Below are 57,671 nucleotides of genomic sequence, written 5' to 3'. Positions count from 1 at the left end.
AAAGATCAACCCGGCATCCGACGGGGTAACCACCAAAAACGTTATCTATGTATCCCCCATTCCGGTCGTAGGTCATAAGAAACCTTATTCACGAGATGGCCTCACCGTGACGGAAAACGGCGTCTATTTCAATGGCGTGGTCAGCGGTGGCGTGGTGTCTTATCACAACGGCGATCGAGTAAGTTTCAACCCGACGTTGATCCAGGAGCGCCAGGCCGACGGCAGTCTGTTAAACCTTTATTTGGTCGACGGTCAATCCTATACCCTGGAGCAACTGGCCTATTGGTTTGAGGTGCAGGGCGTGACCTGGGGGCCACAGGGTACCGAAGGTGATGACCTGATGCTGGTGGGGCGTTCTGTAGTCAGCGCTCCCGTCGGATTGTCGGATAAATGGCTCAAAGCTCTCACGGACAGTCGCCGGCTATTCGACGCTGGCGGCGGAAATGACGAGGTGATTGGCGACGATTCGGCTGATCGAATGCTCGGCGGCAGTGGTGACGACATCCTGACCGGTAATGGCGGCGACGATGAACTCGATGGCGGAACCGGAAAGGACTTTTTGTACGGCGGTGCTGGTCAGGACAAGCTGAGCGGCGGCGACGGCGACGACCGGCTGGAAGGGGGCGCCGGTGGCGACATTCTTGAGGGCGGTAAGGGTGACGACACCCTGATCGACGTGTCCGGCGGCGACACGCTGTCCGGTGATGACGGCGATGACATTCTGCAAGGCGTTGCGGATATCGGTGCCGAAGTGGTGTTGTTAACCAATGACGCCGTTGGTGGTGTGCGAATTGCTGGCCCCAGTTCGGTCATACGCGGCGGTGCCGGTGAAGACACCCTTACAGGCAGCGGCATGCTTGAAGGCGGCGACGGCGACGACACGTTGACCGGCTCGGGCTCGCTGTGGGGCGGCGCGGGTAACGATATCCTCACTACCCGTGGTGGCTTGCTGTACGGCGGTACTGGCGCTGATCGGTTTGTGTTCGCGGCCGGCTACAAGACGTCGGTAATCGCCGATCTGGAAAGCCTGGATACGGTGGAGTTTCTCAACGCCGGCAGCTTGCAGTTGCGGACGACGGCGACCTATTCAAGCAATGACGTCAATACTTTCTCCGCCCGCATCAGCCTGATCAACAGTGACGGTGTGCGTGTGGTGCTGGCGTTGCCGTTCACCTTCAGCGTTGACCGGCTGGCTGCCGGCAATATCGACCTGCTACCTGGCAACTTCCAGTTCCAGGGCGTCCCGCGCCCGTCATTGCTGCTCAACGGCCAAAACCTGACCCAGGGCGCAGACATCATCGTGCAGGAGCGCCTTGGTGCCACCTCGTTCAGCACCCTGGGCGGTGACGATATCGTGTTCGCCCGCAAGGCCAACGGCCTGACCATCGACACCGGTGACGGTGCTGACACCCTCTATGTGTTAGCCGGTGGTAATCGAATCGACAGCGGCGCGGGTGATGACCACATCCAGATGCTTGCCAGCAGTTCGACCGGCGTCGATACGCTGATCGGTGGGCTGGGGAATGATGCGATCACTGCAGGTAGCGCCGGGGCCATTATCTACGGCGATGACCTGGCGGGCACTCAATCGGGCAACGACACACTGCTCGGCGGCGCCGGGGATGACACTCTCTACGGTGGTGGTGGTAACGATAGCCTGCAAGGCAACGCTGGCAAGGACACCCTGGATGGCGGTGCCGGGGACGACGTGCTGGATGGCGGCGACGGTGATGACCGACTGAACGGCGGCGTAGGCATCGATACGCTGATAGGCGGTGTCGGTGATGATGAGCTACGTGGCGATGCCGGTGACGATGTGCTGGCAGGCGGTGCGGGCGCCGACAAGCTTTATGGGGGCGTAGGCAACGACAGCCTGACTGGCGGCGCGGGTAATAACTTGCTGTACGGTGAGGAGGGGGACGACTTGCTCTACGGGGGCGAGTTTAACGACGAACTGTATGGCGGCGCTGGCAACGACACGCTGATTGGTGGCGATGGCGTTAATGCCTATGAGGGCGGCGCAGGAGACGATGTGATCATCGCACGCTCCGGCACCGACACGATTCGTGTGGGCGCAGGATCTGGTAACGACACGGTGTGGGCACTGTCGGCGGTCGACACCATCCAGTTTATGGACCTGAACCTGGAGGCGGTTACGTTCGAGCTGTTCCACGAAATTCGCGGGAAGATTTCCTGGGGAAATAACTCACTGAACCTCAAGGACTTCTCTGATGACACCACGGTGGTGTTCGCCAATGGCGTGCGTAAAAAACTGCGGGATTTTGAGAAGAATGATGGTTATGCGCCTGTGGATTTCGGCTGGGTGGCGGTGTACGACACCAAGTTGATTGGCGATAAGAACAAGCTCAGTGCTTATGCAGGCACTGCGGGTGATGATCATCTGTATAGCGGGCCGATTCTTTCCACCGATGCAGCCTATTGGTATGTGGTGGGGCGTGAAGGAAATGACGATCTGGCGGCCGGTGGTTCAGGGGCTGTGCTTGATGGCGGGGCGGGCAACGATAAGTACCTGGCCAGCAACGGTGCAATGGTTATACGTGGCTCCTATCAGAATGAAGGCGAAGACACGTTGGTCGTGTCAGGTCATACCGCAGAGAACCTGCTCTTTTATCGCGTCGGCAATCCATTGCAAGGTAGTTTGATTGGCTCCCAAAGTACTGTTTCTCGTGAGGGGACAACGGAGCTACAGCGTTATCTTGGGGTGACTGGCGATCCGTTGCGGTTCGGATTCAAACCACAGAGTGATCAGAGTCTACGGTCCTTCGACACACTGCGCGTGCAGTCGCGAGACGGAAAAATAACGATGGATATCGTGGGCTACTTCGCCGAAGGGGTTCAGCACAACAACGTCAAGAATATCTCGTTCACCTCAATCCTCGATGACCAGGGCAAGGCCATTGTCATGGACCTCAATACGTTACTACTGAGCCATGGTCGCATGACACGAGTCGATCCTGGTCAACAAGGTCTTTACAATATTACTTCGGGACAGAGTTTTTACTTGGCCGGGTTCAACCTGAGCAATAGCCGCAAATCGTCTATGGTTATGGGGGCTGAGGCGAGCGAATACCTAGAAGGTCGCTTCAGTTTTCGCCTGGGGAATATCAAAGTGCCCCCGCCCGGCAGCCCATCGTCGATGTACAACTATACCTCTGGTGGCAACGATCTTTCGGCTAGCCAAACCAGCTTTGGTATTGCGCCCTCAAACGCATTATTGGACTCCACCTCCTACAGGGATGTGGTTGCGCAGTCAGACGTTTTGCTAGGCAACGGTGGTGACGATACGCTTTGGGGAGGCGGGGCATACCTGGAGCGCACGTGGCTGGCGAGTGGGAAGCGCCAGCGCGATACGTCGACCACTCTAAGTTCGGAGAGGTGGTCGCGTTCGGTTTATTAAAGTGATGGATTGCTTTTGCCAGATCCAAATGGCGCGCCATCACTGAACAACTCCTATCAGTTACGCGACTACCTGAACGGTGGCGACGGCGACGACACCTACCTATATCGCAAGGGCGATGGTGGCATGACGGTCATGGCCCTGATCGGCACGGCGGGTGCGGGAGCTAGGGGTCAGGATCGCTTGAGAATGGAGGGTTATAAGAGCGAAGAGGTCACGGTTGAAGTCCTTTATGATGGGGCACTGCGTATCTCGGGAGGAGGCGTCAGCTCTCTGGCCGCAGATGTCATTATCGAAGTGGGCGAAAATGGCGAGCAGCAGGTTGATTCTGTTGTATTCGATGACACCACTGTATCAATCGGTACGTTGATCTCGGCAGCGGGCGTTATAAACCCAAGTACACGCCCTGCGCCTGCAGATGTGGATATGCTGGCTGACAGCGTGCGCAATCTCCAGGGAGTAATGACGGAGGCAAATATCAACCTCGGCACGGCGGCTTCGGAAACTATTCAGTTGAGTGGCAACGTCTACGCACGTGGCCGCGAGGGTGCGGATACCTATGTGTTTGATCGGGCCAACCTTAGTTTTGGGGTTGTGCAGATGGATCGAGGAGATCGAGTCGTAGAGCGAGGTGCGAACGCCGATACCGTAGGCCTGCTGCGCGACGACGCCAACAATCGTCATGCTTGGCAGTTGGGACGTCTTGACCCTACGCGCGCCAAGGACGGTAAGTACTCTCTGGACGCCTGGATACCCGTATCCGCTGACAACGAACTGGCCAGTGACATTCTGCTCACCTTTGAAAAGACCCAGGCCGACGGTTCGGTCCTTACTAGCTACTTGGTGCTGGCGGATGTGATGGGCGCTAATGGCACTTTTTTTGATCCTTTCTTTGATGCGACCGTCAGGCTTGACGGATGGTTTGGGTCCCAAAACCAACCGGTGGTCGGGACCATGGGCTCTGATCAACTCATAGCACCTTTTTCCGGTGGCACCGTGTATGGGCGAGGCGGCAATGACTTAATTTCCGGCGGCTATAACTCCGATGATCGGTTGTATGGCGGTAGTGGTAACGATGTGCTGTATGGCGGTACCCGCAATGATGAATTGTATGGCGGCGATGGCACGGACACACTCTATGGAGGAGAAGGCGATGACATGCTTGTCGGAGGCGCCGGGAACGACTATCTGGCTGGTGGGATCGGCGACGATACCTATATTTGGGACGATGCCAACCTGGCCAATGAAATCCATGAAAATGCTGGTGAGGGCAGCGATACGATCCAGACTTCAGTGAATCTGGACCTAGGCAAATTTGCCAGCATCGAAAATGGACAACTGACTGGCGACAAAAACCTTACGCTCACCGGTAGCGAAGGTGGTAACCGCTTGTTAGGCAATGGTCGGGGCAGTCGTCTTATAGGCCTTGGTGGCAATGACGTATATGTGATCAACGGTCCGGACGCCGTCATTGAGACTGTCAATGGGGGCTACGATACGATTCAGACCAGCTTGAGCGTGCTACAACTGGCGGCGAACGTCGAAGCTCTGGTCTCTATGGGGATCGGCCTGCAATTGACCGGTAACGGACTGGCTAACGAACTGCACGGCGATGCCGGTAGTAATGCTCTGTATGGCCTAGCAGGCGACGATCTGTTAAATGCCGGAATGGGTGATGACACGCTCAACGGTGGTCGCGGAAACGACCTGCTGTATGGCGGTGGCGGCAGCGATACTTATGTGTTCAATCGCGGCGATGGTCAAGACCTAATTATCAACGGACTTACCGGCGTGACGCTGCAGACCGGGACGTTATTGTTCGGTAATGATGTCAACGCTCGCCAACTCTGGTTCAGTCGCTCGGGCGATAATCTGCTTGTCGAGGTCGTGGGTACAGAGGATCGGGTCACTCTGAGAGACTGGTACGCCAATGCAGCTAATCGGCTTGAACGGATTTTGACGGGCGATGGCGTGGCGCTATACGAGATTGATGGCCTGGTACAAACCATGGCTGCGTATCGGGCGGCGCACCCGGAATTCAATCCACAGGTCGGGTTTGAAGGTCCTGATGACGCAACTTTGCGCTCGGTGCTTGCGGCTGCCAGTGTTCCCCGAAGTGTCGTGGTACAAGGGCCCCCTCAAGGAAGTCCTGTCGCCGATACCATGCGGGGCACATCGGGTGATGACGTCTACTACGTTGATCATCGCGATGACAAGATCATCGAGGCGCCGAATGCCGGCACCGATACAGTCGTCGTATCTTCCCAGGCGTTGGTCCCTTTGCCGTATTACACCCTGCCAGAGAATGTAGAGAATGGGCGCATCCTAGGGACAACGGGTATGACCCTCTGGGGCAATGCGTTGGCGAATGTCCTTTATGCCGGGGATGGGGACGACCAACTAATTGGTAGTACTACCGCGAGTGACGTGCCTAACAACGATACTGTGAGTTATCAATATGCAAAGTCGGCGATCACCCTCAATCTGACCTTTGACCACTACGCACCAGAGGTGACAGGTGGGTCTGGCAAGGACGAGCTGCTTTACATCGATAATGCGATTGGGAGTGGCTACAACGATACGATTACGGGAAATGCAAAGGGAAATACTATTGACGGTGCCAGTGGCGCTGACTGGATGGCTGGTGGCAACGGCGACGATACCTACGTGGTCGAAAATGCTGGTGACATTGTCATAGAAAACCGGAATGCCGGCACGGATACAGTCAACTCCTGGCTCATCAATTACATCCTGGCTGACAACGTCGAAAACGCTCGTATCTTGCAATTGGGCAAGACCTGGTTGACTGGTAATGACTTAGCCAATGTCATTTACGCGAGCCAGGACAGCAACGTGATGGATGGCGCGGGAGGCAGCGACACTGTCAGTTATGAAAACATGACCTCGGCGGTGGTGGTTAGCCTGGACCTTGCCAGCGACCAGCAGACCGCTGGTTCTGGTAGCGATACCTTGATCTCCATTGAAAACTTGGTCGGCACTCGTTTTGACGACGTACTGACCGGCAATGCGGGGAACAACCGGCTCGATGGCGGGCTCGGGGCCGATACTTTGCGTGGTGGGCTGGGTGATGACACCTATGTTGTGGATAGCAGCAATGATGTGGTGATCGAACTGACCGATGGCGGTGTGGATACCGTGCTCTTATCTGTCGATCAATACACCTTGGGGCAAAATATTGAGAACGTGCAGATCCTTACAACAGGCAGGAGCAGCCTTACTGCCAATGCCCTGGATAACCGGATTGACGCTACGGTCGGGGATAATTTTATCGACGGTGCCGCCGGCACGGATACGGTGTCTTACGCCAATTCTACGGGCGGCGTCGTACTCGATCTTGCCTTGACCGCTATCCAGGCCACAGGAGGTTCGGGCAACGACACTTTGCTTAATGTCGAAAGCCTGGTGGGCAGCCAGTTCGCCGACAAACTCAGGGGGAATAACCAGGCCAATACTATGTACGGCGGCGAGGGCAGTGATTGGCTGGAGGGGCGCGATGGGGACGATATTCTGTCCGGTGGCGCTTTTCATGACACCTTGATAGGTGGACTCGGCAACGATACCTACCTGTTTGGTCGGGATGATGACAGCGATCATATTGTTGAAAATGATGCAACGCCTGGTAATACCGACATCGTGCGGTTCGGTGCCGCCATCCTTACCAGCCAGCTCTGGTTCAGCCGTGAGCAGAACGACCTGAAAGTCGCGATCATTGGTACCGATGACTATCTGCGGGTGGGTGACTGGTACCTTGGGTCGCAGTATCGCGTGGAAAAATTCCAGACCGCTTCGGGGGCAATCTTGTTGGCGAGTCAGGTCGAGGCGCTGGTTCAGGCCATGGCCAAGCTGACGCCACCGACTGAAGGGCAGAAGCTCATGCCCAGCAGCCTTATGGCCGTGTTGAAGCCGGTACTCGATGCGAACTGGCAGAGCGGGCCTCCCCCACCGAGCGCTAATGACGGCGACGACACACTTGTGGGCGGGCCGGAGGCCGACTCACTATCAGGAGGCGCCGGCGACGATACCTTGTTCGGTAATGCAGGCAACGACACCCTGGTGGGTGGCTCCGGTCGCAATACCTTGATTGGTGGGCAGGGGGACGATACCTACGAGGTTTCCAGCGTCGAAGACAAGGTTGTCGAAATGCCCAATGAGGGCAACGACTTGGTCCGTTCCTATGTCTCCTTTACGTTGCCGGAGAATGTCGAGCGAGTACTGCTGGTGGGAGATGGCGCTATTGATGCCATGGGGAACGATGCTGCCAATTCCGTGCTCGGCAATGGTGCCGCCAATACCTTGAGCGGCGCAGGCGGCAACGACATCCTTAATGGATTCGCGGGTAACGACACGTTGATTGGTGGTACGGGTGATGATCGGTACCTGATGGTGAGCGACTCCTTCGGGTTAGACCACATTATCGAAAACGATGCCACAGTAGGCAACGTAGACACGATTCTATTGGCTTCTGGTGGACGTACTGCCGACAAGCTTTGGTTCCGTCATGTAGGCGATGACCTGGAGATCAGCGTGATCGGGACTGACGACAAGGTAATTGTGGATGACTGGTACCTGGGCACTCAGCATCACGTTGAGAAAATTCAGGTCAGTTCCAAAGTCCTTCTGGATACCAAGGTAGAAAACCTGGTCAATGCCATGGCGGCGTTCACGCCTCCGGCAAGTGGTCAAACTACCTTGCCACCTGCTTACGCCACTGCCTTGGCGCCGGTGATCGCGGCGAACTGGCAATGAGGGGCGAGCACGAACATCCACGTCCCATGAAAAATCTCGATGAGCAGGCTGGCGTCGGCGGGAGCCCTCCCTCAGGTGAGGGCGTCGTCGATACCGGCCTTCTCTGTCTGGCCATGCTTGCTCGCTATCACCAGGTGGCAGTCGATATCGATCAGTTGGCCCATGAGTTTCGCGGCGATGCCGAGCGGTTCGGTGTGACCGAGGTATTGCTGGCGGCGAAAAAACTAGACCTACGGGCTCGAAGGGTGAGCACCCGAATTGAGCGTCTCGCTACTACCCCGCTGCCGGCGATGGGCTGTGACCGGGATGGCAATTTTTTCATCCTGGCACGGCATGACGCCGACAAGGTGTTGATCCAGGATCCTCGTCAACCAGGCCCCAGTGAATTGAGCCTGGAAGAGTTGCAACAACGCTGGGCAGGCGAATTGATCCTGATTGCTTCTCGCGCCTCCATCGCCGGCGACCTGGCGAAGTTCGACTTCAGTTGGTTCATTCCTGCCGTCGTTAAGTATCGCCGGTTGCTGCTGGAAGTGTTTGTAGTGTCCTTCGTTCTTCAGCTCTTTGCGCTGGTCACGCCGCTGTTCTTTCAGGTCGTGATGGACAAGGTGTTGGTGCACCGCAGTTTTACGACACTGGATGTGATTGCGGTCGGGTTGTTGGCGGTCGTCACCTTCGAAGTGGTGCTCAACGCGTTACGCAGTTATGTGTTTGCCCACACCTCCAGCCGTATCGACGTGGAGCTTGGGGCCAGGTTGTTCCGACACCTGTTGAATCTGCCGCTGGCTTATTTCCGCGCCCGTCAGGTGGGCGACTCGGTGGCGCGGGTACGTGAGTTGGAAAACATCCGTTCGTTCCTGACTGGCAACGCCATCACGGTGGTACTGGATCTGTTTTTCTCCATTGTGTTCCTGGCCGTCATGACCTACTACAGCGTCTGGCTGACGCTGATCGTGGTGGTCTCGTTGCCCTGTTATTTCCTCTTGTCCGTGGGTTTTACGCCGGCTCTGCGTGCGCGGTTGAATGAGAAATTCAACCGTGGGGCGCAGAACCAGTCCTTCCTAGTGGAGACGATCAGCGGTGTGGAAACACTCAAGGCCAGCGCCGTTGAACCGCAGTGGATACGTAAGTGGGACAACCAGTTGGCCGCTTACGTCAAAGCCGGGTTTCGTACCACCACCATCAGTACCGTTGCCAACGGCGGTGTGACGCTGATCAGCAAACTGGTCACCGTCGGCACCATGTGGCTGGGGGCGCGTTTGGTAATCGATGGGCAGTTGACTGTCGGCCAACTGATTGCCTTCAACATGCTCTCGGGGAACGTCGCAGGCCCGGTAATGCGTCTGGCGCAACTATGGGCGGACTTCCAGCAGGTGGGCATTTCGATGCAGCGGCTGGGAGATATTTTGAATACCCGCACCGAAGTGCATACCCCCAGACCAGCATTACCGCCTGTGCGTGGCACGATCGAGTTCGACAAGGTCGAGTTTCGTTACCGGCCAGGTGCACAGCCTGCGTTGCGAGGTGTGAGCCTGGCAATCAAGGCCGGGGAAACGGTAGGGATCGTCGGTCGCTCCGGTTCGGGTAAGAGCACCCTGACTAAGCTGGTACAGCGCCTGTACCAGCCGGAACAAGGCCGTGTTCTGGTTGATGGCGTGGACATCTCGACCATTGACGCCAGTTCGTTGCGCCGCCAGATCGGCGTAGTGCTTCAGGAAAACGTGCTGTTCAGCCGTAGCATTCGCGAGAACATCGCCCTCAACGATCCCGGCACGCCATTGCAACAGGTCATCGCGGCGGCGCAGTTGGCCGGTGCTCATGAATTTATCGCCGAGCTGCCCGAAGGTTACGACACGATGGTCGGCGAGCAGGGTTCAACGCTGTCGGGCGGTCAGCGTCAACGCATTGCTATTGCACGGGCGCTGCTGTCCAATCCCCGCATCTTGATCTTCGATGAAGCCACCAGTGCGCTGGACTATGAGTCCGAGCGCATCATCCAGCAGAACATGCGCCAGATCAGTCAAGGCCGGACTGTACTGGTAATTGCCCATCGATTGTCAGCGGTGAAGGATGCTCATCGCATCGTTGTCATGGAACGCGGCGATATTGTCGAGCAAGGCACGCATGCCGAACTTATCCAACGAGAACAGGGGCATTACGCGGCCCTGCATCGCATGCAACAGGGGTAGTGCATGGCTTGGGGACAGACTTTCAGCGCTTGGGGCGATTTGTACAAGCGCTATGCTGGTGTGTGGGCGGCAGCCTGGCGCGAGCGCAAATCCTGGGAGCGCAAGCGGCATTCTGCTGACGAGGCAGAGTTTCTGCCAGCTGCTTTGTCGTTGCAGCAGAAGGCCGTATCGCCAGCGCCCAGAGTGGCAATGTGGCTGCTGATTGCTTTTGCGGTATTGGCGGTGTTGTGGTCGGTCTTCGGCCGGGTGGACATCGTGGCGACCGCCCAGGGCAAGATCATTCCCAGCGAAGGTACACAGGTGGTACAGCCCATCGGTACGGCGACCGTTAAAGCCATCCATGTGCGCGAAGGGCAGTTCGTGCGGGCAGGGGATTTGCTGATTGAGCTCGACAGCACCATCACCGGGGCCGAACAGCAGCGCCTCGTCAACGAGTTGCAGACATGGTCCCTGCAGGTCGCACGCGCCGAAGCCATGCTCGCGGCGATTAACACAAAGCGCAAACCCGTGCTGGCGCAGATTAATGTCGATTCTCGGGCGTCGGCGGATATGCAGCGTCTGGTAGAAGCGGAGTTCTCGGCAATGCAGGCCAAGCAGTTCGGCATTGATGCAGAACTGGCGCGCCGGCAGGCCGAGCATCGCTCAACGCTGGCCCTGGTGAGTAAGCTGGAGAAAACCTCACCCATCGTTCGCCAGCGTGCCGAGGCCATGAAAGATTTGGCTGGCGAGCAATACGTGGCGCGCAATACCTATCTGGAACGCGAGCGCGAAAGTATCGAGCAAGAGTCGGACCTGGCGGTACAGCGCAGTCGCTTGAAAGAAATCGAAGCCTCCATTGCGGAGGTCAGACAGCAGCGTGAAACCCTCTGGGCCGATGCCCGGCACGCCAGCCTCGAACGCTTGAACGAAGGCAGTCAGCATATTTCCTTGCTGGAGCAGGATCTGGTCAAGGCTCGGCAGTCCGAGCACCTGACTCGGCTGACCGCGCCAGTGTCCGGCACTGTTCAGCAGTTGGCCGTGCGAACGCTAGGCGGCGTAGTAACAGAGGCTCAGCCGCTGATGCTGGTGGTGCCGGAAGAAAAGGTCCTGGAGATCGAGGCTTTCCTGGAGAACAAAGATGTCGGCTTCGTGCTGCCTGGGCAAGAAGCCGAGGTCAAGATCGAGACCTTCCCCTACACCAAATACGGCATCGTGCCGGGCACCGTGACCTCGGTCTCCAGAGACGCGATCAATGACGAAAAACGCGGCCTTATCTACTCCATGCGGGTCGCTATGGCGCGCTCAAGCATTACCGTCAAAGGCGCCGACATTCGTTTAACACCGGGTATGGCCGTGACCGCAGAAATCAAGACGGGCCGGCGTCGGGTAATCGAGTATTTCCTCGATCCCCTGATGCAGTACGGCAGTGAAAGTATTCGGGAGCGTTGATGACTGACAGGATAGGCGTTAGCGGCAGATGGTGTTGGACAGTTCTGGCGCTTGCTGTGTTCTGCCTCGAAAGCCAGGCGAGTAACCATGCCACAGGCCTGATGGAGGTCTACGGGTTGGCTCTAGAGTACGACCCCACTTACCACGCTGCGATGAAGGAGCGTGATGCGGGTCTTGGGGAGCGAGCGATCGGTCGGGCTGCGTTGCTGCCAAAATTGTCGCTCCAGTACCAGAGCGGCCGTAATGAGTCCGAAGTCACCCAGCCTGGTTTTTTCGGTTCAACTACGACCGATCGCAGATACCGCAGTTATTCGTCCTCGTTGACGCTGGAGCAACCGATTATCGACTATGAGGCGATCTCGCGTTACTACCGAGGAGTGGCCCTGGCGCACCATACCGACGCCCGCTTTCGAAGCCGCAGCCAGGAACTCGCGGTACGCGTCACTCAAGCCTATACCGAGGCACTGTATGCCAATGATCAGATCGAACTGGCCCAGGCCCAGAAGCGTGCGTTTGCTGAGCAGATGAAGCTCAATGGACGGCGTTTGCAAGTGGGTGAAGGCACCCGCACCGATATGTTGGAGACGCAGGCGCGCTACGATCTAGCGCAGGCCCAAGAGATCGAGGCGCAGGATAATGCTGATGCAGCGATGAGAGATCTGATCGCGATGGTCGGGCAACCTCTAAGTGCCCAGGACCTCGCACCCCTGGCCGTGACGTTCGAAATGCTGCCGTTAGAGCTCAACAGTTTTGAGGCCTGGCGCGACATTGCGCTGCTCAACAATCCGGAGCTGGCCTCGTTGCGCTACGCATTGGATGCCGCAGACGAACAGATCGAACAAGCGCGTGCCGGCCACCTGCCTAAGGTCAGTCTCTATGCGACGGCGGGGCGCCAGAAATCGAGTTCGGAGTCCACCTTTGATCAGCGCTACGTCACTAACAGTGTGGGCATTCAGGTCAGCGTACCGATCTTTGCCGGTGGCGGTGTATCGGCGACGGTGGGACAAGCCGTCGACAACAGTGGCCGGCTGCGCTATGAGAATGACGCCAAGCTCAATGAGGTAATGAATGATTTGCACAAGCAGTTCAACCTGTACAACAGCAGCTTCGCCAAAATGCGAGCGTTTCAGCTTGCCGTAAACTCGGCTCAGGAATTGACCGTGGCGATGAAGAAGAGTGTAGCAGGCGGGGAGCGCGTCAACTCCGATATTCTGGATGCTGAGCAGCGATACTACGACGCGCTACGCAATCTGGCCCAGGCGCGCTATGCCTACCTGACGTCGTGGCTGAAAATACGCTTCCTGGCCGGCAAGCTATCGGATGTGGACATAAGTATCTTGGCACAGTGTTTTGATGGAAAACTCAACTCACAACACGTGAACGGCCAATAATTAATATGGTCTGATGCATAGAAATCGGTCTTTAGGAATACCGACACCTCTCAACGCAGCTCTAAACCCGGATTGCCAGGGGCGTAATTTTTCGATGTTTCGGAGTAAATTTCTGGAAGATTATGTGGCGCGTCGAGTCGCACTTGCAGTTGCTCGGCAAATACAAGCGCTTGACGCTCGTTGCGAAAACGCACAACACAAGTATCAAGCTTTGCCAGCCAGTCTGTATCGCACGGTGATTGCTCTATCCTGATTTTCATCTTTAAAGCGTCTATAGGCAAATATAAGTCAGTGATACCTCAAAGCTCAAGCCAAGCGCAAATTAAGCAGTTTATAGCTAATTTGGAACTCCTCCACGCTGGAGGCAGCAGAACAAGAATTGGTTTCCTTTACAATAGTGCTTCAAGAAAGGCCTGAGGACTTGAGGCTGTGTAAAACGTTTCCGAGCGCTACAGGTACTCACCACCGAGCTGGAAATCGCGCATCTGTGCGATTTCCAAGTCTGCTGACACGCCGATAATTTTCAGATTTAACGTAGACGCGTGCACTTCAATTTTTGACGAAGCGTTTTCACACACTCTGGGCCGATAGCATCCATTACAGGTCGCCGAACTGTTGATCTCCTGGTCTCCGGGCCTATGATCCCTCATCAACTGATTGGAGCATCATGGTGGTGAAGCGCACCGTCAATGCGGTGGTCGAGGCTGGTGAGACCCTGATTCGGCAATTGGTTGAGGGCCATTCTACGGCATCGTGAAGCGGCGGCTTCTGGTTCGCCAGAGCATGAAGTATCGCGATCTCTATCATTTCTGGTCGAAAAAATTTGCTGTGAATTTTCGCATTTGCAGCCTCTCCTGACGAAGCTGCACTACCATAGTGCTCTTAGTCGGTAAATTTGGCGCATGATAAGGTTATGTGCGAGGAATTTCCGATTGACGTGGTCTCCTCAGATAATCAGTCGCGATACCCTAAGCTCCGTTAGTTCATCTATTTCAAAATGTCGCACCCGGCACACTCCAATGCCGGGCCTGACGCCGAATGACGCGGCTGATTAAAGGGGCGATATGCTATTAAGAGACGTTCAGACAGCTCCGCGCGTCGGTTGATGGCACAGTCCAGCAACTCTGCGCATACCGTGGGTGGCGTAGTGACGCCGGCGCATGCGTTGGTGGTCATTGTGCGTACCCACCAGCCTGTCGAAGTGGAGGCGATGATGGAAACTAGGATGTGAGGTTTGTGCGTGCTGGCCAGGCGGTGACGGTCAAGGTGGAAACCTTAACCTTCAACCGTTATGGCACCGTTGAAGGAAAGGTGATCGGGGGTGTCCAACGATGCGTTAGACGATGAAAAACGTCGGCACGTCTACAGCAGTCGGATTCGACTGAAAGAAGATTATTTGAATATCAAGGGAGAACGCGTTGCGCTGTCGCCGTGTATGTCGGTGACGGCGGAGGTCAAGACGGATCAGCGTAGGTGCTGGATTACTTCTTGAGCCCTTTGCATCAGCATGTTCAGGAGAGTTTGAGAGAGCGCTAGGCGGACTATTTTCATTGATGGTGTTCGGTCTGGCGCGGTTCAAACAGTCATAGTTCAAGGTCCTCGCTTTCGCTGGATTGCTGTGTGCAGCTAAAACTGAAAATACTCCTCGCTGCGATACTTTTTCAACTATTCCACTATAGGGAGCGCTGCAGTGTCATGTACTTTTGGAAATAGCGCTCGCGGTGGTGAGTTATCTTTTGAATTTAATTTTTCCGAGGAGGACTGTCAGCTAGTTATACTCGAGATGGTAGTTCGTTGCCACTTTTCGTTCAATGCCCCGAAATGCGCTAAGTCAAGAAAAGAGTATTAGATGGTAAATTGATAAGTTTGCGTATGAGTCATATTGATCCTGAGCGATATGACCAAGATAGAGTAATCGAAGGGCGTAACCAGACAGACACATAGACGATATAGATTTTTATGTTGTCGGTTCACCTGCGTGGCGAGACGTCTGTTCGCGCACGATATTTCTATTTCTTACCAATACTTTTCAAACCATAAAAACGTTAAGGACATCGATGCTGCTGTTCTGTCCTTTCTCGATGAGCATCTGGTTCGCGGAGGTATTGAGACCTAATGAAACTTGGGATTACAATTTATATAAAAGCCCGCGTGAACAGATGACCAGCGATTACATCAGCGGCAAGTTCAGCTAAGCCACACATCGGGTCAATGCCGCATACCTGCGGAAGCCAAATGGATTTGGCGGGCATCCGGTAGCCTTTACCAAGTGTTTCCAGGGAGTGCCAATGCCTGCTACGTATCGCCTTGATTTACCAGCGATTGAACGCGCACTACGGGAAGTGCAGAGCCGCTTCATCCAGTTCAGCCAGCACTTCACCGAGCCGCGCGACCCGTTGGCCGATGAAGTTCTGAACAACGTGCTTGAAGGTTATGCCTTGGTTGACGAATACGTTGCCCGCGGCGTCGAACTGTTCGATCTTAAGCAAGTGTACCTGATGCTGGAGATCAACGCCACGGTGCTTTGTGGCCCGGACCCGGCGCGCCGGTTGGAGTACGCGCAGCACCTGGCAGCGACCGAGGCGCATTTCTTCAACAATATTGAGGGGGCATCAAGGATTTGTACAACTTGTATTGTGCCTATCACAGCGACTCGGTCTGGAAGTGCGCAGCAGGCGTCTATGTACGCATTCTCAGCAAACCGCAGTGGGGCGCTTATCGTCAGCTATCTGCTGATGTGCGCGGGCCTGCCCCCTTTCGTGTTGACACTGGAAAATGCCGAAGGCTATTTCAACCCGTCCTCGGTGATACGCAACTCTGCCAAGCATGGCGTCAAGGCGTTGTACGAATTGCCCAAGATCAGGAAAAAAGTACGCAGTGTTTTTAGAAGAGCAGGCACTCGACCCCATGAAGTTTTTTCTCAAAGGCCAGTCTTTACCGCTCTACCAAGGTGGCCGCTGATGAACGGGTCCGCTCATGACATCCGCTCGCCGGTGAGGATGTATTTGCCCGACAGCTTGCCGGGTTCCGCAGCTGTGCGCGACTTGTGGGCAGGTACTCCTGCAGGCCCTGTCAAATACTCTAGATGCCGCCGATCAGGCGCTCGGGGTAGTAGCGCTGATTGCGTTCGCTGGAGATCTGGCGCCGCGCGACGCAGAGTTCTCTAGGGTTCGGCTGACTTATCATTACCTTGATGTCGACCTGTTCTGACGCACGCGCCACTTGGACGGTGGGCATCATTGACAAGCCGCAATTTACGCTGATCGCAGCAAACAGGATTCGGCGAGGAGATGCAAGTAGGAGGGATGGCTTGTTCAAGGCTGGGCTTCGGCAAAGCTGACTGGGGGCTTTCAGGATATCGGGATCTGGGGAGGGGCTTCCTCAAAAAATACTTATCTGGAGTACGCAGATTTTTCATGGAGTAGACCTTTCTTGCGGTAAGGCATGTGCACTGCTGTTTTGAGCTTTACAGCGGTTCAACCCGGCGAAAGCCAACCGTACTGAATACAAATTAGCGGCGGCAAGCCAGGGAGAAATGGCAACGGTGGAGGTTGATTAACGAGGGGGCAGTATGCCGAGGCAGAAGGCCAATTCACGGGCATTCGACACCTGGGGGATCGCACTATCTCGGTACCCACTTCATTGATGGAGGTTGCTATGACAGAGCGCTCCTAGCAGCCGAACTACTGGAGTATCGGCGAGAAGTGAGTTCCACCGAGTTGATGGAGATGGTCAGAAGAGCTAACAATATGTTGCTCAGTTTGCGTAGACATGATCAGAAGGGCTGAACAGCCAGTTCGATTTCAGTGCTGCACTGCAGCTGTTGATGCTCGCGTTTAAAAAGAAAAGGTAACCGACTGCATTGCTTGAAAGCGGGATGGATACTGACCACGGATTACCGAGCGGCCCAACAAGAAGTCCAGCGTGAAATCACCCCCATGTTTTGATGTATTGCTACAACTGGATTCACCAATTCAACGATGGGTTGGCGCCAGTGCGGGCCGAGAAAAACTTAACGTCGTGTCTGGAATTCGGCGATCACTATAATAATGACATTCTGTATAGGGAGTACCGTTCGTCGAAATCTATTTTTGAGACTAAAGAATTTCAGTTATTGGCCGAAAAATAACTATGTGCCATTTTTGAGGAAGATTTCATGAGTTTACGAAAACTTAATCTAGCTGCTCGTTCTGCCCTTTGTTTTGGTTTTTTTTGCACGTTGATCATCGTGCTAGGGGGGGGTTCAATACAGCAAGCTTCGATTTTGAATGGCGCAGAAAAGAAGATTGAGACGAATATTGTGCCTAGCTTCAAAGTCTTAGGCGTACTTGAACGCGAATTTTTAAGTCTGCGCAATAGTAACAGCAAATTGCGTAATGCAGACGAGAATGATTCCACAAGAGCGGATAGCAAGAAAGATATTATTAGATCCCAATCGTTAATCCAGCAAAGCATGGATGATTTATCTCGTCTTATCGTCACTCCCCAAGGCTTGGCAGCCATTAGTAGCCTTAAAGACTCAATCGAGAAACTCAATAATGTTCAAGTGAAGTATTTGGCATTGGTAGATGCCAAGAATTTTAGTGAGGCGATCAGCTTTACGAATAGCGAAGTAAGAAACGTTTTTGATACCGGCGCCCGAAATATTTCAGCGTTGAAGGACATTAATGACGTAAAAGCAAACGCGGCAGGCGACGAAGCCAAAGGCGCTTATAGTCGAGCGATAACCTTGGCCAGTTCATTTATTGTTGTTTCTTTAATCGCTACCATAGCACTTGCATGGTTCTATACCAAAAGCATAATGACTCCATTACACAAGTCGTTGATGATTGCTGAGCGTATTGCGGCTAACGATTTTAGTCAGGAGATATACGCCGATGGTACTGACGAAATGGGGCGCCTCCTTGACGCATTATCAAAAATGCAGAGCAATCTGCGCAGTGCTATCATTCAAATAGGCGATTCTTCAACCCAATTAGCAGCAACAGCAGAGGAAATGCATGCCGTCACGGAAGACGCCTCTCAGGGATTAGTTCGTCAGAATAATGAAATAGAAATGGCGGCCACCGCCGTGAACGAAATGAGCTCGGCCGTGGACGAAGTTGCGAGTAACGCGGCAGAGGCCTCCAGTGCCGCCTCGAACACTGCAAGAACGGCAATCACCGGTAGAGGCAAAGTAGATGAAACGGTAGTTGCGATTAATATCATGGTCGATAATGTTGGGCTGACCTCGGTCAGCGTGCGCGGTCTAGCAGAGATGGCAGCGGATATTAGTGGAGTGCTTGATGTAATCCGCTCAGTCGCTCAGCAAACTAATCTGCTAGCGCTTAATGCCGCGATAGAGGCCGCACGGGCCGGGGAGGCTGGCCGTGGGTTTGCTGTGGTGGCAGATGAAGTTAGGGCGCTCGCTCATCGTACCCAGTTGTCGACAAGCGAAATTGAAAAAATGATTCTCACCATTCAGGCGAGTTCTACTGAGGCAGTCACTTCCATGGACCAGACTAGCCATCAAGCAGGTAAAACGTTAGCGCTGGCTCAGTCGGCGGGATTAGCACTCGCAGAGATCACTGAGTCGATTGAACGTATCAACGACCGTAACGTGCAGATAGCAACAGCCTCTGAAGAACAATCGCTGGTCGCAAGACAAGTTGACGAAAATTTAGTCAGTATACGTGATCTTTCTATCCAGTCGGCGGCGGGTTCACGACAAACGTCTGTGGCCAGCGCTGAACTTTCTACCTTGGCCGTTGAGCTAAGTCGATTGGTTGCAAGGTTCAAAGTTTAAACGTCTAGAGCGTTGATTTCGAAAATAGTGTTTTAGAGTGGGGCGCTTCGTTTGTGCTTGTGTCAAGAGGGGTAGTATTTCTTAGCTGGCTGAAAATTCTAGAAATTACAGACTACCAATATGGTTTGTCGATAATTGAACGTGAATGGATGATAGTGATGTCTAACCTTTGTAATCACTGGCTAATCTCGCTGGAAGAAAAAAATAGAGCCGGTAAAGAACTAATTCGTCAGATTAGAGCTTTGCATTTCTCAGTAAAGATGATCACCAAGCTGGTGTCTGTCCGAGATAATTCGCTATTTTTTGAAGGGGCGGGGAGTGCTTCGGGATTAATTATATATCAGAATAGTGCCCAGGATGCAAATTCTCTTAATAGTGATTTGCAAAAGTCCTTAGATAAGGCGCGGTTTCTGATAAAAGATTTTATTGTTGATTCTTCGACGCTTCTACGTGATGTCGAATCATATGTATTAACTGCACCGCCTCAAAAAGACTTAAAGCCGCTAGTTGATATGTGCTTTGCTGTGAACGAATTAGTCTGTGTGCTTGAGGGCTGGCAGAATAATTGCCTGAAGCAGACGATGATTGGACATGGTGGAGATCGTTGAGGTAGTGGTTGCACTGGGACTATAACGAGAGGGTTATGTGGAAATGGATAAAAAATTAGTTGGATCAGTTCAAGTCCTTAAGGATGCTCAAGAGGTCGTTGCCAAGTCAGTTGCGGGGCTTATCCAGACTATACGAATTACCGAAAATAAGATGTCTGTTGTGGTCCGTGAAGTTCGTAATTGTGAAAAGTCAGGCCTAGAAAGCTTAGAGGGGCAACTTTACATTTTGGCTGTAGAAATTGATAGTATGAAAGATTTAGCTTTTAAACACTTGAATCTTCTTTCGAATAAAATTGATTCCTGCCTAAATATGGTGTCCAAACAGATCAATATGCTAGGAAGTGAAGTCGACAAAAGCCGTTTTTCGGTTTTGCTCTCTCAATGCTTATTACAGCTTGAAGATTTTAAATTGCAAGTAGAATTTTTGAGATGGGATGTTGATCGAAAAGTTTAACAAGCGATTTTGAATAAGGGGGGGTGAACTATTCGATATGTTATTCTGATATTTTTGTTGGCTTTGTATTTAGGGGTTAGTATGTTTTTTATTAGGCTTAAAGAAAGTATCAAGGGAATCAGTATTTTTTTTGCTTGCGATTTTTATAGCATAGGCGCTTTGGCATCTTTTCCCATAAGTCCGAATTCAGCGGAGGTGTTTGGGCTGTAAGGGATGGTCTGAATAGTCATGCTTTTCTGGCTGACTTCAGCCTCCGCTGATTTTGAAAACAAATCGACCAAAACAATCAGATCATCCCTAATGGATTGGAGCTTGGAGCAAGCGTCGAGTGTTGGCATAACAAATTCGGTGATGAAAACAGGAACCACAAAGCAGTTGGCACCAATTGTAGTTGTCGATTATCATTTTGACGCCTTTACATGATCTTTAGAATTTCACTAAGCTAGTGTGCTGTTCTCGAATTAACATTTCTTCGGTTTTGGCTATACTTCCAGCGTCATCCAAAGTTCGGAGAAGCGCAGGTGTATATCCCAAAATCGTCCTCAGCCCAGAAGAACACGCCGAGCTTGGCCGGCGCGTGTGTTCGGCCACCATCAGCCAGCACGACGGTCGCCGGGCACGGCGGTTCTATTGGCAGCTCAAGGCTGCACACGAGTCTAAATTGCCCGGCTGACCGGGTTTCACTCCCCGTTATCACTTACTGATTGTCAGCGCTTTCAAGCTCAGCGGCTGGACGGTTTGCTCGATAAGCCAGGTCGGGGTCGTAAACCTTTTCTGCCCCTTGAAGCCGTGCGTAGTATCCTTGAGCAAGCCACTCAAGAGCGCATCTGTGACCCACGGTGGAGCTGCGAAGCATGGCCCGAGCGGAATTTCGGCCACCAGCGTGCCCAAACTTTGTGCTGCCAATGACTTGAAACCGCATCTGACCCGTACCTTCAAACTGTCCAATGATCCGCATTTCGAAGAGGAATTTTGGGATGTGATCGGGCTGTATCTCGACCCGCCAGACAAGGCGTGGTGCTCTGCTGCAATGAGAAAAGCCAGGTTCAAGCCCTAGAGCGCACGCAGCCTGGTTTGCCTCTGGGTATCAGTCATATCCGTGCGCACTCGCACGATTACATCCGCCATGGCCTGGCACTTGTTCACTGGGTTGGATTATCTTCAAGGACGCTAGATCAGTTGCGTGCGTCAACACCGGCATCAGGAGTGGTTGGAGTTCCTAAAAAAATCAATTGCGAAACGCCAAAACATCTTCAATTGCACCTGATCGTGGACAATTACGCCACGCACAAACACCCGAAAGTGAAGGCCTGGCTCGAAAGCACAAGCGCTTCTATATGCATGTCACCCCGACCTCCAGTTCGTGGATGAAGATGGTTGAAATGCTCAGCCGACTCGCTACGTCTGGAATGCGAAAGGGGAGGATATTTTGAACAAGCTACAGCGAGCCCGTGAGGCGATGGCCTCACAGGCTGGAAGGTAAATTATTTCGAGAACAGCAAATTAGCTTCAAGCGAGTGTGACGATTTAAGAGTTATTCGTAACTACTAGTTCGCTTATCGTCTTTCACGCGTATCTTAAATGTTATGCGTGTTGGCGATTTTATGGGAAAACCTTGGCCGAGATAGGGGTGCTAAAATGTTGGTTTCTAGTTTTTTGGAACTGCCGTAATTTGGTGTGTGGCAGGTTTAACTGTTGATTTGAGTTTTTAATTTAGAATAAAAAGTTTGATGCTTTAAATTTTAAACTTCTTTGCGTGCTTTTTTAGTGTATATAAATTTTACGTTGTTAATCTAAATTTCGAGCACCTCTTTTTCTGCTGTGGTTCTGTCTTAAGGGGTTGTGGTCAATATTTATTGCTGTCCAGAACCATCTAAAGATAGCTAGAAAACGAATCGTTTCAGGCGCTTATTTATGGTTCTTCACGGAATCCCGGGAAACACAGAAACAAGAACGCCGATTTGATTGATGATGTTCGTGCGAGCAAACACATCTAAAAAACCGGCGTTCTTATGCGTGATATTAATACTTTCCTTCTTTTTGGGAGGGCTTTTCTGTCGTCACGATCAAGCCCGATGTTGACGCTCTAAAGATCGATCTGATTCCCCACACCACCCGATTCCCGTCCTGCGGCGGCTGCCAAAAACCTTGTTCAACCACTCATGAGTATTGCGAGCGAACCGTTCGTGATCTGCCCATTCTCGGTCGCGCGGTGCGCCTCAGCATTTTGCTCAGGCGTGTTGGCTGCCGCGACTGTGGAAAACGCATGGAGGCCGTCAGTTGGCTGGATCGCTATGCCCGCATGACGCGCCGCTTGGCCGAGGCGGTCATTCAGGCCTGCGAGCGCCTTCCCACCCTGCACGTGGCCCAGATGTTTGGACTGCATTGGGACACTGTTCGGTTGCTGGAGCGTCGAGCCTTGCAGGCGGTGTTGAGTGAGTTGCCGAAGGCGTAACCACGACGCCTGATCATGGACGAGTTCGCGTTATTCAAAGGTCATCGTTACGCCAGCGTTGTGCTGGATGCCGATACACGACGAGTGCTGTGGATCGGTGAAGGCCGTAGCCGAGCGGCAGTCAGGCCGTTCTTCGAGGAGCTGGGGCCGGAGGGCTGCGCTCGAATCGAAGCGGTGGCGATGGACATGAATACTGTTTTTGATCTGGAGGTTCGCCAGCATTGCCCGAAAGCGCGAGTGGTCTACGACCTTTTCCATGTGGTGGCCAAATATGGCCGAGAGGTGATTGATCGGGTCCGCGTCGACGAAGCTAATCGGCTGCGTCATAACAAGCCGGCTCGCAAGGTCATCAAGCAGGCACGATGGCTGTTGCTGCGTAACCCACAGAACCTGAAAGCGCCGGAACAACAGGTCCATTTGCAGGATTTATTGGAGGCCAACCAATCGCTGATGACAGTTTATTTGATGAAGGCTGAACTCAAAACGCTCTGGACACCGAGCACTGCCTGGACCTGGAGATCGGCCTGGAAGCAATGGCTGCGCCATGCATATGAAAGCGAAATACCGGCTCTGATCCAGTTTGCCAAACGGCTAAAGGGTTATTGGCGGGGCATCGTCAGTCGGGTTCGCTGGCCGATGCGCACCGGTCAGTTGGAAGGAATAAACAATCGAATAAAGGTCATCAAACGGATGGCGTACGGTTACCGGGATAGCGAATTCTTCTTCATGAAGATCAAGAGCGTCTTTTCCCGGTAATCCGTGATGAACCTTATTTATTGGGTGAGGCGTGTTCGGCCCGTACCGAATTCATGAACGCCTGCATGGCTGAAGACTGAATGCGGTGGCGCCGTGTGATCAGCCCGAACGGTGGAAGTCGTGCTTCAAATTGGATCGGCAATACCGCCAGCAAATCGCGGCCGGGATAATCCTCCACCACCGACACTGGGGTTACCCCGAGCATGTCGGTCTGCTGGATCAACGACAGCAACGTCATGATCGAAGTGGTTTCAACGATGCTGCTGGGAATATCGACCCGGGCGTTGTGAAACACCTGATTGATGATAGCGCGCATCGGGCTTGGATGCTGTTGCAGGACCCAGGTCATGTTTTGCAACTCGGCCCAGCTCAGTTGCTTCTTCTGCGCCAAGGGACTTTGCGCACCGGCAATGACACACAGAGCTTCTTCACCGAGGCTGTCGAACAACAACTCTTCGGCCCGCGCCCCGGCGGGAATCCTGCCCAGGACAATATCTAGTTGGTCCTGCAACAGCGCCTGAACCAGCACGTCACTGGTGTCAACCTGAATGCTCATGGACAAACGCGGATGGCTTTGTTTGAGGGTGGCGATGGTGCGCGTCAGCAGCCCCGAGGCCAGGGCCGGAATGGCCCCGACTGCGACCCGGCCGAGGTTGCCGGATTCTAGCGCGACCAGCTCTTCGCGCATGCCGCTGAGTTCGGCAAACACCATGCGCGCGTAGTAAATGACGGTGTCCCCGAACGGCGTCGAACGCATGCCGCGCGGCAGGCGTTCGAAGAGTTCGACACCGAGCAGGTTCTCGGCCTCGTGCAGCATCTTGGTGGCTGCCGGTTGCGTCATACCGATGTGGTCGGCGGCCCGGCGCAACGAGCCGAACTCCTGCAACGCCAACATCAGCCGAAGTTGGCGCAGACGCAGTCGACTGTGAATCACATTGGCATCAGGAATACGGGTCATGGGCCACGTTCGGAAAAAAGTTTGCGGCCAGACTGCCAACAAATTCCAGACGTTGCCAGCCTTCCCGCATCACAGCACTGATTTGCTCTTGGCGACATGAGGTTTACGCAGGCCTGTCAGGGTGTGCAGCACCTTGGAAAGTAGCGGCCAGAAAAGCATCAACAGCGCTGCCGTGGTCAGGCTACCTACCAGTGGGTTGGACCAATAAATTCCCAGGTGCCCGTCGGAGAACAGCATCGACTGCCGAAACGCGTCCTCAGCCTTGTCCCCCAGTACCGCGGCCAACACCAACGGTGCGATCGGATAACCGAGTTTTTTGAACAGATACCCCAGCGCACCGAAGCCCAGCATCAGCACCACATCGAAGAACGAGTTATGCACTGAATAGGCGCCGATGGCACAGACCATGATGATGATCGGCGCAATGATCGAGAACGGAATGCGCAGGATCGAGGCGAATAATGGCACCGTGGCCAACACCACGATCAGACTCACGATGTTGCCCAGGTACATGCTGGCGATCAGGCCCCAGACGAAGTCGTGCTGCTCGACGAATAAGGTCGGTCCAGGATGCAGACCCCATATCATCAAGCCACCGAGCATGACTGCGGCAGTGGCCGAACCCGGGATGCCCAGGGTCAACATCGGTAGCAGGGCGCTGGTGCCGGCAGCGTGGTCGGCGGTTTCCGGGGCGATCACGCCTTCGAGTTCACCCTTGCCGAAATTGTCGCGGTTCTTCGAGAATCTTCGCGCCAAGCTATAGCTCATGAACGAAGCGGCGGTGGGGCCACCGGGCGTGATACCCATCCAACAACCCACCAGCGTACTGCGCACGATGGTCAGCCAGTAACGCGGTAATTTGGCCCAGGTGCGCAGGATCACCATCGGCGTGATCCGTGCATGTTCGCCGCGAAATACCAGACCTTCCTCGACGGTGCAGAGGATCTCGCCGATTCCGAACAGGCCGATTACCGCAACTTCGAAACTGATGCCGGTCATCAGGATCGGCTGGTCGAAGGTCAGGCGCAGGTTGCCGGACACGGTGTCCATGCCGACTGCCGCCATGGCGAAGCCGATCATCATCGCGACCACAGTTTTCAATGGCGGGTTTTTGCTCATGCCGATAAAGGTGCAGAACGCCAGCAGATACACCGCGAAGAATTCCGGCGAGCTGAAGGACATGGCAAACGTGGCGATCCGCGTCGATAGGAACGTCAGCAACAACACTCCGGCCAAGGCACCGATCAGCGCCGAGCTGAAAGCAGCAGTGAGGGCCTCGGCGGCACGACCTCCGCGGGCCATGGGGTAGCCGTCGAACGTCGTCGCTACCGATGAGGGCTCACCGGGGATGTTGAAAAGAATCGAAGTTATCGAGCCGCCAAACAGCGCGCCCCAATACATGCACGACAGCAGAATGATCGCCGATACCGGCGACATGGTGAACGTCAGCGGCAGTAGCAGCGCTACGCCATTGGGTGCACCGAGGCCGGGCAATACGCCGACCAGAATGCCCAGCAGTACGCCGATCACCATCAGGCCGATATGGCTCGGGGTCAGGATCAGGTTCATGCCTTGCAGCAGTGAATCGAACTCGCTCATTTGAACTGCCTCCCGGCGAGCGCCAGCCATTCGCCTAGCGGCCCGGCATCCAGCGGGACCTTGAACCACAACGCGAAAATCAAATAGCTGGCGAGCACGGCGCCAAGGGACACGCTGGCGATCATCCACTTCCCGTATGGTTGGGGACGAACCCTGTCACGCCACATGAACCAAGCGATGAAACAGGTTGACGCTATGTAGAGACCGGTGATTGGCATGGCCCCCACAAAAAGTGCGAAGGGAATGAACACCGACAGCACTTGCCTGAACGCATGGCGGCTGACGAACGAGACGCTTAGGGCGTGCCAGCGGACCACGGTCAACACGCCGTTACCGACGCTGGCGGCGCTCAACAGCAAGCCAATGTAGAAGGGGAAATAACCCGGTTCGGGGCCGGAATCGCCCCAGCCAATACCTTGTTCGACGCTACCGAACATCACCACCACGCCAATCAGGGTGGTGAACAACGTCAGGCCGAGTTCGACCCAATGGGCGCCGATCAGCGCCGGTGAATCCGAAGAATGGGACATGAAACACCTCCAGCAGGTGACGGCCGATCGCTCGCGGACGGCCGTGAGCAACTCAGTTTTTCAGCCAGCCGGCCTCTTTAAATACGGGTGTAACGCGGGCGGTGTCCTGTTCGATATAAGCGGTCAGCGGCTCACCTTCGAGGAAGGTCGGCACCAGCGCATTCTGCGTGACGTAGGCCTTGAACTCAGGTGTCTGGGTGACTTTGCGCATCAGCTCGACATAGAACGCCTGCTGTTCGGCGGTGACGTCGCCGGGCATGAACACCGTGCGCGGGAAACGGTACTGATCGATGCCCAGTCCTTGCTCGTGGCATGTCGGCACATCTGCCCAGGATTTGTCGCCCGTAACTTTCTCGGTATAGGTCATGCGTTCTTTGCTGAACACGCACAGCGGTTCGACCTGGTCGCCTCGCCATTGGCTGATGCTTTCACTGGGATTATTGACGTTGGCGGCGATGTGTTTTCCGGCCAATTGGGTCGCGGCTTCGCTACCGCTTTTGAACGGGATGTACACCAGTTTGCTGCCGGTGGTCTGATTCAGCAGCAAGGTCAGGGTCTGGTCGACGTCTTTGGACTGGCTGCCGCCCATGCGCAGATTCGACGGATCTGCTTTGACCGCTTCGTAGAAACCTTTCGCATCCTTCCACGATGCACCTTTGTAGCTCCAGAGAATGAAGTCGTCCTCAGCCAGGGCCGCCACAGGGGTCAGTTCCTGCCACTGGTAACCGAGCTTGGAAACCAGCGGCAAAAGGTAGATGTTGTTGGTGCCGATCACCAGTTTTTCGGGATCGCCCTTGTTCATCTTCAAGTCGAGGAACGCTTCGGCGCCATTGCCGCCGCCCTTGTTGAGGACGATGGTGTTGACCTCCAGCAGTTTGTGGGTGGTGATTATCGACTGGATCAGGCGACCGAGCTGGTCGGTGCCGCCGCCAGGGCCGCCGGCCACGACGATTTCGACGTTCTTGTCCGGTTGCCAGGCATCAGCGAACGCGGGAAGGGTATTGGCGGCGAGCAACGTGCAAGCCACGAGCAGGCGGGATGTGCGACGAGCAAATGCAGTTCGCATGGAAGGGCCTCATTCTTGTAATTGTTATGAGTGACTTGTCTGCGCTCGAAAGCCGCAAGCCTGGCCGGAGTGTGGGAAGCCGTCGCCGTCGCGTCTAGTCAAAACAAAACATATACCGATATCCTCAGGTTATAGGTACTAAACCCTAGATCGGCGGTAATCGCTCAAAGAGTTGCGCCAGAGTGTTTTGCGAAGAAAGTAAGGTGCGCCGTCAATGGATGAAAGTCTCCTGAAAACAGGACATGCAATAACCCAAGGCTATCGCGGTATATCAAGTATTGATTAGACGGTAATCACTGTGCCTTCAATAGTGCTCGGCAAGAGCCGCCATTAAGCGGTGAACGTTGCACCTACAACAATAATAAAACGAGGTACGCACCATGGCTCGTCCCAGTGCTTCCCTGCATCTGCCAGGCGCCAACACCCAGCCAGCGTCAGTGGCAATACCGCAAGTTCAAGCCGCCCCCCGCAACGCCAGCAATGTGCGCTGGCGCATCTTTGCTCTTATCTTCGCGTTGACGATGGTCAACCTGATCGACCGGGTGTCGCTGTCCATTGCGATGCCGACCATCGCTCACGAATTCTCCCTGTCGCCGAGCGTGCAAGGGCTAATCCTCAGCAGTTTCTTCTGGGCCTATGCCTTATTGCAGATTCCCGGCGGCTGGCTGATCGATCGTTTCGGCCCACACCGGGTGATCAGTTGGTCCACCGGGCTGTGGGGCACATTTCAGGTGATCGCCGCATTTGCCACAGGCGGTTTATCGTTACTGTTCGCCCGAGTCGCACTCGGTGCAGCAGAGGCGCCGTTGTTCCCTTCGGGCGGAAAACTGATTTCCTTGTGGCTGGCCCCCAGTGAGCGCAGTCGTGGGGCTGTGCTGATGGACAGCGGAAGTCCGTTGGGCGTGGCGATTGGCGGGTTGATCATCGCTTACCTGATTGCTTCACTGGACTCCTGGCGCCTAGCCTTCGTAATCGCGGGTGTAGCGACCCTCGCCTTGGCCTGGCTAGCGCGACGTTATCTGCGGGACGACCCGGCCAGCCACCCGCAAGTGAATGCGCTGGAGCTTGAGAAGATCAACGCCGGCCGGGCCACTCCGGCGGCGGAAGCCGCACGTCTTCGGGTCAAAGGCCTAGGCATTGCCGCGCGATCGCTCAGTGGCTTGCTGATCGGGCGTGCCAGTTGGGCGATGGAATATTTCGGCCTGTTGACCTGGGGGCCGAGTTATTTGGCCCAGGCCCGAGGGTTCGATATCAAGGGCATCGGCGCCGCAACTTTCGTGATTTTTATCTGCGGAGCGTTGGGTTCGTTGACCGGCGGTTTCCTCTGCGACGGGCTGATTCGCAAGGGCGTCAGCCGGGGTGTGGCGGTCAAGAGTCTGTTGGCGTTCTCGGGTGTGGCGGCCCTTGCTGCGTTCCTGTTGCTGCCAACGCTGAGCAATGCTTTTGCGGCAGTGGCGTTGTTGGCCATGACCGCGTTTTTCTTGATGTGGGGCAGCCTCTACTGGAGCTTTCCTGCATTACTGGCTGCACCGGCGCGGGTCGGGTTGATCGGTGGCGTGATGAACATGGCCGGCAGCACGGGCGGAATTGCGGTGCCGATTTTGGTGGGCATTATTTTGCAAATGACCGGAGGTTTTGCTCCGGTATTGGGGTTCTTCGCGGTGTGCTCGGCGATCTTCGTCGTGGCGACATTGTTCATCAGCCTGGACGAGGTGCGCCATGCCTGAATTCTCCTCCGGCACTGCATGGTGTGGCCCGATCATCGACGCTCATCATCACTTCTGGGACCCGTCGATCAACGATCATCCATGGCTCGCCCCCGACGCCCATATCCCGTTTCGCTACGGTGATTACAGCAAGATCAAGCGGCGCTACTTTCCCGATGATTACTTCGCCGATGCTGGTGCTCATGACGTCGTGAAAACGGTGTACGTCGAGACGGAGTGGAACCCGCAAGACCCGATTGGTGAAACCCGTTTCATCGAAAGTTTGGCCGCCCGCTATGGCGTGCCGAACGCCATCGTGGCGCAGGCCTGGCTCGATCATCCGGATGCCATCGCCGTCCTCACCGAGCAGGCCAGTTTCAAGTGCGTGCGCAGCGTTCGCCACAAACCCGGCGGCCCTGTTGCACCGGAACAGGTGGGCCGGGTGCGCAGTTTGATGAGCAACGAGCAGTGGCGTCGCGGTTATTCGGCGCTTGAGGGCCTGGGCTTGCATTTCGACTTGCAGACCCCTTGGTGGAACCTGAACGAGGCGGAGCGCCTGGCCCGGGATTTTCCCGGCACCACACAGATTCTCAACCATGCCGGTTTGCCCAATGATCGCAGTGCTGAAGGCTTGGCAGCCTGGCGTTTGGCGATGGCGCGGCTGGCGGAATGGCCGAACGTGCAGGTTAAGATTTCCGGGCTGGGGCAGGGGGGGCGGGCGTGGCGCCCCAAAGACAATCACTGGATCGTGCGCGAGGTGATCGCGATGTTCGGCACCGAGCGAGCGATGTTCGCCAGCAACTTTCCCGTCGACAGCTTGTGCGGCTCGTTCGACGACATTTACAGCGGTTTCAAATCCATCGTTGCTGATCTACCGATAGCCGATCAGGAACGTCTGTTCTACAGCAACGCGCAGCGCATTTATTGCTGCGAACCTTGCGCCATTGAGCGCGCAGGGGCTCAAGCCTTGAGGAGAGAAGCATGAACAAGACAGCCATCGCCATGGTCCTGGGCGACCCGGCAGGCATAGGCGCGGAACTTATCGCACGCTTGCTAGGCGACCCCTTGGTGCGCGGTCAGGCGAATGTGATTCTGATCGCCGACGAGGCCGAAATGAAGCGTGGCATGCGCATCTGCGGCAAGGAGTTTCCCTACCGGCGCGTCGAGTCGTTGGAGCAACTGTCGTTTATCGATGACACGCCGCTCTTCTACGATTTTCGTGGAGACGCCGTTGGCGAGTTTCCCCGCAGTGAAGCAAGCGTCATCGGTGGTCGCTACAGCCTCGATACCCTGGAAAAAGCACTGCGCCTGACTGAAGCAGGCACCACCAACGCGGTGTTGTTCGGACCGTTGAACAAGACCTCACTGCACATGGCCGGCATGGCGCATAGCGATGAGTTGCACTGGTTTGCCGAGTTGCTGGATTTCCACGGGCCGTTCTGCGAATTCAATGTGCTGGATAATCTCTGGACCTCGCGGGTGACATCGCACGTGGCCTTGTCTGAGGTACCAGGGATGCTCAGCCAGGCGCGGGTGCTGAAGGCAATTCAATTGATCCACACGGCCCTAAAGCGAAATGGCCTGGAAAAACCGCGCATCGGTGTCTGCGGGTTGAATCCCCATAACGGCGACAATGGCTCGTTCGGTCGTGAAGAACTGGACATCATCGGCCCAGCCGTTCGCTCGGCGCAGGCGCTGGGGATTGCGGCGGAGGGGCCGTATCCGGGAGACACGATTTTCCTCAAGGTTCAGGGCGATGCTAGCGCCTTCGACGCAGTGGTGACGATGTACCACGACCAGGGGCAGATCGCGATCAAGTTGATGGGTTTTTCCCGTGGGGTCACCGTGCAGGGCGGCTTGCCGATCCCGATCACCACACCGGCCCACGGGACTGCTTTTGATATCGCAGGGCAGGGCAAGGCCAACGTAGGAGCTATACGGCAGGCATTCGAGATTGCCTGCCGCATGGGCACAAACAACTACTAAACACGCAGTTCCCCTGTGGGAGCGGGCTTGCTCGCGAATGCGGCATTACAGACACCTTCGTAGTGACTGTCAGTGCGCTATCGCGAGCAAGCCCGCTCTCACATTTTTTTGTGTTTTGCCTGATAACCATTTCTGGGCGATAACTGCTTCGTGTGATTACCCCAGGTTATCGATGGATGTGCATAAGTGATTATCCGCCGCCCCTGGAGCTGGCTAAAGTCGCTCCATCGAGTAACCAGAGTCGGCCACTAGCGCCACCTCGATCACTCGATTCGACAACTACAAAAAGCCTGTCTTGTCATTTCCGCAAGGCACATACCGGCAGCAAAGGAACTTCACATGACCCGTCCAGACTCCGTACTGGCTTTGACCAGCGCCATCTCCAAAAGCCGGCTGCGTTTACTGCCGTTCCTGATCCTGATGTATATCCTCGCCTTTATAGACCGCTCCAACGTCGGCTTCGCCAAAGCCGCATTGCAGGCCGATACCGGGCTGGGCGATGCGGCGTTTGCCTTCGGTGCGAGCATCTTCTTCATCGGTTACGCGTTCTTCGAAGTCCCCAGCAACTATATGCTGCACCGCCTCGGCGCCAAGGTCTGGCTGTGTCGGATCATGGTCACTTGGGGCCTGGTGTCGGCGGCGATGATGTTCGCCCAAAACGCCGAAATCTTCTATGTGCTGCGCTTTATGCTAGACGTTGCTGAAGCAGGTTTCTTCCCGGGCATCATCCTTTACCTCACCTACTGGTTCCCTGCGCGGAGCCGTCGCCAGGCACTCGGTCTGTTCTATTTCGGCCTGCCGCTGGCGCTGGTGTTGGGCATTCCGTTGTCGGGCTGGTTGCTGGACTTCCACGGCGTGTTCGGCCTGACCAACTGGCAGTGGCTGTTCGTCGTCGAAGGCCTGATGGCGTCGGTGGTCGGCATCGCGGCTTACTTCTATCTGGTCAACCGTCCGGCCCAAGCCACCTGGTTGAGCGTCGAAGAAAAACAGGCGCTGGAAACCGCGCTGAGTGAAGAAGACGCGCGGAAAAAAGACAGCAGCCCCCGCGGTTTTTTGAGTGCCTTGCGCAACCCTCGGGTGCTGCAATTCTGCCTGGCGTATTTCACGATTCAGATGAGTGTCGACGGCGTGGTGTTCTACCTGCCGACGAGGATTGCCGGTTTGCTCGACGGCCATGTCGGCCTCAACGTCGGCCTGATCACTGCGATCCCATGGGTCTGCGCCCTGATCGTGACCCGCATCGTCACTCGCTACGCCGACCGGACCGGCCAACACCGTCAGCCCGCCGTGTGCATGCTGACCATGGCCGCCCTCGGCATCGCCGCCTCGGCGCTGGGCACCAGCGTGGTCCCGGTCGTCCTGGCGTTCTGTTTCGCGGCGGCCGGTTTCGTCTCGGTGCAGCCACTGTTCTGGACCATTCCCACCAGTTACCTCAGCGGTGCTGCAGCTGCCGGCGGGATCGCCCTGATCAACTCCATCGGCAACCTCGGGGGCTTCGTCGCGCCGAACCTGAAAACCGTGATGGAAAGCAGCTTCGCCGACCCTCGCGCCGGCATGTTTGCTCTGGCCCTGGTCGGCATCGTGGGCGCTGTCCTGTTGTCCCGACTTCGTACCACCCACACACCCGCATCCCCCTCGCAGCTCACACCGGCTCAGGTTGGCTGATCACTACCAAAGCGTTAGCAAGGAATTGAACTCATGAAAATCACAGCGATCCGTACCCGCGTTTTCGAGTGGAAAGGCAAAGTCGTTCCACCTCAAGCGCACTTCTGCACCAACGCCAGCGACATCCTGTTCGAGCGCGGCGACGCCATGGGCTCGTTCCGTTTCCATGGCTGGCTGGTGGTGGAAGTCGAGACCGATATGGGCCTCGTCGGCATCGGTAACTGCGCCCTGGCCCCGCGTGTGGCGAAGGAAATCATCGACACCTACCTGGCGCCCATCGCCATCGGCGAAGATCCATTCGACAACGAATACATTTGGCAGAAGATGTACCGCCAAAGTCACGCATGGGGCCGCAAAGGCATCGGCATGGCGGCGATCTCGGCAATCGACATCGCGATCTGGGACATCATGGGCAAAGCCGTCAACAAACCGGTGTTCAAGTTGCTCGGTGGCCGCACCAAGGAAAAAATCTGGACCTACGCCTCCAAGCTCTACGCCAACGACAACCTCGATCTGTTCCTCGAAGAAGCCCAAGGCTATCTGAACCAGGGCTTCACCGCGCTGAAAATGCGCTTCGGCTACGGCCCGAAAGACGGCCCAGCGGGCATGCGCAAGAACATCGAACAAGTGCGCGCCCTGCGTAACCTCGCCGGGCCGGACATCGACATCATGCTCGAGTGCTACATGGGCTGGACCCTGGAGTACGCGCGTCGCATGCTGCCAAAACTCGCTGAGTTCGAACCGCGTTGGCTCGAAGAACCGGTGATCGCCGACGACATCGAAGGCTACATCGAGCTGAAAAAAATGGGGACCATGCCGATCTCCGGCGGCGAGCATGAGTTCACTTCCTACGGCTTCAAAGACCTGCTCGAACGCCGTGCCGTGGACGTGATCCAGTACGACACCAACCGCGTCGGCGGCATCACCGCTGCGCGCAAGATCAACGCCATGGCCGAAGCCTGGTCGGTACCGGTGATCCCGCACGCGGGCCAGATGCACAACTATCACCTGACCATGTCCACCACCGCCTCGCCGATGGCCGAGTTCTTCCCGGTGTTCGACGTCGAAGTCGGCAACGAACTCTTCTACTACGTGTTCAAGGGCGAGCCGCAACCGGTCAACGGCTACATCCAGCTTGACGACAGCAAACCGGGCCTGGGCCTGGAAATCTCCGATGAATACCTGAGTGACTTCAACATCATCGAGTGATGCCGATGCGCCGCTCGCGAGCGGCGCCATCCACGACTTTCTGGAGGGCCGACATGCGCCTGATTCAATTTGAAAACACCGCTGGTGAACGCCAGGTCGGCCTCGTCGAGGGCACGCAGGTCCAGATGCTCAACGGCACCCGCAGCACCCGCGAACTGGCCCTCGCAGCGATCCGCGCCCAGCGCAGCCTGCACGATGAAGTGGCCCAGCGTGGCACCGAACCGGGCCCCGACTACGCGCAATTGCTGCAACAGGGCTGCGTGCTGCCACCGCTGGACCACGAAGACCCGGCTCACTGCCTGATCAGCGGCACTGGCCTGACCCATTTGGGCAGCGCCTCGGCCCGGGACAAAATGCACCAGCATGAAGGCGAAGTCGAAGCGGGTATGACCGACACCATGCGCATCTTCAAATGGGGTCTGGAGGGCGGAAAACCGGCGGCCGGGCAGGTCGGGGCGCAGCCGGAATGGTTCTACAAAGGTGACGGCAACATCGTTGTCCGCCCCGGCGCCGACTTCCCGGTGCCGCCGTTTGCCGAGGACGCCGGCGAAGAGCCGGAGCTGACCGGCCTCTATGTGATCGGCGACGACGGCCAACCGTATCGCCTCGGTTACGCGCTGGGCAACGAGTTCTCCGACCATGTGATGGAGCGGCGTAATTACCTCTATCTGGCCCACTCGAAACTGCGGTTCTGCGCCTATGGTCCGGAGTTGCGCGTCGGTGAATTGCCCAAGCACTTGGCGGACACCAGCCGCATCATTCGCGATGGGGAAACCCTCTGGGAAAAGGAATTTCTCAGCGGCGAAGACAACATGTGCCACAGCCTCGCCAACCTCGAATTCCATCACTTTAAATACGCGCAGTTTTTGCGTCCCGGCGATGTGCACGTGCATTACTTCGGCACCGCCACGCTGTCGTTTGCCGATGGGGTGAAAACCCAGCCGGGGGATCGCTTCCAGATCAAACTAGATGCGTTCGGCGCTGCGTTGGAAAACGGCATCGGCGAAAGCGCCCAGCCGCTAGCTATCGCGCAAGTCCTTGCGCTATAAGCCTTTAACCACCGGCGCTGTTGACCGGTCGAGGAAAACCAAATGACCACGTTGCTCGGACACAACTACATCGCAGGCCAGCGCAGCGCCAATGGCGCAGTGCAACTGCAAAGTCTTGACGCCAAGACAGGCGAGTCACTACCCGGCACCTTCTTCCAGGCCACTGAAGCTGAAGTCGATGCCGCCGCCCAAGCGGCAGCCGCCGCGTATCCGACCTAACACAACCTGAGTGCGGAAAAGCGCGCGACGTTCCTCGACGCCATCGCCGATGAGATCGATGCACTAGGCGATGAATTCGTCGCCACTGTGTGCCGCGAAACCGCGTTGCCGGCCGGCCGCATCCAAGGCGAACGCGACCGCACCAGCGGCCAGATGCGTTTGTTCGCCAAGGTCGTGCGGCGTGGCGATTTCTATGGGGCGCGCATCGATCAAGCGTTGCCGGAACGCCAGCCATTGCCGCGTCCGGACCTGCGTCAATACCGCATCGCCATCGGGCCGGTGACGGTGTTCGGCGCCAGCAACTTTCCGCTGGCGTTTTCCACCGCCGGCGGCGATACCGCGTCAGCATTGGCCGCTGGTTGCCCAGTGGTCTTCAAGGCCCACAGCGGGCATATGGCAACGGCTGAGTGGGTTGCGGACGCGATCATCCGCGCCGCCGAGCTCACCGGTATGCCGGCCGGGGTGTTCAACATGATTTATGGAGGCGGCGTCGGTGAGCGGCTGGTCAAGCACCCGTCGATTCAAGCGGTGGGCTTTACCGGTTCGCTCAAGGGCGGCAATGCCCTGAGCCAAATGGCCGCCGCCCGCCAGCAGCCGATCCCGGTGTTTGCCGAGATGTCGAGCATCAACCCGGTGTTCCTGCTGCCCGAAGCCTTGGCGGTGCGCGGCGAGCAGGTCGCGTCGCAATTGGCGGGGTCGGTCACGTTGGGGTGTGGCCAGTTCTGCACCAATCCGGGCTTGGTGGTGGGTATTCGCTCGTCGCATTTCAGCGCATTTCTAGAGCAATTCTGCGCTCACATGAACACACAACCGTCGCAAACCATGCTCAATGCCGGCGCGCTGGACAGCTACCGCCGAGGACTCGATGAGCTGCACGAACATGTAGGGTTGATGCACTTGGCAGGTCAACCGCAGCAGGGCCCACAGGCCTGGCCGCAAGTGTTCAAGGCCGACGTCAGTCTGCTGATCAAGGGCGATGAATTACTCCAGGAAGAAGTATTTGGCCCGACCACGATCGTCATCGAAGTTGAAGATCAGGCTCAGTTGGCAGCGGCGCTCCATGGCTTGCGCGGTCAATTGACAGCGACGTTGATTGGCGAGGCGGATGAACTGCTGGAGTACCGTTGGCTGGCCGAATCGCTTCAGGAAAAGGTCGGGCGGATATTGCTCAATGGCTATCCGACTGGCGTTGAAGTATGCGAAGCGATGGTGCATGGCGGACCGTATCCGGCGACGTCGGACTCACGCGGAACGTCGGTGGGGACTTTGGCGATTGACCGTTTCCTGCGGCCAGTCTGTTTTCAGAATTATCCGGACGCCCTGTTACCGGAGGCTTTGCAGAATGCCAATCCTTTGGGGATTCGGCGGTTGGTAGATGGCGAACCGAGCGAAGCGAAATTGTAGTTTTCGATTATCAAACTATCGCTATCGCTGGCTTGCCAGTGACGGCGTCATCAATAATACCGAAAGACTGCCTAGTGGCCACTTTAGCGCCTGCGGGACACCTTCGTGAACTGATAGGTGGGATGAATACATCGACCGTCGGCCATTCTTCCGGTTCGGTCGTGAGCCACACCGGGGTACGGCGCAGCGGCCAGGCGGTTTGCACGTAGCCGAAGATCAATACAATCAGGGCATAGAATTCGGCGGCGATCAGGCCGTAGCCGAAGAACATGTCGAGCCAGGTTTCAAAACCCAGTGTCGAGGTGAGTCGCCAGAACATATAGCCAACGACGTCAAGCCTTAAAGTTCAGCTTGCCACAATCAGCCACTGCAGAATATCTCTAACCAGAAATGTCTCGTGATAATTGGACCTCACAATGTAACCTCGGTGGGGCCTGTCCACTGATGGCCCTAGAGCGATCAACTTACCCGCCTTGATCTGCTCTTCGATCAGCCAATACCCTGACCATCCTGCGCAGCGGTAAGCAGCAACGGATAGTTATTGAAGCAAAAAACTGGCGCTTCCTCTGGTGGAGTGATCTTCGCGTGCAGGCACCAGTGATGCCAATCCAGCCACCGGGAGTCAGCGCTGTCCATATGAAGCAGTGGTAGATCCTCGATAGTACTTATTTTCGTACCTTCCATTAGCCCCAGTTTTTCAGCCAGATCTGGACTGCATACGGGGAATACCGTCTCATGGATCAATAGCTTTTCAAATCGAAAGTTACCGTCGAGAGACCCAAACTGAATGGCGATATCGGCATCTTGAAGCATCGGATCATCGTCAAGGTTTACTGGGCGAATTTTGAATTGGATCTGGGGAAACTGGCCCTGGAGCGCAGGCACTTTCGGCATAAGCCAGAAATAGCAGAACCCAAAATTTGCGGCGATCGAGATAGCAGGTTTCTGCTCGTTGAAATGGCGGCGTATGCGCTTAACCGCTACCTTTATTTCACTCACCGGGGATGCCAGGCCTGAATAGATTTGCTGGCCTTCATAGGTGGGTCGCAACAGCTTGCCGTTGCGCTCGAAGAGTACACACCCAAGCGACTCCTCCAAGGTGCGAATCCGCTGAGAAATCGCCGGTTGAGTAGTGCCCAATTCAACGGCTGCGGCCGTCATCGAACCCAAGCGGACTGTGGCCTCAAAGGCGACCAAAGATTTAAGTGGCGGGAGGTCCCGTTCGCTCAGGTCCATAAGGATTCTGCATACCTCTAATAAGGGGATTGCGGATGGCTATCCCCTGAGCAAATAATGATACTCCGGACATGCTATCTGGAGGTTCTTATGGTATAGGTCACTTTTGAAATCAAGCAACATCCGGCATCCGTGATCGCGCAGCTGCCAGGGGAAACCATTGTGCTCGCGCCTCTGTGGTTGCGGGAGCGCTGCCAGGACGCCGTCAGTCTAGATATCCACAATTCAGCAAAGACTGTTCACCCGCGCAACCCTCCCAAAGACAATCACACTGGTGAAGCAGAGGCACGCGATGTCCCTGCAGACGCCCGCGCTATGCGATGAATGCTGAGTTTGAATTGATAGCGTCGCTATCAGACCACCCAATTTCCTGCCCTCACTCTTGCGTAGGTCGGAAAGCGGGCTCGTTAGACGCAGAGCCAGAAATGAAATGGCCGCGCTCCTTCTGATTCCGCCAAGGGAATATGAGAGACATAGGTCAAGTTCATATGGCTTCCGGCCAATAGCGACCGAGAAGGCTGTTTAAAAATGTGAGCGGCATGGTAAGGGGCCTATGATCTTGTACTCATACCGGCCTAACCAGGTTGGGCTCTCGATCAGCCCAAGATATGAAAGGTGGACTGAAATGAGTCTTGTTACGTTATAAGCCGAAAGTAGCGCTATTGAAAAGTAGTGGGAAGACAAAAAAAGGAATTTGGCTGCGGGAACCTCCAAGGATATTACAACTATGAAGAAAGGTTAATCCGGGAATGTTTTTTTTTACCGAACATACGATGCGGCACGTAGATGATGCGACTTCGCACTACCATCAATATGGCAATTTTATGTCAGTAATTCCCGGGCCAGAACGTAAGTTCAGTTTCTCTAAACGAGCCTGCTTCTTGGGAACGTCTTTCGTCAGCCTATCGGTTAGCCAGTCCGGTTGGGGGTACGAAACATCTAATGAGATGGATGGCTTTTTAATTACAACTCCGCATATTGGAGATTTTGAATGGCGTACCTCCAATGGCAGGTATCGATTAGAGAAAGGTGGTATCGCTCTCATCGATCAGCTAGACGTTAAACGCGCCGCCCATTCTGAAGGGACAAAATATACAACCGTTTATATTTCAAACATAGACATGTTTCGTTATTTGACCATGCTTTTAGGAAAGCCGCCTAAGACAAGAATATATTTTACTAAAAATTTTATCGGCGTAGATCAGGCAAAATTTATTCATAGCCTGATAGAAACCATTTTCCTCCTTTCAAGCAATCAACTCGCGCCGTCGTCGGAAGTAGGAACCAGCTTGAAGGAAAGCTTAGTAGGGTTTATAATTCTAAACGTCCCCAATAATTACAGTAAGGTACTGCATGATGCTAGTTATTCAATGACTCCCACGCCGCATTCGATTAAGATTGCAGTTCAATTTATGCAAGATAGCATCGATCCTCACCTGACCGTAGGTCAGGTTGCTGTTCACGCAGGAGTAAGTGTGAGGTCGCTCCAAGCTGGATTTAAAAGATTTAAAAACACTACACCTATTACATATCTTAGGGAGATAAGACTTCAAAAAGCCAAAAATTTACTAATGGAAAGCAGCGCGAAATCACCAAAAGAAGTTGCCGGGATATGCGGATTTACTAACTACCAGTTATTTTGCAAATATTATTCTGCAACTTTCTTTGAACACCCCTCTACGACAGCAGTAAAGTGCCGGAAGATCATAGTTCCACAGTAGCATCCATCGCTTACGTGTACCTATCTGGTGCGCGCAAGAGTTAGGTTCCGAGATCGTACCTTCCGATAACAGCAGCAAGGATTACGCCAATGACAACCGCTCGATGAAGAAGCGGATTTACGCCAACAATCCGGGCGATTTACACGAAAAATCCGGACCAATGCGACCCGCCACGGACTATATGACATCATAACTGTACCCTGCGAACGACATGCACGTGTAAAAGAGACGATACCGTAGATAGCAGCCCGAAACGTATACGACCTGTCTAGACAAAGGTCGTCTACTTCGGCAACTCTTGATCCCATCACTAGGGCAAGCCGGGCCACTTGAGTAGCGTAAGGTGAGAAAGCGCATTGCCATGCTGGTTGGATAGGTGATATGCATGGAATAGCCATTTTTGGATAGCAAGCGGGTCTCGTCAAAAAATTCTCAGAAGTTTTGGTCGTACCAAGTATCGTACTGCTGCCTGGCGATATAGCGACTGCGGCCATGAAAGAAACGTAGTTCGCTCTCTCAAATGTGCGTCTTGTGCCTGACTGGCCGCATATTAGGTGGATGCATGACGGTGCTGGACGCTACGTGGCTCGTTGCTTAGCAACAGATGCGGCTCGCTCCTTTTTAGTTACCTTAGACTTAAACCTTAACCATGTGGCTGAGATCAGAAGGAGCTATTTCCTTCTGGCTATAGTGATAAAACGAAACGTGAGCCATAGATTTTCGTGATTTCACCACCAAGATTTGCCCTAACACCTAACACCTAACACCTAACACCTAACACCTAACACCTAACACCTAACACCTAACACCTAACCCCAAGTCGCCGGCTGCCAAAACCTCATTCCCGTCCTGAGCTAAAGTTTTGGTAGATAGAGCCGATTACTATAAACGGATCCTAATATTGCTCAGACAAACATTAAAGGGTGATGATCACATGCGGCTGAATCTGAAAGCGAAAATACTTATACTTGCTATGGTCCCCGTGTTGATGTTCGCGCTGATCATCAGCGCGAACACCGTCGTTATGCTGCAGGAGCAGGGCAAGCGCGAAGTGGAGGAAACCCGGCAGCGTCTCCTCGCCGAGGCCAGAGCGACGCTACAAAATTACGTTTCTGTTGCGCTTGGCACCATAAAGCCGCTGTATGACGCATCTGCACAGAATGACATGGAAGCCCGAGCGCAGGCGATTAAGATGCTCTCGCAAGTCAACTACGCTAAGGATGGCTATTTCTTCGGTTACGATTCCCAAGCGGTGCGGCTATTCAAAGGCAACAGCCCGGACGGGGTCGGCAAGAGCTTCAAGGATGTCCCAGACGTTTCTGCGCTCGTCGAGGCTGGAAAAGCGGGTACGCATTATCTGGAATATCTCACTACGATGCCTGGCTTGACTGAAGTGTCTCCCAGACTCGGTTACACCGAATACTTGCCCAAGTGGGATATGACGTTCGGTTCTTCAATCAATCTGGATAATATCGATGTCCAAGTGCTACAGCTGCAGAAGGATGTCGGCCAGCGCCAGCAGCAAATGCTCTTTACTATCGTAGGCATTACTCTGCTGGTATTGGTGGTCATCGCGGCGGCGGCTTTATGGACCGTCGCCGGCATCCTGCGCCCATTACTGCAGATGAAGGACAATCTCGATAACATCGCCGCCGGTGAGGGAGATCTCACCCAGCGTTTGGCTGTGACGTCTCAGGACGAGCTCGGCGAACTCGGCAGCTCGTTCAACCGGTTTGTCGATAAGATTCACGGGCTGGTCCGGCAGATCACGGAGATGACAGCACAGTTGACGGGGCTTGTCGGGGAGGTAACGGATCAGACGCAGCGCTCGGAGCAGGCCATGGAGCGTCAGCGTCACGAGACCGACCAGGTCGCCACCGCAATCAATCAGATGTTGGCTGCCGCGCAGGAAGTCGCCAAAAGCGCGCAGGGCGCTTCGGTAGCCGCGCAGCAAACCGATGCCGAAGGGCAGGCTGCCAAACGAGTGGTTGATGGCAGCATCCAGCAGATTCATGCCTTGGTGAACGACATCCGCCACAGTGGCGCCTCGCTGGACAGCTTGCAGACCGACGTGTCATCAATCGTTAGCGTGCTCGGCGTCATTCGATCCATCGCGGATCAGACCAACCTGCTGGCACTCAACGCCGCCATTGAGGCAGCTCGCGCGGGTGAGGCCGGCCGGGGCTTCGCGGTGGTGGCCGATGAAGTGCGAGCGCTGGCCAGCCGTACCCAACAAAGTACTCAGGAAATCCAGGGCATGATCGATCGCTTGCAGCAGGGCACTCTAGGTGCAGTGCAGGCGATGCGGCGTTCCAGCGAAGCAGGTGACGGGACTTCTGTACGGGCCAATGAAGCCGGCGCCTCGCTTGATGCTATCAGCCAGTTGATTGGAACGATCAATACCATGAACGCACAGATTGCCAGTGCCGCTGAAGAACAGACGGCCGTGGCCGAGGAGATCAACCGCAGCGTTCACCAGATCGCCGTCGCGGTTGAAAGCGTAGCTGATGAAACCCGCCTCAGCGCTTCTACGTCTCGCGACCTCACAGCGCTGAACAATCGTCTCGGCCAATTGCTAAGGCAATTCAGAATTTAAGGCCGAAGGCGGCTCTATGCTTCTTGTATTTGCAGTGCCACGCTATAGCTTTGATCTGCGACTTAGCGCTAAGTCATAATCGAAATTTCGATCCATGTATGGGCCAGCAGCTTCGAGCTCTGTGCAAAGGTATGTTTCCACGCGCATAGCTTGCAGATTTGGACATAACCAGGGTGGGGCTGGCCTGTATCTGTCCGGCGATTCATCTAGCCCGCCCTAAAAAGCTATGGTTTCCGTCCAGCATTTGGGCGAGTCGACGAAACAGGGGGCTGGTCTTCTCGCGAATGATTGTAGTAGCCCTCTATACCTGCTTCAAGCTCATCGAGACTGTTGAGTTTTTTAGGTAAAAGAGCTCGGATTTCAACGTGCCAAAAAAGCTTTCCATAGCGGCATTGTCATCGCAATTTCCTTTGCCGGACGTGCTTGACTTCACCGTACGCCCGTTCAGCACGCGGCGGTAGAAAGGCTCAGGCACTGCATCTCTTGTCGGAATGCAGATTGGTTTAACGCACGGCCGCAGCCTCTCAAAAGCTTGCCGTAGCATCGGACCAACCATGTCGAAAGAGGACGCCTGGCGGTCTTGAGCGCGTTTTTTCGCCGTTATAGAGTCAAGGATCCTCGAGAGATAATGCTTTTGCCCCCCAGACCCCAAACTCCGTTACATCGGTTACCCATTCCGGGTTCGGTCGTTTGGCATCGAACTTCCATTCAATAGGTTTGGCGTTAACAGTCTTGTGGTTCGCGAGGTGGTCAGCTCGCCGAAGGGCAGCAGTACGGCGATAATCGATTTGCACCTGAGGCTCCATAATTGAGCCTATCGGGCAACGCCATCACGGCGGGTCTATATTCCAAAAGCCGATGGCAGGCAAAGTCCTGTGCATCGCCTCTCTGGAGGACAAGATCGTATAGCAGGCAGTCGCTACCATTCTGAATGCGATCTCTGAAGGGCACTTCCGGGATTCTCGTGCGGGTTTCGGTGGGTATGCAGCGAGCATGATGCGCTGGATGCGTTGATGGTCGCGCTGAAGGGCCAGATGGTGAACTGGATTGGATATTGGATGCTGATATCACGTCATTCTCTGAAGGCAGAGGGACGGGCTTCAGTGGTCGCGATATGAATGCGTTGCCGACCTCTATATACCACGGCCCATAACCGCTCATTCCTACCCAGCAGAACGCCTCGCGTCACGTACTGATGCACCGGCCATTGGGGTGATCCCACATGTACTGATCTGTGCGGGGCGGGGGCAGCTAACTTCCATCCCTACCGCAGCCAGTGATTCGCACAATGACGCACCATGCTGCGCAGGCGCGGCATTCCTCGACAATCGTCAGTTTCAAATAAGCGAGTGGAGGCACCAGTCAATAAACCCGCGTATATTAGGATGGCTAGGAGCACCAGCTGGCCATAGGATATAGTAGCCAAGTTCTGATTCGATCGCCGAGTCTGGAAGTGGGTTAATAAGCGTCCCATTCGCTATCTCTCGATTCACGAGATGATCCCAGCCCAACGCAATGCCGTGCCCCTGTGCTGCGGCTTCGATCACTAGCGGATAACTGTTGACGGTTAGCCCCTTGGTGCCAATGGCCGTGTTCACGCCATTCCGGTCGAGCCACTGCCTCCAGCTCATCCAGTTCCAGTGCTCATCCTCGAGTTCGATGAGCTTGTGTTGTGAGAGGTCGCTGGTCTTTAGAAGTTCGGGATTGTTCTTAAAATATTTCGGACTGCAAACCGGAAAGATGCGCTCAGGAAAGAGTTTCTCCGCATGAAATCCGTGCCACATGCCGTTGCCAAAAATGATCGCCGCATCGACATCGTTCGTCAAACAGATCTTCTCGACATCCGAAATCATCAAGCGCGGCGTGATTTGCGGGAAGGCGGCGGTTAACTCCGGGAGCTTCGGCATTAGAAGCATATTGCCAATAGCTTGGTCGCATCCTATTGTCAGGATGCTTCCATCTGCTTTCGCCCGCAGATCGGTGGTCGCGCTGGCGAGGTTTGCGAGCGTTGTCGCGACCACATGCTGGAAGGTGCGCCCTTGTGGGGTAAGGCTCACCGAACGATTGTCTCTGATGAATAGCTGCACCCCCAAGTAGTTCTCGAGGGATCGGATCTGCTGACTGATTGCGGCCTGCGTGAGATGCAGCTCAAGCCCAGCCTTCGTGAAACTTAGGTTCCGAGCAGACGCTTCGAACGCGATCAACGGATCCAGCGGAGGAAGCTTTTGTCGATAATTTTTCATATTGCCCAAGTAATGGCTGTTGGTCAGGCTGGAAGCATTAAATTATATTGTCCGAAAGAGATGTTTACATCAACCGAAACCTCTCGAGCCTGATTATCTCGAACAGCAGAAATATTGAGCAGCGGCTCAAAAACGAACAGCGTCAGATGAGAAATTATCGCGATACCGAAGAGGGCGTTCGCAGCTACAGAGGAGCCGATTATCACGTATTTAAAGATATTGAATGTATATGGCGAAGTGGCGTCAATTCGAAGCTTTCCACTCGTAACTGCATTGGCAGATATTCCAGTGCTGGAGTTCTCAGCGGGGGCGCCTATTACCATGCGCGAACACGGCACAATAAAGCGGCAATACTGATTGGGGAATATCCCCGGCTGACCGGATCATTATTTGATCTCGACTCTCAGAGAGCAGAAAGGGCGAGGCGGGCCGCGACCACCTCGACCTTGAACAGCGAGCATTGTGATGGCGGTGGCAGATCTCACGCACAATTCTTGGCAGAACGACACATTATCCTTGCTCCCTACACCCAAGTTCGTAAGCTTCCATTGCCTTTCGTGCGGCGAAATCGTAAGGCCATACGGGTACACCACTCCATGCCCCTCAGGAGCCACTCGCGTACACAAGCCTTGGTCGTCTTAAAGTACGTGATGCGGCAGTGGCCATTGCTTCCCGAAGAGCCTGCGTGAACGTTTTCACGTACTGACGCACGAAATCAAACGATGTCTCTCAATGTTTTTTTATACCGCGATCATCCGCCAACTGCGGGGGCATCGGCGAGACGACCGCCATCAGGCCGGCTACAACGACCAAGAAGGTTCCTGCTTGCATCAGGACACCATAAGGTTCGTCTGCAAACAATGCTGCGGAAACGGCACCAACGGCCACCTCTATCATCATATAAATCCCGAGCCGTGTGGGCTCCAAGAAGCGCGCAGCCCACAGAAATCCGGTGAGCGCGACCGCCCACCACCCGATCCCGATGATGATGATGATAGCCATAATACCGGTGCCGTAGTCGATTGAAGGCCTGGCCTCCAGGCTCGGGCCCTCCATCACACAAGCCAAAAATACGGCAGACAAAAGCGCGCCGACGCTGAAGATGAAGTTGCTGCTATAAGAGTCAAGACGTGAGTGCGTGTACATGCCGGTGCTTGCGATCGACCACAGAATGCCACCAGCGAGACCAAGCCAGTCGCCGATTTCGCGCGGCAACAGGATGTCGGTGTTGCCACCCTGAAGAACCAATAATATTCCGGCCATACCGATAGCGATGGCCGCGTAACGTGCCAGAGAGGTCTCCTGTTTGAACCATAAACGTGCGATCAGAATGCTCCAGACCGGCGTCAAATAGTACAGAACCACTACCACCGCGACATTTCCATACAACAGGCCCGCTGAATACAGTGTGAACGACGCTCCGCCGAGACCGGTAGATAGGAGCGCATAACGGTTGGATGAGTAAAGGGATGTCCGGTAGTGCCAAGCGGCGGGCGCCAGAACCATGCAGGCTACAATCACCACGTACACGGTGCCCCAGACACCAGCATTAATGGATGCTTCCACATAGCGGGCCGGTATCCAGTATACGCCCCACATGACAGGAACTAGGAGCGCGACCGAGTGTGCTGTAATCAACTTTCGCGTGGACACTGCACTCATTTGATACTCTCCATGGACCTCATTGTAACTATAAAAGTGCCTAAAACCCTGCATTCGTTAGTCAGTTCGCCTGCCCTGGCACCCCCTTCCGAACTGAATCACTACAGCTCCGACGAGCACGTATTTCTCAGAGTTATAAAGAAAGATGAAATGCCCCCTTGGGAATATGCAGCCAGATTCTCAAGCAAAAAATAATGCTATTCGTAAGGGGCGGTTCCAACAGCAGGAGTAGTCAAGTCAAACGGTCAGCTCTTCCTCTGCTACCAGTAGAGAAGAATTCAAGTTAATTACTGCTGGTCTAGGTCGGCATAGGATTGCGCATACAGCGAGCAAAATGGACAAAACCCATTACATACCCACGCCCGCTGTATCGGTCTAATTATTCGACTCCAATTTTAAGTCCGAGAGCATTGACAACTAGGCTCTGGAAGTGGTGTACGGGCGCTTCGGTGACCTGGACACGATCACCTCCAACGACGAAGCGCCCTTGATTGTATCCAATGGATTTCAGCCCTCTCTGCACATTCTCGCAAATAGGGATATCTTCCGCGTACTGCAGCGTATCGCGCTGGAACTTGATAGTGCCTTCCAACTCCTCGCTGACGGTTCCGTTTTTCGTAAACCAGTCGTGGCGCTCATAGGATGTCGTTGGAGTGAGCGGATCGACACGCATTACCGAGAGTTGTTCTTCGCCCGGATAAACCCAGATCGTGAGATTGGGCCACAGGAACCACCCACCGTAACCGTCAATGTCGTTCCCGCTCACCTGATAGGCTGCGCTGTCACGAGTTGTCCGAGTGGAACAGTGACTGGTAAATATTCCGTTGGAATAGGGGTTGTAGGCTTCGTCGCCGAAATCGACCAGTACCGAAAAGTCTTTGTGCGCGACAGCGCAGTGGTAGCATTCTTGGAAATTCTCTACCAAAATCTTCCAGTTCGCCTGCGGCTGGAATTCTTGGCAGTCGGCATACACGAGATCGTCGGCGTTCGGCACGTAGCTGCGAATTTCCTTTTCCAACTCTGGAGCTTGTTCACGCAACGGTACTGCTTGGCCATCCAAGTTTACAAAGACCATGCCGCAGAATTCTTCCAGCGCAACTTCTTTCAGCGAGAACTCGCTTTTATCGAAGTCTTTAATGGATCCCGTTTCCCGTGCCGCGCGCAGGGTACCATCAAGGTCATACGTCCAGGCGTGGTAGGGACAGACAATCATTTGCGCCTTACCACATCCTTTGAGCAATTCGTGTCCGCGGTGTTGACACACATTGTGGAATGCCCGAATTTTTTCATCTCTGCCCTTTACTATGATCACATTCTGATCATGGACTAACTCGGTGACATAGTCGCCCGGCTTAGCCACGCGGCTTCTGTGGCAGACATAGACCCAGTTCTTGTAGAAAATTGCTGATTTTTCCTGTTCAAATATGTCTTGGTCGTAGAAATAGCGTGCCGGCAGAGTGTGCGACTTGCTCGGATCTTCAACAAAGGGTTTATCCTGATCTTTTTTATGAAACTTGTTTGCAGACATGACCTATCCTCTCAATTAATTTCGGCTGTTACGGCTTCGATGGGCCTACGGTCGTTGATGCACATGATGTGTAACGCTAGATACGTTGAGTAGTAAGCCTTTGGTGGCCTGTTGCGTCGCACAAAACAATATTGCCTACGCGCCGCGCCGCCTACAAACAATGTTATTCAGGGCAGACGGATAAGCGTTCGTTATGTCAAGCCACTGAGTTTTTGATTCCATACTGTCATGGAGGCGCAATGTGCTACACGTGGAGACTACGTCCCGCTGGGCACTGCAAGCCAGGATGACATGCTGCTAAGTTACCGTGTCGTCTCGTATCAGCCAGGCTTGAGCACTCTGCTCAAAGCCGCCAGTTCAGATGGGACATGCTGCGGGATTATTCATCGGTCAGATGGACTTGATCGCTGTCCCGGGAGCGCATGCTTCTTGCCAACTTTGCGCTGGGCCTCACGTTGGCAGTCTCGGCCTGGAACTGATGCTCGATAGCGTGCCGCTCAGCCGCACGCTGCTCGATCTTCGCCAGAGTCTTTGACATTGGCGCTTAATGATTAGGTTCGAAGGTGTTGGTCCTGCTGCACCTGGTCGTCCGGCCTAGCACCCAGCGATCTTGCTGAAGATCTATATCTACGGCTATCTGACTCGGATTCAGTCCAGCCGCCTTGAGCGTGAGGCCCAGCGCAATATCGAGTTGATGTGACTGACTGAGAGACTGGCTCCGGACTTCAAACCGTCGCCGACTTTCGCAAGAACAACGGCAACGCCATGCGCAGTGTCTGCCCGCAATTCGAGTTCTTTGCCTCAACCCAATCTCTTATTCCAGTCGATCATCGCCATCGGCGGCAGCAAATTCAAAACCGTCAATAATAATGGCCGCAACTTCATCGACGGTAAAGTGAAGGCCCGGATGCGGCAGATCGAACAGAGTATTGATTGATATCTGGCGGCGATGGATTCGGCGGATCGGGCAATGCCCGAAGTGGTGGAATCCTGACATCTGGTTGAAAAGTGGAAGGCCGATTTGGCAAGCAGGACTTCATCTACATCGTTGCGTCAGGCGAATATCGGTGCCCTGCGGGGAAGTTGCTGACCAGGCGCCATTCAACGGTGGAAAATGGGGTGCTATTGCATTGTTATTGGTACTCGGGCTGCCAGTCCTGCATGTACAAGCAACGTACGACAGGTAAGGGGCGTCTGGGAAGCGCTGAGAATGAAGCGGTAGTCGATGCGATGCAGGCAACATTGGAGCATGACCCAGGGAAAATGAAGGTTCGCCGCCAGACTGTTGAGCATCCTTTTAAAACGCTCAAATACTGGATGGGGAGCCCTAACTCCCTGACCAAAACCCTACCGAGGGTGAAGTGTCGAGATGAGCCTTGATGTGCTCCCCTACTATTATATCAAACGAATGATGAGCATCTTCGGCATCTCAGGACCGCTTGAAGCGATCAGAGCGTGAATCACGTTGAGTGGTTGTTTGGGGCGCTGACGCGGCTCAAGCAGCATTACGAACGCCGGTAGCTGACGACGGCAATTTGCGGTTCAACCTGCGTAACTCTTAGTTTTCTACATCTCGGTGCGTTTTCACACAACCTGGACCTATTGCTGCCGTTTATGGCAGGCAACTATTGGTGTCCTTTGCCGGACGTGAATCGGACTCGACAAAGACATTCGTCCATATCCCCAGCTTTGAGATCACCGTGGCCTCATCTACATCCACCTGGATGTATCGCAGCGTGTCATGAGTCCATACAACAGCGAATCGGATAAAGAGCCGGACTTCATCGAGGTTCCTTCGTTGTTGACGTGCAGATGCTGGGCGGATAAAGCGTGGTAGCGGCTTCGCTTCATAGTATCAGCGTGGGTTTAAAACGCCGTGAAGGACGTCAATGGATCCATTAATGTTTAATAAAACCAATGATATTGACTTTTGCAGCCTAATTTCTATATAATGGATCCATAAAAATAAACATGGCCTGGAGATCCTCATGTATCCTAAGAACACTTGGTATGTCGCTTGTACCCCCGACGAGATCGCTGAGAAGCCCTTGGGGCGGCAAATATGCGGTGAGAAAATCGTTTTTTATCGCGGCCATGAAGGGCGCATTGCCGCCGTCGAGGATTTTTGCCCGCATCGTGGGGCCCCCCTATCGCTTGGGTATGTCGAGAACGGCAATCTGGTCTGCGGCTACCACGGCTTGGTGATGGGCGGTGATGGCAAGACCGTCGAAATGCCGGGTCAGCGGGTAAGGGGCTTTCCGTGCAACAAGACGTACGCTGTTGAGGAGCGTTACGGTTTTATCTGGGTCTGGCCCGGGGAGCAGGATAAGGCTGACCCCGCGCTGATCCATCATCTGGAGTGGGCAGTCAGCGATGAGTGGGCCTATGGCGGCGGGCTGTTCCATATCGGCTGTGACTATCGCCTGATGATCGATAACCTGATGGACCTCACCCACGAAACCTACGTGCACTCCTCGAGCATTGGCCAGAAAGAGATCGATGAAGCACCACCGGTCACCACCGCTGAAGGGGACGAAGTGGTCACCGCGCGGCACATGGAAAACATCATGGCACCGCCGTTTTGGCGCATGGCCCTACGCGGAAATAACCTGGCCGACGACGTGCCGGTGGACCGTTGGCAGGTCTGCCGCTTTTGCCCGCCCAGTCACGTATTGATCGAAGTGGGGGTTGCCCACGCCGGCAAGGGCGGCTACCACGCCGAGCCGCAATACAAAGCCGCGAGCATCGTGGTCGACTTCATTACACCGGAAACCGACACCTCGATCTGGTACTTCTGGGGTATGGCCCGTAACTTCAATCCGCATGACGAAGCGCTGACCGAGAGCATCCGTGAGGGCCAGGGAAAGATTTTCAGCGAAGACCTGGAGATGCTTGAGCAACAGCAGAAAAACCTGCTGGCTAACCCTGAGCGCAACTTGCTCAAGCTCAATATCGATGCCGGTGGCGTGCAGTCCAGGAAAGTACTGGAACGCATCATTGCCCGTGAGCGGCCCCCGGCGGTCGAGCTGATCACCTCGGTCAAATAGCGACGGCGAGCGCCCTCGAACATACCCCCCCGTCCACTCCCAATCCCATTTTTCGCGGCCACTGCGGTGGCCGGTCTTGAAGGTGCGACATGATTGAAGTCGTCGTGACATCCCGCAACAACGAAGCGTTGGATATTTGCAGCTACGAGCTGGCCTGTGCCCAGGGGGGGGAGCTGCCTGGCTTCAGTGCCGGCGCCCACATCGACGTGCACTTGCCTGGTGGGCTGATCCGTCAGTACTCACTGTGCAATCACCCGCAAGAGCGCCATCGCTACCAGATCGGCGTGCTCAAGGACGTGGCCTCGCGTGGTGGTTCTCAGTGCATGCATGAGCAGATCAGCAGCGGCGATCGGCTGTACATTAGCGAGCCGCGCAACCTGTTCCCGCTGGTGGATAACGCGCGGCGCAGCCTGTTGTTCGCTGGCGGTATCGGCATTACTCCGATTCTCTGCATGGCTGAGCAACTGGCCGACAGCGGCGCCGATTTCGAACTGCATTACTGCGCGCGCGCCAGTGACCGTGCGGCTTTTGTCGAGCGACTCAAGGGGGCACCCTTTGCCGACCGCGTGCACCTGCATTTTGATGAAGACGCCGTTTCGCGCCTGGATGCCGCCAAGGTTCTTGCCGGTCCTGCGCCGGACTTGCACCTGTATGTCTGTGGCCCTTCAGGGTTCATGCAGCATGTACTCGACAGCGCCAAAATCCAGGGCTGGAGTGACGCGCAATTACACCGTGAATATTTCGCCGCAGCGCCGGTGGATACCAGTACCGATGGCTCGTTCCAGGTGAAGGTTGCTAGTAGCGGTCACGTGTTCGACATTCCGGCCGACAAGACGGTGGTCCAGGTGCTGGAAAGCCACGGTGTCGAGATCGCGATTTCCTGTGAGCAGGGTATTTGTGGAACTTGTCTGACCCGTGTCCTGGAAGGGGTGCCTGAACACCGCGATCTGTTTCTCACCGACGAGGAGCAAGCTGCCAATGATCAGTTCACACCCTGCTGTTCGAGGTCCAAATCGGCGTTGTTGGTGCTGGACCTCTGAACCACACCATCATTCGCCGCGCGCGATCACTTTCATCCGTTCGCTGCTGCTGCCGTTCGCACCGAACACCTCGGCGTAACGCAGTGTCGCATTGGCATGTTCGCGCATGATGGCTTCGGCGCGAGCACCCTGGCGGCTGACTAACGCGTCGAACACCGAGTGGTGTTGCATGTGGGCGAAGTTGAAGCGCCGGTATTCGCGCGCCATGTCTTGGCGATCGAAAGCCAGCGCTGATACTGACGCGAAGGGGCGATGATCATTGCGCGCCAGGGCTTCGGCGATGGCCGGGTTGGCGCTGCTTTCGAGGATCACCTGGTGAAAGCGCATGTTGAGGTCATGAAACGCCTCAAGGTCTTCCTCTGTCACGTAGCCTTTGTCGAACAGTGCATCGCCCTGCACCAGGCATTCGCGCAGTGCCACCCGCGCTTGCTCGCTCAATCCACGCTCGGCACTCTGCCGTGCGGCCAGCCCCTCCAGCACCCCACGCACTTCCACGGCACCGGCAATATCGTCGGCACTCACCGAGCGCACCTGATAGCCCCGACCGCCGTGGCGTACCAGCAAGCCTTCCTGTTCGAGGGTGAGGAAAGCCATGCGCACCGGCATGCGTGAGACGCCAAACCGATCCGCCGTCGGGATTTCCATCAACCGCTCGCCCGCCGCCAGTTCGCCCGAGGCAATCATTTTGCGCAGTGCCACTAGCACCATCTGACCGGGTTTACTCATGCAGGCAACTTCCAGGAAAAGGATTCGCCATAGTAACGCAAGGAGGGGAGGGCTGCAGGAGCGACAGGCGCCCCTGCCGGGAGGATCAGAGTGACAGCGGGTAGCTGATGATGATTCGGGTCTGATCGAAGTCGCTGTTGAAGCTGCGACGGTTGGTGGCGTTGTTGACGCGCACGCTGAGGTTTTTCAGTGAACCGCTTTGCAGGGTGTAGCTGACTTCAGTATCGCGCTCCCACTCCTTGCCATCTGTACCCGCCTTGGTGGTGGCGTTCTCGCCATGACCGTAGCGGGTCATCAGGAGCAGGCCGGGGATGCCTGCGGCAGCGAAATCGTAATCATAACGAGCCTGCCAGGAGCGTTCGTCGGCGTTGCTGAAGTTGCCGCTGAACATTTCGTTGCCCAGGGTTCATCCGCTACTGCCATACACCGACATCCAGCCGGTGTCGCCGCTGACCTTCTGCAGGCCCAGATACAGGGTATGGCCGCCCAGCCTGGCCGAGAGCAACCCGTAGGCCATGTGGCTTTGCACATTGCCGATTCGTGCGCTGCCGTCTTCCTTGTCGATGAAATACCGCAGGTTGGCGCCAAGGGTCCAGTCAGCGAACTGCTGTTTATGCAGTAGGTTCAGGTAGCTTTGCTGATAGATGTCTTCGAACTGTGAGTGCCAGGCGCCGATCAGGGTTTGTTGTCCATTGAAGCGATATTCGGCACCCATGTAGTTGAAACCGCCCGACATCACGGTGGGAGCCGTCCAGGCGGAGAGGTCCTGCATGTTCGAGGGGTTGCGCAAGCTCACGTCGGTGTATTGACCTGCTTGCAGGTTCCACCCCAGAAGCTCTCGGGACACCAACATGGCGCCCTGGTAGGTCTGCAGAAGCAGGCGGCCGTCATCGTAGCGCAGCAACGGGATGTCCGGCATGAGCTCACCGACCATCAGTTCAGTGGCAGATAAGCGCATTTTTGCGGCCACGCCAACGCGCCCGTCTTGATGCCACGGCAGCAGTTCCGAGCCGCTGCGTTGCGGGCCGCTGTCCAGCTTGACGCCAAGCATCGCGATGCCGTCGAGACCAAAGCCAATTACGCCTGGGGTATAGCCGGAATTGAATTTGAGGATAGCGCCCTGAGCCCATTCCTCTATCTTACTCTTGCTGGCGCCCGGATCGTTGAAGTCATGATTGAAGTAATAATTGCGCAGGACCAGGCTGGTCTTGGAATCCTCGAAAAAACCACCGCTCTCAGCATGCGCATAAGGGTGAAGGGCGATAACGATTGCACCCCCGAGCAAGGCCCGGCGGGAGCAGGAAACAAGTCATTATTATTGTATTTCTGAAATATGTAGCCAGTAGCAAGGGCGGCCCCTCGTTACTCTTCGGATCGCGTCAAGCCTGGCCGAGTTGGGCCTCAAGTTGCTGTTTGGCTTCAGGCCACAATAGCAGCACGGCGGCGGCGGAAACCAGGGCAAACCACCCCATACGGGTGCTGTGGCTACCAGCCGCTATCGAGCAACAGACCGGCCACGGTCGGCGAAAGAATCGCGCCGATGTGCCCGATACCTATCCCCCAGCCGACGCCTGGTGTTCGTACCGAGGCGTCATAGACAATCGGCGACAGCGCGTACAAGCCCGCCACGCAGCCATTGGAAACAGCCCGATCAATAGACCCAGCCCGAGGGCCATCGATACCGATGAAGCCGAGTCGACGAACAGGACCAGCAAGCCTGCCGTAACCAGCATGAACAGCGACAGCACGCGGTGCAGTCGCCAGCGCGAGGCCATGGCGCCGATCAGGGCTGCGCCGAAAATACGCCGACGCTCAGCAACACACCGCCGCTGATCCCTTACTGTGCCGATAGCCCCGCCGACACCAGCAGCTTCGGCGTCCAGCTCATCACGAAGTAGAAGCCGAACATCACCAGGAAGAACAGCAGCCAGATCAGCAAGGTCGTACGCCGTGACGCCGGTGAGAGCAACTGCGCCAGGCACCCGCGGCCTGAAGTCGGCGCCGAGGGGGCGACTGGCAGCTCGCGCAGTGGCGGCTGACCGAGGCGAACGGCGTGCCAAGGCGTTGTTTGGGCAACGGGCAATGAGAAAATCCAGCGATTCAGGCAAGCACATCAACACGAGTGGAATCACTGCCAGGGTCACGGCGCCGCCGAGTATGAATACCGCACGCCGGCCAAAGTGCGCCAACAGCCACACTGACAGCAGGACACCGAGGGTCGTATCCAAGGCATAACCGGTGGATTGCAGGCTGAGCGCCAACCCACGCCAGCGTTTGTTGGCGTATTCACTGGCAATCACGTTGCTGCTGGCCAGGATGCCCAACGATTCCCAAGCCGGTCAGCCCACGCAGCAGTGCCAGTTGCAACGGACACTGGCTCAGTGCTGACAACAGCAGGCAAAACAGAATTAAGGGTCGACGACCAAAGCGATCCGCCCACGGTACAATAAACAGAGAACCTGCGGCCATGCCGAACACCCTTAACAACAGCCCGATCTGCGCGCCGTTCAGGCCCATTCGGCAGACACTGTAGTGGTCTAATGAAACCGGACACCCATTTGGGCAAGAATACTCGCCAGATAGAGATGTCTGATGACCAAACAACGCCGTACCTTTTCCGCTGAATTCAAACGCGAGGCCGCAGGCCTCGTGCTCGATCAAGGCTATAGTCATATCGAAGTCAGCCGTTCGCTTGGGGTTGTCGAATCCGCGCTACGTCGCTGGGTCAACCAGCTTCAGCAAGAGCGCAATGGCGTCACGTCTCAGAGCAAAGCCCTGACGCCCGAGCAGCAGAAAATCCAGGAGTTGGAAGCTCGGATCGCTCGTCCTGAGCGGGAGAAATCCATTTTTAAAAAGGCTACCGCGCTCTTGATGTCGGAAGAATACGAGCGCATGCGCTGATTGATCAACTGAGTGCTCGTGAGTCGGTAGAATTGTTGTGCGAAGCCTTTGAAGTGCCGCGTTCGTGCTACTACAACTATCGCCTCAGACGCCGAACTCCGGACGTTGAGCGGGTTCGATTACGCATTCGAGTCAACGAGCTGTTCACGCAAAGTCGAAGCGCTGCCGGCAGGCGCAGTATCGTGTCGATCATGCAGGCAGATGGCGAGCAGGTCGGCCGTTTCAAAGTACGCAGTCTGATGCGGGCATTGGGTTTGATCAGTAATCAGCCGGGCTCGCATTTCTATAAAAAGGCAACGGTGGAGCGACCTGATATTCAGAATATTCTGAATCAAAAGTTCGATGTGCCCGCGCCCAATCAAGTCTGGTGTGGCGACATCACTTCATCTGGGCACAAGGGAAATGGCATTACCTGGCCGTGGTCATGAATCTCTTCGCGCGCCGGGTGGTGGGCTGGGCGTTGTCGAACAAACCGGATTCGGACTTGGTGATCAAGGCGCTCGACATGGCCTATGAGCAGCGCGGCAAGCCGCAAGGCATGCTGTTTCACTCGGATCAGGGCCCAGTACAGCAGCTCCGATTGGCGCAGCTTTTTGAAAGCGAACAACCTGCTTGCGAGTATTAGCCGTAGAGATACCAACGTGCTTCGGCCTCGATGTCCACCTTGTATGAAACGCTTCATGGGCGATCTTTTCGATGCAGTCCTCAGAAATCATATCAAGTGTTTCCGAAGGCGTTTTTACACACTCTGGGCCAAAAGCGGACGCTTAAGCTTAAATTGGCGTAGTCTGCTAGTAGCATGGCGTATTACGCATATTGTCGGCACCGGAGGCTGTGTAGATTGGAGTGATTCTTCTCATTAATCCCAAGGAATCAGAAATGCTCAATCAAGTCGCTCTTATTACCGGCGGTGCCACCGGCATCGGCAAAGCGGTTGCCCTGAAACTAGCTGCTCAAGGCACTAGCGTGATTATCAGTGGGCGCCGCCAGGAAGCAGGTGATATTGCGGTCGCTGAGATTGTCGCAGCTGTTCAGGGCGGCGCCCAAGTGCGCTTTGTTCGCAACGATGTGTCTGACGAAAAGGCAGTTGAAACCATGATTTCAGACATCGTGGCCGAGTTCGGACGCTTGGACATGGCAGTCAACAACGCTGGGGTATTCAATGAATACTCTTCACTAGATCAGTCCAGCAGCAAGAACTTTCGCGACATGGTCGATATCAATGTGATGGGGCTGTATTTCTGCATGAAGTCCGAAATTGCCCAGATGCTTACGCAGGGCGGCGGTTCTATCGTCAACCTCGCGTCCATCGCAGGATTGAATGGCATACCGTGGGGCGGCGCTTACGCGGCGACTAAACATGCTGTGGTTGGTCTGACTAAGTCGTCTGCTTTGGATCACGCCGCTCAAGGCATTCGCATCAATGCAGTCGCACCCGGTGCGATCCGTACGGACATCATCGCGGAGCAATTAAACAGCAACCTGGCCGAACTGGAAGCCATGCACCCGATGCAGCGAGTCGGCAATCCGGCAGAAGTGGCCAATGCCATCTGCTGGCTACTGGCCAATGAGTCGAGTTACGTAACCGGCCATATACTGAATGTGGATGGCGGCTTCCAGGCGAAGTGATCTGATGAAGAAGACTGTGCCGGATAAAATCAGGATTCCCGAAGCGCTCTGGACTGGCTTGAAAGGCGTCGGAATTAGCCGCGCAGATGTGGTTCGTACGACACAACTGCCGATTACCGCCATCCGCGATGGAGCACCGATTTCAACGGCGCAGTTCTGTGGTCTCTGGAGTTCATTAGTGGACATCAGCAATGACCCAGCCATTGGCTTGCGCATCGCCACCTTGCAGGAGGGTAGCGCGATGCCACCTTCATTTCTCGCGGCCTATTATGCACGGGACTTCCGCGATGCTTTGCAGCGCGTGGCGCGCTTCAAACGTTTGTGTGTACCGGAGGAGGTGCTACTTCAGGAACACGGCTTGCACTGCGAAATTGTGGTAAATTGGCTGCACGCCGAAGAGCGAGAAGTGCCCCCTGCATTGATCGACGCCACGCTAGCCTCGCTGTTCGAGTTGGGTAAGCGAGGTACTGCACAAGGGTTAACTGCTGTGGCAGTCGATCTGATGTGCTCGGAAAGCTCGCGCGTACTTTACGAAAGCTATTACGGCTGCAAAGTGCGCTTCGCTGCCAAGCGCAACTGCCTTACGCTGCGGCGCTCCGATCTTAACAAATCCTTTGTGAGTTACAACGCCGAGTTGCTTGATATTCTGCTTCCTGAGCTAGATCGACGCCTGCAACAACAGGCGCTCAGTGCAAGTCTAACG

At 55.2% G+C, this 57,671-nt stretch carries 33 protein-coding genes and 12 pseudogenes (2 of these 45 cut by a window edge); 29 read left to right on the top strand and 16 right to left on the bottom strand.

All coding sequences use genetic code 11. The features are described from left to right. The 5 genes in view from V3W40_RS19600 to V3W40_RS19580 are tightly spaced (at most 26 nt apart) and all read left to right on the top strand, a layout consistent with a single transcriptional unit that may run on beyond the window. Positions 1–3,418: the 3' portion of a S8 family serine peptidase gene (locus V3W40_RS19600; protein WP_330215528.1), read on the top strand. Its footprint begins 2,720 nt before the window's first position; only the last 3,418 of its 6,138 coding nucleotides appear in the window; its start codon lies beyond the left edge, outside the window; the stop codon is at positions 3,416–3,418. 15 nt (positions 3,419–3,433) lie between these two features. Then, entirely contained in the window at positions 3,434–8,185 is a 4,752-nt protein-coding gene (locus tag V3W40_RS19595) for a calcium-binding protein (protein WP_330215527.1), read from the top strand. Positions 8,186–8,211: 26 nt separating this feature from the next. After that, positions 8,212–10,371 (top strand): type I secretion system permease/ATPase, encoded by a 2,160-nt coding sequence (locus V3W40_RS19590; RefSeq protein ID WP_330208323.1) that lies wholly within the window; start codon positions 8,212–8,214, stop codon positions 10,369–10,371. A 3-nt stretch (positions 10,372–10,374) separates the two neighbouring features. Next, on the top strand, positions 10,375–11,799 hold the full coding sequence (locus tag V3W40_RS19585) for an HlyD family type I secretion periplasmic adaptor subunit (protein ID WP_330215526.1): 1,425 nt from the start codon (positions 10,375–10,377) through the stop codon (positions 11,797–11,799). Beyond that, complete coding sequence (locus V3W40_RS19580) at positions 11,799–13,190, top strand: TolC family outer membrane protein (RefSeq protein WP_330215525.1); 1,392 nt, start codon at positions 11,799–11,801, stop codon at positions 13,188–13,190. Before V3W40_RS19585 ends, V3W40_RS19580 begins: the two co-directional genes overlap by 1 nt. A 50-nt stretch (positions 13,191–13,240) precedes the next feature. On the opposite strand, the gene V3W40_RS19575 is transcribed toward V3W40_RS19580, so the two are convergent. After that, entirely contained in the window at positions 13,241–13,450 is a 210-nt protein-coding gene (locus tag V3W40_RS19575) for a hypothetical protein (RefSeq protein ID WP_330208320.1), read from the bottom strand. Positions 13,451–14,279: 829 nt separating this feature from the next. Here V3W40_RS19575 and V3W40_RS19570 point away from each other — a divergent pair. Together V3W40_RS19570 and V3W40_RS19565 are read left to right on the top strand one after the other, a co-directional pair. Continuing rightward, positions 14,280–14,726 (top strand): annotated as a pseudogene (locus V3W40_RS19570) (HlyD family efflux transporter periplasmic adaptor subunit); the annotation flags it as partial. Between the two features lie 752 nt (positions 14,727–15,478). Beyond that, a pseudogene (locus V3W40_RS19565) lies at positions 15,479–16,151 on the top strand (hypothetical protein). 120 nt (positions 16,152–16,271) lie between these two features. Here the strand turns inward: V3W40_RS19565 and V3W40_RS19560 are convergent. Continuing rightward, complete coding sequence (locus V3W40_RS19560) at positions 16,272–16,427, bottom strand: hypothetical protein (protein WP_330215524.1); 156 nt, start codon at positions 16,425–16,427, stop codon at positions 16,272–16,274. Between the two features lie 629 nt (positions 16,428–17,056). Between V3W40_RS19560 and V3W40_RS34805 the strand changes: the two are divergent. The 5 genes and pseudogenes from V3W40_RS34805 to V3W40_RS19545 form a co-directional block, all read left to right on the top strand. Then, a pseudogene (locus V3W40_RS34805) lies at positions 17,057–17,237 on the top strand (IS3 family transposase); the annotation flags it as partial. Positions 17,238–17,346: 109 nt separating this feature from the next. Then, a pseudogene (locus V3W40_RS34800) lies at positions 17,347–18,117 on the top strand (MCP four helix bundle domain-containing protein); the annotation flags it as partial. After that, positions 18,112–18,975: a methyl-accepting chemotaxis protein gene (locus tag V3W40_RS34795; RefSeq protein ID WP_442962858.1), complete on the top strand. Its 864-nt coding sequence runs from the start codon at positions 18,112–18,114 to the stop codon at positions 18,973–18,975. The pseudogene V3W40_RS34800 and the gene V3W40_RS34795, both read left to right, overlap by 6 nt. A gap of 158 nt (positions 18,976–19,133) precedes the next feature. Next, the gene (locus V3W40_RS19550) at positions 19,134–19,583 is read left to right on the top strand and encodes a hypothetical protein (RefSeq protein ID WP_330208743.1); all 450 of its coding nucleotides are present in this window, start codon (positions 19,134–19,136) and stop codon (positions 19,581–19,583) included. Between the two features lie 37 nt (positions 19,584–19,620). Further along, a complete protein-coding gene (locus tag V3W40_RS19545) occupies positions 19,621–20,037 on the top strand; it encodes a hypothetical protein (RefSeq protein WP_330215522.1) in 417 nt (138 codons plus the stop codon). Between the two features lie 143 nt (positions 20,038–20,180). On the opposite strand, the gene V3W40_RS19540 is transcribed toward V3W40_RS19545, so the two are convergent. Further along, positions 20,181–20,375 (bottom strand): hypothetical protein, encoded by a 195-nt coding sequence (locus V3W40_RS19540; protein ID WP_330215521.1) that lies wholly within the window; start codon positions 20,373–20,375, stop codon positions 20,181–20,183. A gap of 197 nt (positions 20,376–20,572) precedes the next feature. Here V3W40_RS19540 and V3W40_RS19535 point away from each other — a divergent pair. Then, positions 20,573–21,520: pseudogene (locus V3W40_RS19535) on the top strand (IS630 family transposase). A gap of 582 nt (positions 21,521–22,102) precedes the next feature. Continuing rightward, a pseudogene (locus tag V3W40_RS34790) lies at positions 22,103–23,255 on the top strand (ISL3 family transposase). Between the two features lie 6 nt (positions 23,256–23,261). On the opposite strand, the gene V3W40_RS19515 reads toward V3W40_RS34790, so the two are convergent. The 4 genes from V3W40_RS19515 to V3W40_RS19500 all read right to left on the bottom strand — a co-directional run bounded on the left by V3W40_RS19515 (position 23,262) and on the right by V3W40_RS19500 (position 27,401). Then, on the bottom strand, positions 23,262–24,206 hold the full coding sequence (locus tag V3W40_RS19515; RefSeq protein ID WP_330208739.1) for a LysR family transcriptional regulator: 945 nt from the start codon (positions 24,204–24,206) through the stop codon (positions 23,262–23,264). A 69-nt stretch (positions 24,207–24,275) separates the two neighbouring features. Beyond that, positions 24,276–25,805: a tripartite tricarboxylate transporter permease gene (locus tag V3W40_RS19510; RefSeq protein WP_330208738.1), complete on the bottom strand. Its 1,530-nt coding sequence runs from the start codon at positions 25,803–25,805 to the stop codon at positions 24,276–24,278. Then, positions 25,802–26,335 carry a tripartite tricarboxylate transporter TctB family protein gene (locus V3W40_RS19505; protein ID WP_330215520.1) on the bottom strand — a complete coding sequence of 178 codons (534 nt, stop codon included), beginning with the start codon at positions 26,333–26,335 and terminating at the stop codon, positions 25,802–25,804. The genes V3W40_RS19510 and V3W40_RS19505 overlap by 4 nt, the downstream gene beginning before the upstream one ends. A 52-nt stretch (positions 26,336–26,387) precedes the next feature. Beyond that, positions 26,388–27,401 (bottom strand): Bug family tripartite tricarboxylate transporter substrate binding protein, encoded by a 1,014-nt coding sequence (locus tag V3W40_RS19500; RefSeq protein WP_330208736.1) that lies wholly within the window; start codon positions 27,399–27,401, stop codon positions 26,388–26,390. Positions 27,402–27,781: 380 nt separating this feature from the next. Here V3W40_RS19500 and V3W40_RS19495 point away from each other — a divergent pair, with 380 nt between their 5' ends. The 7 genes and pseudogenes from V3W40_RS19495 (at position 27,782) to V3W40_RS19465 (ending at position 36,639) form a co-directional block, all read left to right on the top strand. Continuing rightward, entirely contained in the window at positions 27,782–29,128 is a 1,347-nt protein-coding gene (locus V3W40_RS19495; protein ID WP_330215519.1) for an MFS transporter, read from the top strand. Then, positions 29,121–30,092: an amidohydrolase family protein gene (locus V3W40_RS19490; protein ID WP_330208734.1), complete on the top strand. Its 972-nt coding sequence runs from the start codon at positions 29,121–29,123 to the stop codon at positions 30,090–30,092. The genes V3W40_RS19495 and V3W40_RS19490 overlap by 8 nt, the downstream gene beginning before the upstream one ends. Continuing rightward, positions 30,089–31,093 carry a 4-hydroxythreonine-4-phosphate dehydrogenase PdxA gene (locus V3W40_RS19485; protein ID WP_330208733.1) on the top strand — a complete coding sequence of 335 codons (1,005 nt, stop codon included), beginning with the start codon at positions 30,089–30,091 and terminating at the stop codon, positions 31,091–31,093. Before V3W40_RS19490 ends, V3W40_RS19485 begins: the two co-directional genes overlap by 4 nt. Before the next feature lie 339 nt (positions 31,094–31,432). Further along, positions 31,433–32,758, top strand: a complete 1,326-nt coding sequence (locus V3W40_RS19480) for an MFS transporter (RefSeq protein ID WP_330215518.1) — start codon at positions 31,433–31,435, stop codon at positions 32,756–32,758. Between the two features lie 33 nt (positions 32,759–32,791). Further along, a complete protein-coding gene (locus tag V3W40_RS19475) occupies positions 32,792–33,967 on the top strand; it encodes an L-rhamnonate dehydratase (protein ID WP_330208731.1) in 1,176 nt (391 codons plus the stop codon). Positions 33,968–34,020: 53 nt separating this feature from the next. Further along, on the top strand, positions 34,021–35,016 hold the full coding sequence (araD1, locus tag V3W40_RS19470; protein ID WP_330215517.1) for an AraD1 family protein: 996 nt from the start codon (positions 34,021–34,023) through the stop codon (positions 35,014–35,016). 42 nt (positions 35,017–35,058) lie between these two features. Beyond that, positions 35,059–36,639, top strand: a pseudogene (locus V3W40_RS19465) (aldehyde dehydrogenase (NADP(+))). Between the two features lie 118 nt (positions 36,640–36,757). On the opposite strand, the pseudogene V3W40_RS19460 reads toward V3W40_RS19465, so the two are convergent. Continuing rightward, a pseudogene (locus V3W40_RS19460) lies at positions 36,758–36,961 on the bottom strand (hypothetical protein); the annotation flags it as partial. Positions 36,962–37,128: 167 nt separating this feature from the next. Further along, complete coding sequence (locus V3W40_RS19455; RefSeq protein WP_330215516.1) at positions 37,129–37,875, bottom strand: LysR family transcriptional regulator; 747 nt, start codon at positions 37,873–37,875, stop codon at positions 37,129–37,131. A gap of 749 nt (positions 37,876–38,624) precedes the next feature. Between V3W40_RS19455 and V3W40_RS19450 the strand changes: the two genes are divergently transcribed. Together V3W40_RS19450 and V3W40_RS19445 are read left to right on the top strand one after the other, a co-directional pair. Further along, positions 38,625–39,596 carry a helix-turn-helix domain-containing protein gene (locus tag V3W40_RS19450; RefSeq protein ID WP_330215515.1) on the top strand — a complete coding sequence of 324 codons (972 nt, stop codon included), beginning with the start codon at positions 38,625–38,627 and terminating at the stop codon, positions 39,594–39,596. 934 nt (positions 39,597–40,530) lie between these two features. Next, on the top strand, positions 40,531–42,192 hold the full coding sequence (locus V3W40_RS19445) for a methyl-accepting chemotaxis protein (RefSeq protein WP_330208726.1): 1,662 nt from the start codon (positions 40,531–40,533) through the stop codon (positions 42,190–42,192). A 608-nt stretch (positions 42,193–42,800) separates the two neighbouring features. On the opposite strand, the gene V3W40_RS19440 is transcribed toward V3W40_RS19445, so the two are convergent. The 4 genes from V3W40_RS19440 to V3W40_RS19420 all read right to left on the bottom strand — a co-directional run bounded on the left by V3W40_RS19440 (position 42,801) and on the right by V3W40_RS19420 (position 47,625). Beyond that, on the bottom strand, positions 42,801–42,986 hold the full coding sequence (locus tag V3W40_RS19440) for a hypothetical protein (protein ID WP_330215570.1): 186 nt from the start codon (positions 42,984–42,986) through the stop codon (positions 42,801–42,803). 543 nt (positions 42,987–43,529) lie between these two features. Further along, entirely contained in the window at positions 43,530–44,435 is a 906-nt protein-coding gene (locus V3W40_RS19430) for a LysR substrate-binding domain-containing protein (RefSeq protein WP_330208747.1), read from the bottom strand. Positions 44,436–45,164: 729 nt separating this feature from the next. Beyond that, complete coding sequence (locus tag V3W40_RS19425; protein ID WP_330215514.1) at positions 45,165–46,097, bottom strand: DMT family transporter; 933 nt, start codon at positions 46,095–46,097, stop codon at positions 45,165–45,167. 379 nt (positions 46,098–46,476) lie between these two features. Then, the gene (locus tag V3W40_RS19420) at positions 46,477–47,625 is read right to left on the bottom strand and encodes an aromatic ring-hydroxylating oxygenase subunit alpha (protein WP_330208724.1); all 1,149 of its coding nucleotides are present in this window, start codon (positions 47,623–47,625) and stop codon (positions 46,477–46,479) included. A gap of 556 nt (positions 47,626–48,181) precedes the next feature. Between V3W40_RS19420 and V3W40_RS19415 the strand changes: the two are divergent. The 3 genes and pseudogenes from V3W40_RS19415 to V3W40_RS19405 all read left to right on the top strand — a co-directional run. After that, positions 48,182–49,084 (top strand): annotated as a pseudogene (locus tag V3W40_RS19415) (transposase); the annotation flags it as partial. A 529-nt stretch (positions 49,085–49,613) separates the two neighbouring features. After that, positions 49,614–50,672 carry an aromatic ring-hydroxylating dioxygenase subunit alpha gene (locus V3W40_RS19410; RefSeq protein ID WP_330208723.1) on the top strand — a complete coding sequence of 353 codons (1,059 nt, stop codon included), beginning with the start codon at positions 49,614–49,616 and terminating at the stop codon, positions 50,670–50,672. An 89-nt stretch (positions 50,673–50,761) separates the two neighbouring features. Then, positions 50,762–51,712 (top strand): PDR/VanB family oxidoreductase, encoded by a 951-nt coding sequence (locus V3W40_RS19405; RefSeq protein WP_330208722.1) that lies wholly within the window; start codon positions 50,762–50,764, stop codon positions 51,710–51,712. A 9-nt stretch (positions 51,713–51,721) separates the two neighbouring features. Here V3W40_RS19405 and V3W40_RS19400 read toward each other — a convergent pair whose 3' ends face one another. The 3 genes and pseudogenes from V3W40_RS19400 to V3W40_RS19390 form a co-directional block, all read right to left on the bottom strand. Then, a complete protein-coding gene (locus V3W40_RS19400) occupies positions 51,722–52,438 on the bottom strand; it encodes a GntR family transcriptional regulator (protein ID WP_330208721.1) in 717 nt (238 codons plus the stop codon). A gap of 85 nt (positions 52,439–52,523) precedes the next feature. Then, positions 52,524–53,723 (bottom strand): annotated as a pseudogene (locus tag V3W40_RS19395) (OprD family porin). A 94-nt stretch (positions 53,724–53,817) separates the two neighbouring features. Then, positions 53,818–54,969 (bottom strand): annotated as a pseudogene (locus V3W40_RS19390) (MFS transporter); the annotation flags it as partial. 61 nt (positions 54,970–55,030) lie between these two features. On the opposite strand from V3W40_RS19390, the pseudogene V3W40_RS19385 reads away from it, so the two are divergent. The 3 genes and pseudogenes from V3W40_RS19385 to V3W40_RS19375 form a co-directional block, all read left to right on the top strand. Beyond that, a pseudogene (locus V3W40_RS19385) lies at positions 55,031–55,971 on the top strand (IS3 family transposase); the annotation flags it as partial. Between the two features lie 247 nt (positions 55,972–56,218). Then, a complete protein-coding gene (locus V3W40_RS19380) occupies positions 56,219–56,968 on the top strand; it encodes an SDR family NAD(P)-dependent oxidoreductase (RefSeq protein WP_330215513.1) in 750 nt (249 codons plus the stop codon). Positions 56,969–56,972: 4 nt separating this feature from the next. Then, positions 56,973–57,671 carry the 5' portion of an AraC family transcriptional regulator gene (locus V3W40_RS19375; RefSeq protein WP_330208719.1) on the top strand. The gene runs 330 nt beyond the window's last position, so only the first 699 of its 1,029 coding nucleotides appear in the window; it begins with the start codon at positions 56,973–56,975; the stop codon falls past the right edge of the window.

The sequence above is a fragment of the Pseudomonas sp. AM8 genome (assembly GCF_036346475.1).
GTDB classification, from domain to species: domain Bacteria; phylum Pseudomonadota; class Gammaproteobacteria; order Pseudomonadales; family Pseudomonadaceae; genus Aquipseudomonas; species Aquipseudomonas marginalis.
The sequence above is the reverse complement of the archived record's forward strand: the minus strand, read 5'-3'. Positions and strand labels throughout refer to the sequence as shown.

Bases quoted from the DNA above. Each gene is read 5' to 3' on its own strand.
- V3W40_RS19450 (WP_330215515.1), top strand. From the start codon at position 38,625: ATGTTTTTTTTTACCGAACATACGATGCGGCACGTAGATGATGCGACT.
- V3W40_RS19510 (WP_330208738.1), bottom strand. From the start codon at position 25,805: ATGAGCGAGTTCGATTCACTGCTGCAAGGCATGAACCTGATCCTGACC.
- V3W40_RS19505 (WP_330215520.1), bottom strand. From the start codon at position 26,335: ATGTCCCATTCTTCGGATTCACCGGCGCTGATCGGCGCCCATTGGGTC.
- V3W40_RS19400 (WP_330208721.1), bottom strand. From the start codon at position 52,438: ATGAGTAAACCCGGTCAGATGGTGCTAGTGGCACTGCGCAAAATGATT.
- V3W40_RS19430 (WP_330208747.1), bottom strand. From the start codon at position 44,435: ATGAAAAATTATCGACAAAAGCTTCCTCCGCTGGATCCGTTGATCGCG.
- V3W40_RS19495 (WP_330215519.1), top strand. From the start codon at position 27,782: ATGGCTCGTCCCAGTGCTTCCCTGCATCTGCCAGGCGCCAACACCCAG.
- V3W40_RS19410 (WP_330208723.1), top strand. From the start codon at position 49,614: ATGTATCCTAAGAACACTTGGTATGTCGCTTGTACCCCCGACGAGATC.
- V3W40_RS19515 (WP_330208739.1), bottom strand. From the start codon at position 24,206: ATGACCCGTATTCCTGATGCCAATGTGATTCACAGTCGACTGCGTCTG.
- araD1 (WP_330215517.1), top strand. From the start codon at position 34,021: ATGCGCCTGATTCAATTTGAAAACACCGCTGGTGAACGCCAGGTCGGC.
- V3W40_RS19550 (WP_330208743.1), top strand. From the start codon at position 19,134: ATGTCTAACCTTTGTAATCACTGGCTAATCTCGCTGGAAGAAAAAAAT.
- V3W40_RS19425 (WP_330215514.1), bottom strand. From the start codon at position 46,097: ATGAGTGCAGTGTCCACGCGAAAGTTGATTACAGCACACTCGGTCGCG.
- V3W40_RS19590 (WP_330208323.1), top strand. From the start codon at position 8,212: ATGAAAAATCTCGATGAGCAGGCTGGCGTCGGCGGGAGCCCTCCCTCA.
- V3W40_RS19540 (WP_330215521.1), bottom strand. From the start codon at position 20,375: ATGCCAACACTCGACGCTTGCTCCAAGCTCCAATCCATTAGGGATGAT.
- V3W40_RS19575 (WP_330208320.1), bottom strand. From the start codon at position 13,450: ATGAAAATCAGGATAGAGCAATCACCGTGCGATACAGACTGGCTGGCA.
- V3W40_RS19380 (WP_330215513.1), top strand. From the start codon at position 56,219: ATGCTCAATCAAGTCGCTCTTATTACCGGCGGTGCCACCGGCATCGGC.
- V3W40_RS19490 (WP_330208734.1), top strand. From the start codon at position 29,121: ATGCCTGAATTCTCCTCCGGCACTGCATGGTGTGGCCCGATCATCGAC.
- V3W40_RS19420 (WP_330208724.1), bottom strand. From the start codon at position 47,625: ATGTCTGCAAACAAGTTTCATAAAAAAGATCAGGATAAACCCTTTGTT.
- V3W40_RS19480 (WP_330215518.1), top strand. From the start codon at position 31,433: ATGACCCGTCCAGACTCCGTACTGGCTTTGACCAGCGCCATCTCCAAA.
- V3W40_RS19585 (WP_330215526.1), top strand. From the start codon at position 10,375: ATGGCTTGGGGACAGACTTTCAGCGCTTGGGGCGATTTGTACAAGCGC.
- V3W40_RS34795 (WP_442962858.1), top strand. From the start codon at position 18,112: ATGCAGAGCAATCTGCGCAGTGCTATCATTCAAATAGGCGATTCTTCA.
- V3W40_RS19445 (WP_330208726.1), top strand. From the start codon at position 40,531: ATGCGGCTGAATCTGAAAGCGAAAATACTTATACTTGCTATGGTCCCC.
- V3W40_RS19455 (WP_330215516.1), bottom strand. From the start codon at position 37,875: ATGGACCTGAGCGAACGGGACCTCCCGCCACTTAAATCTTTGGTCGCC.
- V3W40_RS19475 (WP_330208731.1), top strand. From the start codon at position 32,792: ATGAAAATCACAGCGATCCGTACCCGCGTTTTCGAGTGGAAAGGCAAA.
- V3W40_RS19580 (WP_330215525.1), top strand. From the start codon at position 11,799: ATGACTGACAGGATAGGCGTTAGCGGCAGATGGTGTTGGACAGTTCTG.
- V3W40_RS19560 (WP_330215524.1), bottom strand. From the start codon at position 16,427: ATGCCCACCGTCCAAGTGGCGCGTGCGTCAGAACAGGTCGACATCAAG.
- V3W40_RS19485 (WP_330208733.1), top strand. From the start codon at position 30,089: ATGAACAAGACAGCCATCGCCATGGTCCTGGGCGACCCGGCAGGCATA.
- V3W40_RS19500 (WP_330208736.1), bottom strand. From the start codon at position 27,401: ATGCGAACTGCATTTGCTCGTCGCACATCCCGCCTGCTCGTGGCTTGC.
- V3W40_RS19405 (WP_330208722.1), top strand. From the start codon at position 50,762: ATGATTGAAGTCGTCGTGACATCCCGCAACAACGAAGCGTTGGATATT.